The following is a 57,671-nucleotide window of genomic DNA, read 5'->3' as shown; positions in this document are numbered from 1 at the left end:
TAACGGTTTTAAAGCCTTCCGGATATTTTTCCATCGCCTCTTCGTTTGATACGCTGCTTAGTATGATCACGTCGTCGCCGTTCTTCCAGTTAACCGGAGTAGCCACTTTATGCTCGGCAGTCAGCTGCATCGAATCCAGCACACGCAATATCTCGTCAAAATTGCGGCCGGTGCTCATCGGGTAAGCAAGCATTAATTTTATCTTCTTATCCGGTCCTATAATAAATACTGAACGAACGGTTTGGTTGGTGGCCGGGGTGCGGCCTTCCCAATTTCCCGGTTCATCAGCAGGCAGCATATCATAAAGTTTGGCAATTTTCAGATCGGTATCACCTATCATAGGATAATTTACTGCTGTGCCCTGTGTTTCTTCAATATCCTTTGCCCATTCTTTGTGCCGGTCTACCGGATCAACACTTAATCCTATTATTTTGCAATTACGGCTCTGAAATTCAGGCGCCAGTTTAGCCATATAACCCAGTTCGGTGGTGCAAACAGGGGTAAAGTCCTTTGGGTGCGAAAACAATATGGCCCAGCCATTGCCTATCCAATCATGAAAATTGATGGTGCCCTGCGTAGTTTCAGCCTGAAAATCCGGGGCGGTGTCTCCTAATCTGATACTCATAGTGTTAATTTTAAATGGTTAAATAGATAGTTGATTCAATTGTAAGCCGATTTAGTTTTCTCTTTAATCCAACGATTGTCTGCCCTAATGCCCACTGCCAACTCATAACTGCAAACTGAGTTGGGCGTTGCCTGCGGCCCAGGCTTTCCACTCATACTACACAAGCATTAGCCACAGGCCGGTATCCGCTTCAATCCTTAACGCGATTGTCTGAACCCGAATTGGTCGAATTTTTGGAATTACCAGCATTCTGACAATTTTATTAATTCAAAAAATTCCGGTTCAGACTAGTAATTGCTGCCCATTGCCAACTCATAACTGCAAACTGATCAATGCACCAACGCCGCATCATACTCATAATGCACAGGTGTAATCACCGGTTTGGCCGAGTCCATGTTTACCCCGGCTTTTGCCAGGATTGGCATCAGGGTTTCGCCAAACCTATTGAATGCTTCCATTGATTCCCAAACGTCCACTACCAGCCAGTGATCGCCTTGCTGAGCGCCTACGTGATAATGAAGTCCTGCGGGGTGCGATTGGCCTGCTTTGCGCAGTTCGTCCCAAATCTGGTCATACACCTTTGATGTCATACCGGGAATGTTGAATTGAACGATTACTTTTTCCATGATGAATTCATTTAAATGCGTAATTGAACTATTAACTAACGATACAAAGTAGCAAGATGCCGTGTAAACAGGGCGTTAGGCATGTAAAGAAGAGTAATCTAAGTTAGGTAAAAAAGAATGTCAGAAGCAAAAGAAATGGGGTGAATTTATTGACATTTTTAGCAAAAAAATGCACTTAAAAAACTGCTCGGTCCGAGACGCAATGCATTGCGTCTCTGCATTATTATTATTACCCACTGCAAACTAAAAATTGCAAACTGTATACGCCCAACCCGACATTTCACGCCGAAAATCGGCCCTTTATTATGCATACATAGCAACTGTACCGAATACCGTTTTTAACTTTGGTCTATATTGATACTAATTTTATTCTGAAATAAATTATATTTACAGAATATTTATAATAATTTATAGTTTAAACAGAATAAAATACTAAATAAAAATTTATTTTTTGACTATTGCGGTTTGAGAAGCATCTGGGTAACTTGCTTTTGCTTGATGAAATAGTTGAAGTAGTTGAAAATGTTGTAATGGTTGAAGTAGTTGAAAAACGCCTTCGACAACTACAACCCTTACAACTTCTACAACCTCTACAACCAATACAACTAAAATACAAAATGAGTACTACCACTGCTACCGACGAACAAATCGTGCTGAACAAATATAGCCGCACACTTACGCAAGACCCAACCCAACCGGCCGCACAGGCTATGCTTTATGGTGTCGGCCTTACCGAGGATGACATGAAAAAAGCGCAGGTGGGCGTTGCCAGCATGGGCTACGACGGCAACACCTGCAATATGCACCTGAACGACCTGGCCAAACTGGTAAAAGAAGGTGTGTGGGAAGAAGACCTGGTGGGCTTTATCTTCAATACTATAGGCGTAAGCGACGGCATGAGCAATGGTACCGAAGGGATGCGCTACTCATTAGTAAGCCGCGATGTTATTGCCGATTCTATCGAAGCAGTTTGCGGCGCACAATATTATGATGCGGTGATCACTCTTCCGGGCTGTGATAAAAATATGCCGGGGTCAGTAATGGCAATGGGCCGTTTAAACCGTCCTTCTATTATGGTTTACGGTGGTACTATTAAACCAGGCCATTGGAAAGGTGAAGACTTGAATATCGTTTCAGCTTTCGAGGCGTTGGGTAAAAAGATCGCAGGTACTATCACTCCTGAGGATTTCATGGGCGTAGTAAAAAATGCTTGCCCAAGCGCTGGCGCTTGCGGTGGTATCTATACTGCTAATACTATGGCAGCAGCTATCGAGGCTTTGGGTATGAGTTTACCTTACTCTTCATCAAATCCTGCCCTGAGCGAAGAAAAGAAACAGGAATGCCTTGAAGCCGGTAAATACATAAAAGTATTGCTGGAGCGTGATATTAAACCAAAAGATATCATGACCCGCGAAGCTTTTGAGAACGCTATCACTACTATTATGGTAATGGGTGGCTCAACCAACGCCGTGCTGCACTTGATCGCGATAGCAAAAAGTGTTGATGTGCCTTTGACCCAGGATGACTTCCAGGAGATCAGTAACCGTATTCCGCTACTAGCCGACATGAAGCCAAGCGGCAAGTATATGATGGAAGACCTGCATAAAGTTGGCGGTATACCTGCGGTAATGAAATATCTGTTAAAACTAGGCTGGCTACATGGCGATTGCCTGACTGTTACCGGCAAAACATTAGCCGAAAACCTGGCTGATATTCCTGAGCTAGACTTTAATACACAAAAGATAATATTCCCTGTTGAGCAGCCAATCAAAGCTACTGGTCACCTGCAGATTCTGTATGGTAACCTGGCCGAGGGCGGTTCGGTGGCGAAGATCACCGGAAAAGAGGGCGAGCGCTTTGAAGGCCCTGCCCGCGTATTCGACGGTGAATTTGAATTGATAGATGGCATTCTGAGCGGCCGAGTCCGTGCGGGTGATGTGGTGGTGATCCGCTACGTTGGTCCGAAGGGCGCGCCGGGCATGCCGGAAATGCTGAAGCCTACCTCAGCCATATTTGGCGCAGGTTTGGGTAGCTCTGTTGCCTTGATCACCGACGGACGTTTTAGCGGAGGCACGCACGGATTTGTGGTTGGCCACATCACTCCCGAGGCCCATAACGGCGGCAATTTAGCCCTGGTTAAGGATGGTGACATTATAGAATTGGATGCCATCGGCCGTACCATGAACCTCAAAATATCGGATGCCGAACTGGCACACCGCAGAAGTGAATGGAAACAACCGGCTCTAAAAGCCACAAAAGGACTGCTTTACAAATACGCAAAAACAGTAAGCACTGCTGCTGAGGGTTGCGTAACAGACGAAATGAGCTAAAAGCAGAAAGGTTAAAGCTGAAAGGCGAAAGGTGAAAGGTCTTCAAATCACTCATTCACTAATTCGCTCATTCACTAATTAAATTGATTTACAGAACTAAAATAAGCATACAGTGGAAACACAAACAATTGCTAAACAAGAAATAGATGCAGCCGCAGAGAAATCAGCGGGAGCACCATCGAGAGAAGTTACCGGTTCAGTTGCCTTATTAGAGGCATTGATAACCGAGGGTGTTGAGACGATATTTGGGTATCCGGGCGGAGCGATCATGCCTATTTATGATGCCTTATATGATTATCATGATAAACTGGATCATATCCTGGTGCGTCACGAACAGGGCGGCATTCATGCTGCACAGGGCTATGCACGCACATCAGGCAAAGTGGGTGTGGTATTTGCAACCAGCGGTCCGGGTGCTACCAATTTGGTGACGGGTTTAGCTGACGCACAGATAGACAGCACACCCGTGGTATGCATCACCGGACAAGTATTTGCCCACCTATTAGGCACTGATGCTTTCCAGGAAACTGACGTGATCAACATCACCACTCCTATCACCAAATGGAACTACCAGGTAACTGACGCAAATGAGCTTCCTGAAGTGATCGCCAAGGCGTTTTATATTGCCCGCAGCGGCCGCCCGGGTCCTGTATTGATCGACATTACCAAGAACGCACAGATACAAAAATTCCAATTCAAAGGCTATACACCTTGCAACCACATCCGCAGTTACAGACCGAAGCCTATTGTTAGGCCTCAATATATAAAAGAAGCCGCTGATTTGATCGCAACAGCTAAAAAGCCATTTATCCTGTTTGGCCAGGGTGTGATTTTAGGCGGAGCTGAGAAAGAATTCCAGGCTTTTGTTGAGAAATCAGGTATCCCTGCTGCCTGGACAGCTTTAGGCGCAGGTGCTATCCCTACAGATCACCCACTTAACGTAGGTATGCTGGGCATGCACGGCAACTATGGCCCGAACGTGTTAACCAATGAATGCGATGTGCTGATCGCCATCGGTATGCGTTTTGACGACCGCGTTACAGGCCGACTGGATAAATATGCAAAACAAGCCAAGGTAATTCACCTGGATATTGATCCGGCTGAGATAGATAAGAATGTGAAAACTACCGTTCCTGTTTGGGGCGATTGCAAGGAGACATTGCCATTGCTTACACAGGCTATTGAGACAAGAACATACCCTGAATGGCTGCAAAAATTCCACGATCATACCGCCGAAGAAGTTAGACTGGTGATCGACAAAGAGCTGAACCCAACTACGGATGAGATGACGATGGGCGAAGTGATCAAACAGTTGAATGAGCTAACCAAAGGCGACGCGGTGATTGTAACTGACGTCGGTCAGCACCAGATGGTGGCCTGTCGTTATGCAAAGCTGAATAAGACACGCAGCAACGTAACCAGCGGTGGCTTGGGTACTATGGGCTTTGCCCTGCCTGCTGCTATGGGCGCTAAATATGGTGCAAAAGATCGTGAAGTAGTGGCTATCATTGGCGACGGCGGTTTCCAGATGACCTTGCAGGAACTGGGTACCATTATGCAAAGCGATATCGATGTAAAGATCATCATACTGAACAACAGGTTCCTGGGCATGGTTCGCCAATGGCAGGAATTGTTTAACGAGCGTCGCTATTCTTTCGTTGATATGCAAAGTCCTGATTTTGTGAAATTGGCTGGTGCTTATGGCATCGCAGGACAATCAGTGAGCGACAGGAAAGATCTACAGGGTGCATTAAAGGAGATGCTGAACCATAAAGGCGCTTATCTTTTAGAAGTAATGGTTACCAAAGAGAACAACGTATTCCCGATGGTACCGCAAGGTTGCAGCGTAGCAGAGATCAGGCTAAAATAGTTTGCAGTTTTGAGTTGGCAGTTTGCAGAAACAACAACCAATGACTGATGACCAATGACTAATGACAAGACAATGAGCACACAGGAAGAAAAACAAGAATTTAATATAACCGTTTACAGCGAAAACCAGATCGGCCTGCTTAACCGCATCGCTATCATCTTCACCCGTCGCAAGATCAATATCGACAGCCTGAATACTTCGCCGTCAGAAGTGAGCAGTGTTCACCGCTTTAATATTGTGATCACCGAGACCGAAGATGTGGTACGCAAACTTTGCCGCCAGATAGAAAAACAGGTGGAGGTATTGAAAGTATACTATCATACCAACGAAGATGTGATCTGGCAGGAACTGGCTTTATATAAGTTATCCACTGAGGTAATCGTGGAGAAAGTAAGCGTAGAGCGCCTGCTCCGTGAGAATGGCGCCCGGGCGGTAGCTATCCGTAAGGATTATACAGTATTTGAAACGACAGGTCACCGCGAAGAGATCGACAACCTGATCAGCATTTTACAGCCTTACGGCCTGATCGAGTTTGTCCGCAGCGCACGCGTGGCTATCATTAAAGACAGCGAGGGCTTCAATGCTAAATTGCGTGAGTTTGAACGTTTGGAACCGGGTGAAGAAGTGATAGAAAATGAGTTTTTGAACGACGCTGATAAGGTGTTCACAATGTAAGCTGAAAGCAGAAAGTCAAAAGGCAAAAAATAAATCCGAAATCGAAAATCCGAATTCCGAAATCAAAATGATCTTAGATAACGAAACAGAAGTCCATCCCAAAGCCTACGATAGCATTAAAAAAGCTACCGAGGCTTGCGGTTTTTTGCAGATGTCGGAAATATCAACCTGTACGCTTCTGAAAACGCTGGCTGCTTCAAAACCTGCTTCCAAATTTTTAGAGCTGGGCACAGGAACTGGTTTAGCGACAGCATGGATATTAGATGGCATGGATCAGGATTCAACTTTGGTATCACTGGATAATGATGAAACATTATTAAGTATAGCAAAAGAGAATTTGGGTATCGACAGACGCTTGACTTTGATCTGTACCGATGGCGGAGAATGGATAAAGAAAAATAACAGGCAAAAATTCAGCTTTATATTTGCAGACACCTGGCCCGGAAAATACACGCACCTCGAAGAAACCTTGGAGATGCTGGAAGAAGGCGGGTTTTATATCATTGATGACATGCTGCCGCAAACCAACTGGCCGGACGGTCACGCAGATAAAGTAGCGAACTTGTTGAACTACCTTGATGAACGTGAAGACCTTGTATTAACCAAAATGGGTTGGGCATCGGGGATTGTGATAGTGGTGAAAAAATAAGGTAAAAGGATAAAGGTCAAAGGCGAAAGGTAATAATGACTGATGGCTAATGACTAATGAACAATTGAACTAATGAACAAAATAATCGGTGTAATCATAAAATCATCGGTGTAATCAATAAAAAACAAAACAATGGCAAAACTAAATTTCGGCGGCACTGAAGAGAACGTAGTAACCCGCGAAGAGTTTCCTTTAGCAAAAGCGCAGGAAGTATTGAAGAACGAAACCGTAGCTGTTATAGGTTATGGTGTTCAGGGTCCCGGTCAGGCACTCAATCAAAAAGATAACGGTATCAACGTAATTGTTGGTCAGCGTAAAAATTCAAAAACATGGGATAAAGCAGTTGCTGACGGCTTTGTACCCGGCGAAACTCTTTTTGAGATCGAGGAAGCTTTAGAGCGTGGTACCATCATTTGCTACCTGTTGAGCGATGCGGCACAGATCGAACTGTGGCCAACTGTTAAAAAACACCTGACTGCAGGTAAAGCATTGTATTTCTCTCATGGTTTCGGTATCACTTTCAAAGAGCAAACCGGCATCGTTCCTCCTGCTGACGTGGATGTATTCCTGGTAGCTCCAAAAGGTTCAGGTACTTCATTGCGCCGTATGTTCCTGCAAGGCCGTGGCTTGAACTCAAGCTTCGCCATCTTCCAGGACGCTACAGGCAAAGCTAAAGACAGAGTTATCGCTTTAGGTATTGCAGTAGGCAGCGGTTATTTGTTTGAAACCGATTTCAGAAAAGAAGTTTATAGCGATTTGACCGGCGAGCGTGGTACGCTGATGGGTTGTATCCAGGGTGTATTTGCCGCTCAGTATGATGTATTGCGCAGCAAAGGCCACTCTCCGTCAGAAGCATTCAACGAAACTGTTGAGGAGTTAACTCAATCGTTGATGCCATTAGTAGCTGAAAACGGTATGGACTGGATGTATGCTAACTGTTCAACTACGGCACAACGTGGTGCTTTGGATTGGTGGAAGAAATTCCGTGACGCTACAAAACCAGTGTTCCAGGAATTATATGAAAGCGTTGCTACCGGCAAAGAGTCGCAACGCTCAATCGACTCAAACAGCCAGCCTGATTACCGCGTGAAACTGGATGCAGAACTGAAAGAACTGCGTGAAAGCGAAATGTGGCAAGCAGGTAAAACTGTACGCAGCCTGCGTCCTGAAAACCAGGTTGTAGAAGCGTAAATTTCTGAATCAGAATTTACAGAATTAAAGAATTAACAGAATATTGGAAAAGGATGAGTTAACATACAAGATAATAGGTTGTGCTATGAAAGTGCACAACACTCTTGGAAATGGGTTCCAGGAAGTAATTTATCAAAGATGTCTAGCTATTGAACTGGCAAATGCGGAATTAGAATTTGCGAGAGAACAAGATCATCCAATATTTTATCAGGGAATAGAAGTGGGCACGCGACGTGCTGATTTTATTATTGCAGGCAGAGTAGTCGTTGAGTTGAAAGCATTAATTGATTTGGAAAATGTGCACATTGCACAAGCTAAAAATTATACTGTAGCTTATGATTTCCCAATCGGTTTATTGATCAACTTTGACAGTCAAAGCCTGCAATACAAATTAATCTTCAACCCAAGATATAATATTCAGACAAGCAATTAACATTCTGGTCATTCTTTAATTCTGTAAATTCTGATTCAGACAAAATACCAGGAATGAAAAAGTCTGCTGCATCATTTTTATGATCCTTTTCCGACTGTTGAACACTATTGGAGTGAATAGTGAATGGTGAGTAGTGAATAAATAATGAAATTGCAAATTCACTATTGACCATTCACCATTGACTAAATGACCAAATAAAATGGGAATAAAGAAACACATATTAGTAATACCCGGTGATGGCATCGGCCCTGAGGTGACTACCTGGGGTAAGGCTGTACTGGAAAAGATCGGCCAGGAATATGGTCATGAGTTTACGTTTGACGAGGGTATAATGGGTCACGTAGCTATCGAGGCTACCGGAACCTCATTACCTGACGACACGCTCGCCAAAGCAAAAGCCAGCGATGCGATCCTGTTCGGTGCTGTTGGTCATATCAAATATGATAATGATCCTTCCGCGAAAGTAAGACCTGAGCAAGGCTTATTGAAGATTCGCAAAGAGTTAGGTTTATATGCTAACCTGCGTCCGATCATGCTGTTTGATGAATTACTGAATGCATCAAGCCTGAAACCGGAGATATTGAAAGGAACTGACATCCTGTTCTTCCGCGAACTAACCGGCGACGTATACTTCGGTGAGAAGAACCGCACTGCTGATTTCGCATCAGATTTGATGAACTACAACCGTTACGAGGTTGAGCGTATCGCGCGCAAAGCTTACGAAGCGGCAAGAGCTCGTACCAAGAGACTTTGTTCTGTAGACAAAGCAAACGTATTGGAAACCTCACGCCTGTGGCGCGAAGTGATCCAGGGAATAGCCCCGGAATATCCTGATGTAGAAACCGAACACATGTTTATCGACAATGCCGCCATGCAACTGGTAAAGAACCCTAAAAAGTTCGACGTGGTGGTTACAGCCAACTTGTTCGGTGATATCCTGACTGACGAAGCTTCTCAAATTGCTGGTTCAATGGGTATGCTGGCATCAGCTTCTGTTGGTGATGGTACAGGCTTCTTTGAGCCGATCCATGGTTCAGCGCATGATATTGCAGGGCAGAACAAAGCGAATCCGCTTGCCTCTATCCTATCTGTTGCCTTGATGTATGAAATTGCATTCGGACTGAAAGAAGAAGCAGGACGCATTACCTCAGCTGTAGATAAAACATTAAAAGCAGGTTATCGCACCGGCGACATCGCTGACGCAAATACCGATAAAGCAAAAATACTAGGCACTGACGCCATGGGCAAAAAGGTGCTGGAATACTTATAAGAGTTGTACGTCAGACGTCTTACGTTGTACGTAATAAAGAAAAAAACGTATCACGTAAAACGTACAACGTATAACCCAATCAGTGTAATCAAAATTAATCTGTGTAATCGTGTCTTATGAAATGGAACCCTGAATTATATGACAACAAACACGCTTTCGTATCGCAATACGGTGAGAGTGTATTGGAGTTGCTGGATGTGAAACCCGGCGAGCGTATCCTTGATCTGGGTTGTGGTACAGGTGATCTGGCTAAACAAATTCAGGAGCATGGCGCTGAGGTTATCGGCATTGATGCGTCTCCCGAAATGGTCGCGAAAGCAAAAGCCAAATTTCCTGAATTGGACTTTAGTGTAGCTAATGCTGCAAGCTTTCATTTTGATGAGCCTTTTGATGCGGTTTTCACCAACGCAGTATTGCATTGGATACACGATGCTGATGGTGTGATCAAAAGCGTTTATAGTGCGTTGAAACCAGGCGGCAGGTTTGTTGGCGAGTTTGGCGGCAAAGGTAACAACCAATTGATGTTAGCCGCCGCGTCAACCGTGCTCAGGAATCATGGATATATCAAGGGTGATATTGCTATCCCCTGGTATTTTCCGTCGACTGCAGATTACGCAGCTAAACTGGAAGCCGGTGGTTTTAGGGTGACGTTCACCTCGCACTTTGATCGCCCTACCTTATTACAGGACGGTCGCGAGGGAATAGCCAAATGGTTCAATATGTTCGGTTCATCGTTGTTCCAACAAATACCGGCTGCTGAGCTTCAACAAATATTGAATGAAATTACCGATCTGCTGCAACCGACCAACGAAATAGACGGTCGGTGGTATGCTGATTATAAAAGGCTGCGATTTGTGGCGGTAAAAGAGATATAATTGAGATATGAGACGTGAGATTTGAGATATGAGATTTCAATCACGGCCATAAATTGATAAATTTAATTTAAATAGATAGAAGTTATTAACCGATGTTTAAGTATAAGATAGGACAGTGTCTCAAATCTCATATCTAACATCTCAAATCTAAAGAAGAATGTTACACGATCCCAACCGCGTTTATGTTTTTGATACCACGCTCCGCGATGGCGAGCAGGTACCGGGCTGCCAGTTGACCACACCCGAAAAGATAGAGATTGCCCGCGAACTGGAAGCGCTGGGTGTTGACATTATTGAAGCCGGTTTCCCGATATCGAGCCCCGGCGATTTTCAAAGCGTGGTAGAGATATCAAAAGCGGTAAAAGAACCAACCGTTTGCGCGCTTACACGTGCCAACAAAGGTGATATCGACTCAGCTATCGAAGCGTTGAAATATGCTAAACGTCCGCGTATTCATACCGGCATCGGATCGTCTGATATGCATATCAAACACAAGTTTAACAGCACTCGCGAAGAAATTTTGGAGCGTGCCGTTGAAGCAGTGAAATATGCGAAACGTGCGGTGGAGGATATTGAGTTTTATGCAGAAGATGCAGGAAGGGCCGACGTGCATTTCCTTGCGAAGATGGTCGAGTCGGTCATTGCGGCAGGTGCTACCGTCGTCAATATTCCTGACACTAACGGTTACTGCCTGCCTGATCAATATGGAAGCAAAATTCGTTTCCTTAAAGAAAATGTAAAGAATATCGACAAGGCCATCATTTCCGTTCATTGTCATAACGACTTAGGCCTTGCGACAGCCAATTCAGTTGCCGGACTGCAAAACGGCGCCCGCCAGATAGAAGGCACCATTAACGGCATCGGCGAACGTGCCGGAAATACTTCGATAGAAGAAGTGGTGATGATCCTGAAAACACACCAGAGCCTGGGTTTACACACCAATATCCAATCGCAAAAAATTTACGAGATCAGCCGCATGGTAAGCACCCAAATGCGTATGCCTGTGCAGCCGAATAAAGCTATCGTTGGGGCAAATGCCTTCGCACATAGCTCTGGCATTCACCAGGATGGCTTCTTAAAGATGCGCGAAAACTACGAGATCATCCGTCCGGAAGATGTGGGCTTCCCAAGCGCAAGTATTGTGCTGACAGCCCGCAGCGGTCGCCATGCATTGAAGTTCCATTTAGAAAGATTGGGGTACACTCTTGATAAAGAAGAATTAGCAGGCGCTTATCACCGCTTTTTAACTTTAGCCGATAACAAATTAGATATCAGCGACGAGGATTTGCACGGACTTGTGGTAAATCGTTTAGTAAAACAGTAGCCTCACCCCAACCCCTCTCCAATGGAGAGGGGCTACAATAATAAATTTACAAGGCTCATTGCCGTTGGCTTCAGCCAACGGATTATTAGCAAAAGAAAAAGGCTTCAGCCTAATCTCCACGTGCTAATTTTGGCTAAAGCCCGATACTTCTTTTATTTTGTTCCGTTTGACTAAAGTCAACGGCAATGAAATGACTTTCAATTATTTAAAAAAATGGACAACCCAACCAAATATCCCCTCGATTTCGAAGCTGCCTACGAGCAACTCAAAGGCATCGTAAAGCGAACTCCTTTAGAGTTTAATCAACGCCTATCTGATCGTTATGATTGCGAAATCTACCTAAAGCGTGAAGACTTGCAGGTGGTTCGCTCCTATAAGTTGCGGGGTGCTTACAATATGATCAGCCAGCTAACCGCCGATCAATTGAAGCGGGGTGTAGTTTGTGCCAGTGCGGGTAACCATGCGCAGGGTGTTGCTTTTTCATGCCGCAGGCTGGGAACTAAAGGGGTTATCTTCATGCCGCAGATAACACCAAAGCAAAAAGTATCTCAAACCGAAATGCATGGCAATGGCAACATCGAGATCATATTGGTTGGTGATACTTTTGATGATTGTTTGAAAGAAGCTCTAGCTTATACTGAAGCCAATGGCATGACTTTCATCCCTCCTTTTGATAATTATGAGATCATCGCCGGACAAGGGAGCGTTGGCGTTGAGATATTGGAGGATCTGCCTGATGTAGAAGCAGTCATTATTCCAATTGGTGGCGGCGGTTTAGCGGCTGGGGCAGGCACTTACCTGAAACAACATAAACCCGGCATACTTATAGCTGGTGTAGAACCCGAAGGCGCTCCGTCTATGCGCCACGCATTGGATGAGGGCGAACCTGTAACATTATCTACCATAAACCGCTTTGTGGATGGCGCTGCCGTAAAACGAGTAGGTGAGCTCACCTATCCTATCTGCCGGGAAGTATTGGATGATATGCTGTTGGTACCTGAAGGTAAAGTGTGCACCACCATACTCAAACTTTACAATGAGGATGCTATCGTAGTAGAACCAGCAGGGGCTTTGTCCGTGGCCGTTTTAGATCTATATAAACATAAGCTGAAAGGCAAAAAAGTAGTCTGCATCATCAGCGGCGGCAATAATGATATCGACCGCATGCAGGAGATCAAAGAGAAATCGTTGCTGTATGAGGGTCTAAAACATTATTTCATCGTTCGTTTCCCTCAACGGCCAGGTGCTCTAAAATTATTTGTAAACAACGTTTTAGGTCCCCATGACGATATCACACGTTTTGAATTCATCAAGAAAACCGAAAAAGAAAATGGTCCGGCTTTAGTAGGTATCGAATTAAAATCTGCCGATGACTACCCCGCCCTCCTGCAACGCATGGAGGAACATCGCTTTGATGTAATAGAGCTGAACAGGGATCAGACCTTGTTTGAGTATTTAGTGTGATCTTGCCCTTGTGTCCCAGCAATGAGCAGCCTGTACCATAGTTGTTACTGGGAAATAATCTCGACTTAGATACGCTCATTGCACATGTATGTTTTGGGTTTAAAACATACTAACAAAACTAGCCCTGATGCTGAAGGTGGTATTGGATTTGGATGACTATTGCGAATAATATGCACAGCGAAATGCCAATTGGCGCAAGCCACTGATCAACAATTTTTGGGACATAAAACAAGGTACGAATTGGCGGAAAATGGCTACGTCCTATCAAAGCCATAAATAGCCTGTAAATATAAATGGGTATATTAATTACCCAAACTACAAGGATACCCATCACAACAAATATTTCACCGCGATTCCCCATCAGATAAGGTCTTTTTTAAGCTAATATAATAAAAGCAAGTAAGGATAGAAATAAATTACCATGTTGAGTATCTCGTATAAAATCCGTATGTTCGCTTTTGAATAGTGCTTATCGCGGATGCTGGCCCTGGCATCGTTGGTCTACTGAATAATAAACAATGCTTTTAATTTAACACGAATGCAAGCAATTGGGCTAGTTTTGCGTTTGTATAATCAGAGATGGTAAAGTTATTTGTCAGCGGCTTTCCGCTGAATATGGATGAAATTGAACTGGCAAAAATATTCGCCCTGCATGGCGACCTGAAAACTATTAAACTGGTTCGTGACAAAAAAACACGCGTTTGCAAAGGCTACGGATTTATCGAAGTTGGCGACCAGGAATCTGCTGATAACATGGTTTCGGTACTAAACGGTTATCCAATCGGCGACCGCGAGCTTACCGTAAATATTCGCCCGGATGAACCCGAGGCCCCTGCCAGACCTCCGGTATACCGCAAATTATCCAAACCTGGCGATCCTGAATTTAGGAAGATGCGCCCAAGAAGACCGAGATAATTTTCTTCTGCTAAAATTTAAATGATATACTTTCTTAGGCTGCCAATCAGCCTAAGGTTCTGATTGATATAAGTTGTGGTTTGGATATCAATATTCCAGGTAACGACCGATTTTTATCTTCACCCGGCTGCCTTCTATAAATTTACCGGGGTGGCCATTGAGTATGCGCAGGATAACCCCATCGTTCTCCAGCAATAGTTCTTCATAAAAGCCTTTAAAAAGTACCTGCTTTACCACCCATTTGCTGGCCGCCCAGCTATCGCGTGCCTCTATCCATTCAGGATAAAGCATTACAAATTCTTTTTTTGCTGTGATCCCACAAAGCTCAGCTTCATTAGCATTTAGCACGTTACAATTATTGAGAAGTCTTGCAGTATATAGATATAATGGATCATTATATACCTTTTTCGGATGTCCGGATTCAATGATCTCGCCGTCTTTCAAGACAATCAGTATATCCGCCATAGACAATACCTCGGCAGGGTCATGTGAAACCATTATCACTGTGAGGCCTGTATCCTTGACGATCTGCCGGATATCATCCTGCAAACCATCTCTGAAGGAAGTATCCACCTGGTTAAAGGGTTCATCGAGCAATAAAACTTCCGGTTGGGTTACCAAGGCCCGTGCTATAGCTACGCGTTGCTTTTCTCCACCACTCAAATCAGCCACCCGTTTATCGCCCAGGTGCAACATGTTGAGTTGTTTCAGCACCTGTTCGGTCTTTTCCCTTTTAGCCTGGATATCGGTATTTGGCAACAGAACTGATACGTTATCCCGAACCTTGGCAAACAGGTTCAGGTCATCTTCGGCCTGCGTTACCATCTTCATGGCATCGTGGCCGGGGATTAGTTTTTCTTCGGGCCCCCAAACACGGTCGCCTTTAAAATGCACTTCTCCTGTGTCCGGCGACTGTAAGCCATAAATCAAGCTTAATAGCGTGCTTTTACCGCTGCCGCTTGCACCGATGATAGCCGTAATTTGTCCGGACTGAATTTCCAGGCTGGTTAGCTTAAGTCCGCTGCCGGTACTGCCGGGATATATTTTGCTGATAGAGACCGCGTGTAAAAAAGGAGTAGCCATTGAGCTACAAAGATAACACGATTTAAGGATTAAAAAGATTGCCGGGATTATACTTGATTATCCAATCAAATAAGTTCCGGCAATTTCTAAAATCGTGTCTTTTAGAACCCAAATGTCAATCCAAAGGATAAGTTCCTCAACCCTGCCTGTTCCGGACTGTTCTCGAACATGTCGTTGACGTAGTATTTGGCAAATACCCCCCATCCGGCATAACCCATCCGGACAAAGCCGCCGTAGCGCACTTTGGCAAAATGATAGTCATTGTCGATTTTCTGCTTGCCATTTTCCTCGCTTATCTGCTTTACTCGACCGTTAAGGAATATCCCGGCAATCGGGCCGAAAACAAAGTGTGCCCTGTTTCCGCGTGCATCTTCATGTGTGCGGATATCAAAAGACAAAGGGATGCGCAGGTAGCTCGATCCGAAGCGGTTTTTGCTGTAATTGATGCTGTCTGTGCGATAAGTTAAAACAGGTTGATTAGGCAGTATAGTGATATTCTCACGCAGGCGGAGTAATGTCCAGTCGAAACCACCTGACACATACACTTTAAATACATCGGTAAAACGATAACCAAACTGGAACACATCAAAACCCACATTGCTTGATTTCCATGAACGATAGCGCAGGAAATCGTTTTTTGGAGACAGCGTAAAGCTGCCATTATCTACCAGCGTGGTTAAGCCCAGATCGAACCGTGAAAAGGTAAGACCGATGGAAAACCCACTGTTATTGTGATGGTGATAGTGATGACGGTAATGAGTAGTGTCGTCGCCATCTTCATGATTGCTCCAGCTCCAGTTATGATTGCCCGAGGTGTCTTTTTTAACCGTATCGGTTTTGGTATCCTGAGCATAAGTGTTGCCCGCCACTGCACATACCAGGGCAACGATAAATAGTAAACGTTTCATAATATTTTTATCTGTTTAGATTGAATTGATTAATTATCTCTTTTTATTTTGAGCGCCCCCAGGTGCACTGCTGATATAATGGACTCATCGTCGTCATTATCCTTAAACTCTATTAGTTTGTCCTTGCGTTTGTCAACCTTGGCAACCACCAGGTTCACAATATCGCCAAAATTGCGTATGCCGCGTTTTTTTACAACCGGCTTGGTTGTTTTAGCAGGTTGATTTGAAGCTAACACAGGTTGAGCAGGCAAACTAACCGCGCTGTTATCTTCGGCGTTTTTAATAGTTGCAGAGGTTGCTTCAGTTAACTCGATTGGTTCCTGTTTTACAACTTCATCTTGTTTTGGAGTAACTGTCGAGGCTATTAAAGGTTGATCATCGGTTTTAACCGTTTTTACAATCGATGGATTTGCCTGTTCTTTATATTCAGCAATGTTTGTTTTTATTTTAGGTTGATTGGCCTTTATTGTATTCTTAACCGGTGTTTCAACTGTAGCCACTTGTTCCTGCTGTGATTCAGATGAGGTTACAGGTTTGGTGCTTTCAGGTTTTACTACTGCTGGATTTGCTTTTGCAACCACATTGGTATCCTGCTTATTGTGTTTCATAACACCTTTCTTAGGGATAAATAATATACCTGCGACAAGCAGTATCAACACACTCGCAGCAATGCTCAGCATCGGGAAGATGCTTTTCTTTCTTTTTCCGGCAAGTTCAGCATCGATATTTTGCCATACTTCTGCCGATGGTTGTACCTCAAAACCTCCCAGCTTTGAGCGGAACAGATCATCAAATTCTTTATCCTGCATATTCATACCTTTTTCCATCTGATTGTATAATTTGTTCTTTTAATATAGCCCGGGCCCTCGATAGCTGCGACTTGGAGGCGCCTTCTGATATCCCCATGATCTCGCCGATCTCCTTATGTGAATAACCTTCTATCGCGTAAAGGTTAAACACCATCCGGTATCCCGGCGAGAGCTGTTGTATCAGCGTCATCAGGTCTTTGGCATCCAGTCGTGCTGCTGCAACTGCATCAACGGATGGTTCTTTACCTGTTTCCTCCAGATCAGCCACCGAAAGCATTTTATGATGTTTGCGATAATATTCAATAGAGCTGTGTACCATGATCCGTCTTACCCAGCCTTCAAAAGAACCGTCCCCGCGGTAGTCGGCAATCTTTTGAAACACCCGGATAAAACCGTTTTGCAGCATATCCTCGGCCTCCATCCTGTCGTTCGCGTAACGCAGGCATATCCCCAGCATTTTCGAAGCAAACTGCTTGTAAAGCAACTCCTGCGCCTTGCGTTCGTTTGCCTTACAGCGTTTTACCAGATCATCAATTGTGTACTTGTGCTCCAAAAACATCATTTAAAGGTAAGATGAAAACTAAAGGCAATTGGTTGCACGAAGGATAAATTATTTTTCGTTATTTTTGAGTATTATGAAAGTAATAACCTTAAATATACCCGATTCGGCCAATGTAGATGCAAAGGAAGCAGCTATGATATTGGCTGCCAGCTTATATGAAAAAGGAAAGCTTTCATTGGGTCAGGCTGCCGAAGTTGCCGGACTCACCAAACGTACCTTTACCGAATTGCTTGGAAATTACGGTGTATCTATCTTTAATCATCCTGCGTCAGACATTACTAAAGACGTAAAAAATGCCTGATGTTGTTATCTCAGATACCAGTTGTCTGATTATCTTATCGAATATACAAGAGCTTGATTTATTAAGAGCAGTTTACAAGGATGTTGTTACCACACCTGACATTGTCAATGAATTTGGGGAAATTCTTCCGGATTGGATAAAGATCAAATCGCCAATAGATCGCAAGAGACAAGAGATACTCGAGCTGCAGGTTGACAAAGGTGAAGCAAGCGCCATCGCTTTAGCATTAGAATTGCCGGGAAGCGTATTGATTCTTGACGATCTCCAGGCCAGAACTCTTGCTGAAAAACTGGGCATTTCAATTACCGGTACTTTGGGGGTTATTATCAAAGCCAAATTGAATGGCATAATTCCATCAGTGAAGCCCTTGTTGGTCAAAATCAAACAGACCAATTTCAGAATATCCTCCGCACTGGAAGAGATAGTTTTGAAAGAGGCTGGCGAATAATTAGTGAATTATTTTTAATAATTTGCTTACACAATGAAGAAACTGCAGCTCATCTTATTGCTGATCCTGGCATCAGCATGTCTTGTTTTAGCGCAAACAACGGAAACCTATACCCTTTTAAAACCCGACCGTGTTTTTGATGGCGAGCAAATCCATACAGGATGGGTTGTGCTGGTAAAAGGCAATCGCATCGAAGCGGCAGGCGATGCAGGTAGTGTGAAAGCACCCTCCTCGGCAAAAGTGATCAATCTAAAGGGCGCAACGCTAATGCCAGGTTTGATAGAAGGGCATTCGCACTTATTTCTCCATCCCTATAATGAAACGCTATGGGACGACCAGGTATTGAAAGAAAGCCGCGCTGAACGTACTGCCCGCGCAGTAGTACACGCCCGTGAAACGCTGATGGCAGGTTTTACATCGGAGCGTGATCTGGGGACCGAAGGCGCTGGCTATGACGATGTTGGACTAAAAACAGCTATTGATAAGGGAATAATCCCCGGTCCGCGGATGATGGTGGCTACCCGGGCTATAGTGGCAACAGGCAGCTATGGGCCAAAGAATGTAGTAGATCAGAATACAATTGTAGAAGGCGGAGAAGAAGCGGACGGAGAAGAAGGTATAACCCATGTAGTACGTTCCCAAATAGGGCATGGTGCTGACGTGGTGAAGATATATGCCGACTATGGCTGGGGACTGGATAAAAAAGCAGAACCGACGTTTACAGTAGAAGAATTGAAAAAAGCCGTAGAGGTGGCCAAAAGCAGTGGACGTATCGTAGCGGTGCACTCAAGCACGTCAGAAGGTCTGCGCAGGGCTATTGAAGCCGGCGTAACTACTATTGAACATGGCGACGGCGGCACTCCTGAGCTTTTTAAACTAATGAAAGAGAAAAATATAGCCCTTTGCCCTACCCTGGCTGCTACCGAAGCCTATGCTACTTATTTTGATGGCTGGAAAAAAGGCGACCCGGATATTGCATCCATCAAACGTAAAAAATATATTTTCAGCGAGGCCATGAAAGCTGGCGTAACCATCTGCATGGGTGGCGATGTGGGCGTATTTGCGCATGGCGATAATGCACGTGAGATGATCCTGATGGTGGAATATGGCATGAAACCTATTGATGTGTTAAAATCAGCTACATCGGTAAATGCTTCTGTCTTTCAATTAAAAAATGTCGGGAATATTAAGGCCGGTTATTTTGCTGATCTGGTTGCTGTTCAGGGCAACCCGGTTGAAGATATCAAGGCTGTGAAACAGATGAAATTGGTGATGAAGGACGGCGTGATTTACAGGCAGGAATAAGCATTATTTATTAGATTTACCCCAATTATAAACCATCATAATGAGACTTTTTGTATCCAAACTTGCAATTGTATGTTTGACAGTTGCTGTATTCTCTCTAAAAGCAAAATCACAGACCATCCCCATTGAAACAAAAGACCATGCGCTCGTACTGCAAGTCAGCAATGACAAGCACCTGGATATGGTTTATTTTGGCGGAAGGTTGGCCGATAAAAATGAATATAACACCATTGCCAAAACTTATAACCTGGATGAGAAAACAGATGAATATAATTCAGCTTATACTCCGGCAGGGTCGCGCAATCTGCTTGAGCCTGCCATAGCGGTAACTCATGCCGATGGCAATAAGTCGCTTGATCTGCAATATGTTGATCATAAAGTAACGAAGATCAACGATGATGTCTCTCTGTTGACCATCCATTTGAAAGATCCGGTTTACGATTTTGAGGTCACTTTAAACTACCAGACCTACTTTAATGAAAACGTAACCGAGCAATGGAGCGTGATCAAACATCATGAGAAAAAGGATGTGGTGCTGAACAAATATGCCTCAGCCAACCTGTACCTGCAGGCAGGCAGCTACTGGCTCAGGAATTATCATGGTGATTGGGCCAAGGAAATGCGCCCGGAAGAAGAGCAATTGATGCATGGTATCAAAACACTGGATTCTAAGCTAGGCTCACGTGCAGACCTGTTTCAGCCTCCTGTTTTTATGGTCTCGCTTAACAAACCCGCATCTGAAGATGAAGGTGAGGTATTATATGGTAACGTAGAATGGAGCGGCAACTACCGCATCGACCTGGAAGTGGACCCGGCAAATAATTTAAGGCTGATCGCAGGGATTAACAACTATGCTGCTGATTATACGCTAAAACCCGGCGTCGAATTTATAACGCCAAAATTTGTTTACACATTATCCAATAAAGGCGAAGGTGAAGCCAGCCGTAACCTGCAAAGTTGGGCGCGCAAATACAAAATTGTGGACGGCGAAGGCGCAAGGTTAACCTTGCTGAACAACTGGGAATCGACTTATTTTAATTTTAATGAGCAAAAGCTTGCCGGTATCTTGAAGGATACCAAAACCCTGGGTGTCGATCTGTTCTTATTGGACGACGGTTGGTTTGGTAATAAATATCCACGTAATGATGATCATGCCGGCTTGGGTGACTGGGAGGAAAACAAAGCTAAATTACCCGATGGAATAAGCTTCTTAACCAAAACGGCTAAAGAAGATGGCGTAAAATTCGGCATATGGGTCGAACCTGAAATGGTTAACCCCAAGAGTGAACTATACGAAAACCATCCTGACTGGATAGTAAAACAGCCCCAACGGCCGGAGTATTACATGCGTAATCAATTGGTTCTCGATTTGAGCAATCCAAAGGTTCAGGAATATGTATTCGATATCGTAGATAATTTGTTTACCAAAAACCCGGATCTGGCCTATATTAAATGGGATTGCAATTCGATCATATATAACGCTTATTCCACTTATGAAAAGAACCAGGGCAATTTTTACACTGATTATGTAAGAGGTTTATATAATGTACTGGACCGTCTGCGGGCTAAATATCAAAAAGTACCGATGATGCTATGCTCAGGTGGCGGCGGCCAGGTCGATTACGGCGCGCTGAAATATTTTACCGAATACTGGCCAAGTGATAACACGGAGCCTATCGAGCGCATATTTATACAGTGGGAATATTCCTACTTCTACCCTGCCTTAGCAAGTTCAAATCATGTGACGGATTGGGGCAAAGAGCCACTCAAATTCCGCACGGATGTGGCAATGATGGGCAAACTGGGCTTTGATATTGTGATAGGCAAATTGAAACCTGAAGAGTTAGCATTTTGCCAGGGTGCGGTAAAAACTTACAAGCAATATTCAGAAGCCATTTGGCATGGCGATCAGTATCGTTTACAAAGTCCGTGGGATAATGATGTGACTTCTGTAATGTATGTCGATCAATCAAACGGAGGTGCCATTATGTTCAACTACCTGGTGAATAACCGGTATGATGCAGGCTCACATTTGCCTATTCGTTTAAAAGGACTTGACCCGGATAAAAAGTACACCGTGAGTGAGGTAAATTTATTTCCGGGTACTAAATCAACTATAGTAGGCGCAACTTATAGTGGTAAATATTTAATGACGGTGGGGATTAATCCTGATGTGCGGGAAGGACGGACAAGCGTTTTATTGGGAGTGAATGAAGTGAAATAAGAATTTACTATTTTTAATTATGCCAAAAATATTCGAGTACCTTGGAATAATTATCTTCTTTTATTCTAATGAACACGAGCCAATTCATGTTCATGCATCTTATGATGCAATGGAAAGTAAAGCAGAATTTTACATAATCGACGGAAAAATTTCGGAAATAAGAATTAAATTAGTAAAAGATAGAAAGCCGCTAAAAGGGACGCAGCTTAAGGACTTTGAAAAATTTTTAGAGGTTTATGCTGACAAAATAGTTCAAAAGTGGATTGATTATTTTGTTTATCATAAAGACATAGAATTCGAAAGAATTACTAAAAGATTAAAATGAAAATTATTCATGATTATATAGAAACACAATCAGACGATGTAATAGAGATTATATCAGCTAACTATATTGGTGATTATGCGGTCAGGATTTCTTTCAATAATGGTACAGAAAAATTGGTCGACTTTAAACCATTCTTATTTAAATCACTTCATCCCTCGATTATAAAATATCGGGATGAATTTCTTTTTAAACAATTCAAAATAGTTGATGGTAATTTAAACTGGAATGATTTTGACTTGATATTTCCCGTACACAATTTGCACGAAGGTGTTGTCAGGTAATAACTATAGAATATTCCATGAAAATTGCGATTGAGATAAACGACGATTTGATAATCAAGGCAAAAAAGCTTAGCAGGATTAAAGATGAAAGTGCATTAATAGAAAAGGCTTTGCAATTTTTCGTTACTATCGAGACTCAGAAAAAGCTGAAAGATTTATTGGGGAAAATACAATTAGACGATGAGGCTTTTAAATAATCACTTTTTTGTCCTGAAATACTTATAAATTTTCACTGCCGACATGATGATCATCGAGAAAACGATGATGCTAACAGTGCCGTAGATCCAGCTTAAGCCATCCTTTACTACCGCCAGGAAAACAATGGCAAATAGAAATATCGTTGCAATCTCATTCCAGATACGCAGGCGTGTGGATGACCAGATGAATAAACCATTACGCATTTGTTTGATCTTATTTTGGCACATAAAGTGGTAAACCAGTAGTAGGACTACAAACGTCAGCTTGATATGCAGCCAGGGTTGCTGCAGCCATCCGGGGACTAAACATAGCATGGTAATACCTGCCGCAAGGGTTAGTATCATGGATGGAACCGTGATCACATTCCATAACCGCCGCTCCATAATCACAAATTGGTCGGATAGTATTTTCTTTTCAGGATCGGGTTTGTCCTGTGCTTCGGTGTGGTAAATAAACAAGCGTACAATATAAAACAGCCCTGCAAACCAGCAGACTACAAAGATGATGTGTATGGCAAGCACATAATGATAAATATCCACGAATTTCACTAATTATATCGAATTACACGAATGGGCGTCTTAGTAAATTCGCCTCAATTCGTGCCATTCGTGTTATTTATATTCTTTTATAACGTCAACAGCATATTTTACATTATCAAACGGGATATCCGGCATAATACCATGTCCCAGGTTAAATATATAGCCGCTTTCATCTTTCATTCGGTCGAATAAGCGGTGTATTCTTTCTTTTATCACCTTTTTATCGGCATATAAAATATGCGGATCAAGATTACCTTGTACGGCAATGCTTTTCGGCAATCGTTGCTTCATATCCAGCAGATCAACGTTCCAGTCGATGGAGATCACATCCGGTTTAGCCTCAGCCATTAATGGCGCAAAAACTGAGCTGCCTTTACAAAAAGAAATTACCGGAATATCTTTTCTGTTTAAACCTGCAATGATCTGGGTAATGTACTTATGCGAAAATTCTTTATAATCATCCCATGCCAACGCCTGTGCCCAGCTGTCAAATATTTGCACGGCATTTACTCCTGCTGCAATTTGCAGGTTCAAATAATCAACAGTTACTTTGGCGATTTTGGATAGTAACTGGTGTGCCAGCTCCGGTTCATTATGGATCAGCAGTTTGGTCAGCTTAAAATCTTTTGATGACCCACCTTCCACCAAATAACTCATTACGGTAAACGGAGCGCCTGCAAAACCGATTAATGGTATACGGCCATTTAAACGCTGCTGAATTACTTTGATCGCATCGGCTACATATTGCAATTTACCGATAACGTCAGTTTGCAAAGCATCCACCCCTGCCTGATTGCGAACAGGATTTGAAAACTTCGGTCCTATTCCATTGGCAAAACTCAGGTCACCGCCTATAGCCTCGGCAGTAACTAATATATCTGAAAATAATATTGCCGCATCAATTTCCAGCAGGTCAACAGGAAGCATGGTCACGTCAGCAGCAATTTCAGGGGTCTTGCACATTTCAAGAAATGAGTATTTATTCTTGATATCCCAATATTCCTTCATAAAACGCCCGGCCTGGCGCATCATCCATACCGGCGGTCGCTCTGTCTTCTCTGAAAATGCTGCTTTAATAAATAGTGAATCTCTCATGTTTCTTATAGAGTCAAGAGCCAGGATTCAAGAACCAAGATTTGGCTCTCCTGGTTCTTGAATCTTGACCCTTGGTTCTTAATTCAGTGTTTTTTTATTTCCTGCCTCAACCGTTCAATTACCGACATCATTCTTGCCGTGACCTTCTCCTTATCCTTTAAGGCCAGTTGCAGATAGGCTTCGGCTTTATCATATTTTCCCTGCCGGATACTGATATTGGCAACGTGTACCAATGCTGCAATATGGTCATTCAGCCTCTGCAGCGGGTATTGTGCTGCCAGCTCATAATGACGTTCTGCGGCATCGAAATCATTTTTTTGAAGGGATATGCCACCCATCATGTATTCATAATAGCCCCTGCGCTTTCTGCTGAGCCATTCGGGTTTTCTTATCTGTTTCAGTAATCCTTCTGTTTTATCGAAATCTTTCTGATGAAAAAATTTGGCAGCCAAAACGAGGGTTCCTTGCTTAAAGTATTCAACAATAATCATCACGATCATCAGGGCACAAAAAGCCGTTAGCTGATATACGCGCTGGTAAGCAAAAAGCACCAGCATGATAAAAAATACGCTTAATACAAAAATCCGGGCCTTATTGCTGAACATTAATGCTGATCTGTAAATTTATAACCCACTCCACGAATTGAATGAAAATATACCGGGTTTTTTGGATCAGGTTCAAAATATTTACGGAAGGTCAGAATGAAGTTGTCGATGGTGCGGGTTGACGGATAAACGTCGTAGTTCCAAACGGTTTCCAGAATCTGCTCGCGTGATACGGCATCATTTCTGCGCTCGATCAGCAGCTTCAGCAGCATGGTTTCCTTTTTGGTTAGCGGAGTAATAGAGCCATCTTCATTCACCAACTCAAATGAGTTAAAGTGAATGGTTTTATCACCGATCTTGTAGCTGTTGAACTCTTTTAGTTCTTCGCCTTTCAGGCCTCTTTTCACCAGGTTGTTTACGCGCAGGATCAGCTCTTCAAGGTTAAAAGGTTTGGTCAGGTAATCATCAGCGCCTTTTTTCAGACCTGATATTTTATCCTCGTTGGTGTTTTTAGCCGTCAGGAACATAATAGGCACTTCAGAGTTTTCCAGGCGGATAGTTTCTGCCACTACAAAGCCGTCTACTTCGGGCATCATTACGTCCAGTATTACCAGGTTAAAGCGCTCTTCTTTAAATTTCTGCAACGCTTTTTTGCCATTATTAGCGGTTGTTACTTTATAACCTTCCAGTTCGAGGTTTAATTTTATAGCTTCTAACAGATGTTCTTCGTCTTCTGCCAGTAATATTCTTTTTTTATGCATGTGATTAATGATTTATTAACACTAATATTCACGAATTAGGTTGAATTTCACGAATTTATTAAAATAGTTATTCAGCATCTTATGATAACCGATTCGCGAAATTCGTCCAAATTGGTGCAATTCGTGTCATCCTTATGCAAAAACAACTTCAAAAACACTTCCGGTAGGGTCGTTATCCTTTACGCTGATGCTGGCTTCATGCCGGTTCAATACCTCTTTCACAATGTACAAACCTAAACCTGTGCCCTTAGTATTACGTGTCTCCTCACTTCCTACCCGGTAAAATCTATCAAAAATGCGGTGTTTTTCAGCATCTGCTATACCGATACCATGATCGGCCACTTCAAGAAATATTTTGCTATCCTTTGAATACAGTTTAACATCCACCACCTCGCATGGCCCTGAATATTTGATGGCATTCTCGATCAGGTTGGTCACAACGGATGTCAAAGCGAATTTATCCCCTGTGATCTCGATCTTCGGCTCAATTTCAGCATTGATCAGTTGTTGGGTCAGGTCGCATTTGTTCAATTGCAAACGGTTAACTATGCTGTCAACCAAAGCCGACAAATTAAACTGCGCTTTGGGGAAAGTATATGACCGGTTATCGATCTTCGACGCCAGCAGCATATTCTCTACCATATCGTCCAGGCGCTCGATATCCAGCAAGGATTTATTGATAAAATCATGTACCTGTTGTTTGGTCAGGTCGCGTTTTTGAATAGTTTGAAGCAATAATTTGATCGACGCCAGTGGCGACTTTAACTCGTGAGTTACCGACATCAGGAAGTTTTTTTTCTGCTCCTGCAAACGGCGTTCTTTTTTGATCGATTTATGCAGACTGATAGCTCCGGCAGTAAACACGATAACGAACATACTACCTTCGCCCAGTATCATACCCGTGCGCTGCGGCTGAAGCTTTACCAGCATATATCCCCACCAAATCAGCTCCGCTACCGCATAAATAATGATGGCATAAAAGATCACAAATGGTCGTTTCATTCTTTTTTAGTTTGCAGTTCCCAGTTTGCAGTTGGCAATATAGTCTGCAAATTAATGCAAACTGCCCACAGCAAACTGCCAACTTATTATTTGTCTCTGAAAACGATATCTAAACTATCAAATATAGCGCGTTTTGCTTTCTCTAAATCAGTTTTATTATGTGCTGACGAAATAAACCCTACTTCATATCCCGACGGGCCTAAGTAAACACCCCTGTTCAGCAATTCGCGGTGCATTTTTTTGAATTTCTCCATGCTCGCTGCATCGATCTCATCCGCCCTGCTGATCTTCTCCTGGTCAGTAAAAGCAAACCAGAATATCGACCCGATGGTAAACACTTTGAACTTATAATTCCGGGCCGTAGCAAAGCGCTGTATCGACTCGGTAAACTCTTCCGTTTTATTGTTCAGGTCACGATAGAAACCCATTCTCAGCAACTCGCTCAACTGTGCAATGCCCGCAGCCATTGCAACCGGGTTACCCGATAACGTACCTGCCTGGTATACAGAGCCTACCGGTGAAATATGATCCATAATTTCGGCCGATGAAGCGTAAGCGCCTACCGGCAAGCCGCCTCCAATGATCTTGCCATAGGTGATGATATCCGGTTGTATGCCGTAATGCCCTGCTGCGCCCTCAAACCCAACCCTGAAACCGGAAATTACTTCATCAAATATCAGCAAAGTTCCGTTTTGTGTACAAATTTCGCGCAGATATTGAAGAAACTCTTTATCCTGTAAAAGTAAGCCATTATTAGCGGGAATAGGTTCGATGATGATGGCTGCAATCTGGTCTTTAAACTCCTCAAAAGCTTTTTGCAAAGCTTCTCTGTCATTCAGTGCCACTACGATAGTCTCATCAGCAAATGATTTTGGCACACCTGCAGATGAGGTTTCGCCAAAAGTAACCAATCCCGAACCTGCCTTTACCAGCAGCGAATCGGAATGGCCGTGATAGCAGCCTTCAAACTTTAATATTTTATCTCGTTTGGTATAGCCGCGAGCCAGCCTGATGGCCGACATTACTGCCTCGGTACCCGAACTTACAAAACGCAGTTTTTTGATGAATTTATTATGCTTCAGGATCAGTTCCGCCAATTCATTTTCCAAAGCTGTCGGTGCACCGAATGACATACCTTTTTGCATTACCTCGGTCACCTTTTCACGAACCTTAGCATTGTTATGTCCCAGGATCAGCGGTCCCCATGAGCAGCAGAAGTCGATAAACTGGTTACCGTCGGCATCCCAAACGTGGCAACCATCGCCTTTTTCAATAAACAACGGCGTTCCGTATACCGACCTGAAAGCCCTTACCGGCGAGTTTACTCCCCCGGGAAAATAAGTCTTGGCCTTCTCATACAACTCAGCAGATCTTTCCCTGCTGATATCCGGTTTGCCAGTGGTGTTAACCGGTTCATCACCCTCTCCTGAAAATATCTTTTTTAGTGAATCGAGCATTCTTAAATTCTAATTTCTAAACTCTAAATTCTAATTTTTTAAAATCCTAAACTCTAATTTCTAAACTCTATCCTTTTTCTTTTTAGGATTTAGAATTTAGGTTTTAGAATTTTTGCTTAAAGCCATTTATTCTCCAGCACCTCTTTCGCATGGTATGTCAGAATAGCTGTTGCGCCTGCCCTGCGGATGCTGGTGAGCACTTCAGTAATGGCACGCTGCTCGTTCAACCAACCTTTTTGTATGGCTGCTTTTATCATGGCGTACTCGCCGCTTACGTTGTATGCTGCAATTGGCAGTTCGGTATTGTCTTTTAATAGTTTGATTACATCGAGGTAGGCCAATGCAGGCTTTACCATCAGGAAGTCGGTGCCTTCGGCTTCATCCAGGTCAGCTTCGATCAATGCTTCACGCTGATTGGCCGGGTTCATCTGGTAAGATTTTTTATCTCCAAATTTTGGGGCGGAATTTAATGCATCACGGAAAGGGCCATAAAATGCACTGGCATATTTAGCCGTGTACGACATGATCGATACGTTGGTAAATCCATTATCGTCCAGCACATTGCGGATATAGCCTACACGACCATCCATCATATCTGATGGGGCAATAATATCAGCACCAGCCTCAGCATGTGCTAAGGACATTCTGCCTAGTATTTCTAAAGTTTCGTCATTCAGGATCTCGCCATTCTCCACAATGCCATCGTGACCATCGCTGCTGTACGGATCCATCGCTACATCGGTGATCACACAAGCTTCAGGGAAATTCTTTTTTACTTCGCTGATGGCACGTAGATACAAACTGCCGTCGCGGTAGCTTTCGGTAGCGAATTTATCTTTTAACGACTCTTCTATATTGGGGAACAGGTCGAATGATTTCAAGCCGAGTTTCAGGCAGCTTTCAATTTCGCGAAGCAGGTTATCGATGGAATTGCGATAAATGCCCGGCATAGACGCTACTTCACTTTTCTGATTATTACCTTCAACAATAAACAAAGGGAATATCAAATTATCGGCGCTCACATGGGTTTCCTGTACCATGCGGCGAATCACTTCGCTTTTCCTGTTTCTTCTTGGTCGTTGTAACATATTTTGAAATTCTAACTCCTAAATTCTAAACTCTAATTTTTTAAATTCTGAACTCTAATTTCTAAACTCTATCCTTTTTCTCTTTAGGATTTAGAATTTAGGTTTTAGAAATTGGAATTTAGCGTTTAGGATTGGGCTCACTTATTTCTTGTAAGTCAAGGGCTCAAATTTATAGAAACCCAAACAATTATCAGGTGAATTGCGGCCCGAAAGATATTTTATGTCTTAAAAATGATCTTTTGCAAAACCAGATACAAGTATTATAACGATGATTATAAGCCAAATACCGCTTCTGCCAACCCAACCTCGTCGGGAGAGAAAGGAAGCACATACTTTGTCCCCATCTCATCAAATTTTTTGCCGGTAGACTTACCTATGGCAATTACTTTCTGACCGGGTTCCAGCAGATTATTTACAAAATAGGCATCCACATTCGACGGGCTGGTGAATACCAGCACATCCGCTCCGGTGCCTTCTATATCTTCTTCAAGCACGGTTTCATAAACCGGCAGATCGATCTTGATCGTATCGTCCGACATGCCGTTCTGTATACTTTTCAGCGACCCTTCAGCGCCAGGGAAAATAACCTTTTTGCCATTAGCCAGTTTGGCAAATTCATGAGCTACTTCGGCTGTATCGATACCGCCGCCTACGTAGCTGGTGAAATACCCTTTTAAGCGCAGTGTTTCCTCTGAGCCTGCTCCCACTACCCCAAATTTTACCTCTTTTGGCAATTGTGGTTTTAACTCAAAGAAATATTCAATAGCATTTTTGCTGCTGAAAAATATCCAATCGGCATCTTTCAATACATGTGGCGCCAGTTTGGTGATCACCGGCACTGTACGGATCAATGAACGGTCTTCTATTGCTATGCCATGTTTTGAAAGTGCTTTCCGGAAATAGCTGTGTTCCGAAAGCTCTCGCGATATAAAAACGCTTAGCGGGTGTTTGCGCTTTTTGTCGAATTTGGCAACTACCTTCTCAGCAAGTCCCTCAGTTGTGTTTGACTCAATAAATAAACGATCGGGAAATTCATCGCCTTCATCGGCTTTGGATGTAAACACCTGGAAAGCGCCTTCATCCTTGCGGCAATAACAGCCCAAAGGCAAATGACAGCCGCCACCAAATAATTTCAAAACAGTGCGTTCAACAGCCAGCTCTTCAGCTACATCAGGGTGATTCAATACCTGAAGCGCATTATATAAATCAGTATCGTTCTCCCTGATCTGAATTGCCAGTACACCCTGGGCCGGTGCAGGTATCAGTTCAACCGGGGTTAATTCCTCCACATGAAATTCGCTCAAATCAATATTCAGCCTTTTTACGCCTGCTTTGGCGACCATAATGGCATCGTATTTCTCATCGCGCAATTTGCCGATACGGGTAGGTACGTTGCCGCGCAGGTCTTCGATTTCAAGATCAGGACGATAAGCCAACAATTGTGCCTTACGGCGATTAGAGGAAGTACCTACAATGGCGCCGTATTTCAATGACATTTTTTGATGAACGTCCACACAGTCTTTCAAGATCAGCAACAGTTCAGAGGGGTCTTCCCGTTCTGAAACTGCTGCGATGATGAGTCCCGGAGGGTTTTCGGTAGGCAGGTCCTTGTGCGAGTGCACGGCCAAATCAATAGTACCTGCCAATAATTCTTCTTCAAGCTCTTTGGTAAAAAAGCCTTTACCTTCCAGCTTATCAAAGCTCAAATTCAGGATACGATCGCCCTGGGTTTTAATGATCTTTAGTTCAGCAGCTACGTTATGCTCTGCCAGCCTGTCTTTTATAAAATTAGCCTGCCAAAGCGCCAATTCGCTGCCGCGCGTACCAATAACCAGTGTGCCAATAATCAATTTTCTGTCCAAGTGATCGCAATAATTTATTGCGCGAATTTCACGAATTAAATTGAATTTTTCACGTGGTGTGGAAGGATATGAAAATTTACTGACGGATTGGTAATTATATTTATATTGTCGCTGCCGCGAGTTTAGCGCAGCGTAACTCGTGGCAAAGCATGGTTAAAGCTTTCAGCTTTAACACAAAACCTAACATTACACATGAGCCGCAATTATAAATTCCACAATCAGGAACACCCTTACTTTGTAACCTTTTCAATAATAAGATGGATAGACGCATTAACCAGGAGAGAATATAAAGACATTATTGTTGACAGTTTAAAATATTGCATCGAGAACAAAGGGCTTGAATTATACGCGTGGGTAATTATGAGTAACCATGTCCATCTGATAATGGGAACTAAAGATAAGCCTATGCAAAACATTTTGAGAGATATTAAAAGACATACCTCTAAAAAGTTAACTAAAGCGATCAGTGAAAATATGCAGGAAAGCAGGCGTGAATGGATGCTTTGGCTTTTTGAACGGGAAGGCAAAATCAATCCCAATAATGAACAATATCAATTTTGGCAGCAGGGTAACCATCCGATTGAATTGTGGAGCAATGATGTGATTGATCAAAAACTTGATTATTTACATAACAATCCGGTAGTGGCGGGGTGGGTAGAAGAGCCGGAACATTATTTATAGCAGTGCGAGAGATTATGCGGGATGTAAGGGATTGATTGATATTACATTAATGGTTTGAATTCTTAAGCTGGAAGCTTAAGTCATGCGGTACCACGAGTTACGCTGCGCTAAACTCGCGGCAGCAAACATTAGCTATTGATAAGTATCTCCTTCGCCATGATCATTGGTACGCTGATGTACTTCTTCTCCATGTAGGCAATTACTTTTTCCAACACCTCGCGTGAGTGTTCGTCCATGTTTTGAACTTCATCTGCGAAAACGGTATTCAGTGCATTGTGGCGGATCTCTTTGATCTTTTCGGGAACCTTGCTCATCGCTACTTCAATACGGCGCTGTTTCATCAGCGGAACAAATTCGGCTATGTTTTGATCGATGATCTTTTCGGCATGAACCAGTTCCTGGTAACGTTCCTGCAGGTTGTTTTTAGCAACTTCGTTTAATGAATGTACCTCGATAAAATTAACCGGGAATTGGGTTAAAACCTCAGGCGCAGTATCGTTTGGAACTGCAAGGTCGATGATTGTTTTCTTATCGGTGTCGCCGTTCAATAACGACTTATAAAGCTCCGCTGTAATGATCGGCTGTACGGCGGAAGTGCAGGTAATGATGGCATCAAAACCTTTATCATAAATTTTTAATGCATCGAGTTTATAAGCCTCGCCGCCCAGGTCATTAGCCAGCTGCTGCGCTTTGGACAGCGTGCGGTTAAATACTGCAAAATTGGTAAACTTATGTTTTTGCAGGTATTTAGAAATGCACTGATTGGTCTCGCCTGCCCCGATGATCAAAACACGGGCATTAGCATGCAATTTAAGCTCTTTTAATTTACGGTAAGCGAGGGAAACGACGGAGATGGGATTGCGGGAGATGTTGGTGTGGGTGTAAACTTCTTTAGCGGTTTTGACGACGGTGTTCATCACCATTCGCAGATAGTCGCCGGTAAGCCCGGCTTCCTTACATTGCTCATAGGCCTTTCGGGTTTGCGCCAGTATCTCCTTTTCGCCAACCACGAGGCTCTCCAGCGAGCACGAAGTACGCAGCAGGTGGTTCAGTGCGTCCTGGTCTTCATAAATGGATGCTCCGTTCATAAATACATCCATATGCTCTGCGCAAAGACCGATTTCCAGCGCATCAACAAATTTTTGAGCAAAGTCTCTGTCAACCGGCTTGTCGGAAGCCATAATGAATTCCACGCGGTTACAGGTAGCCAGATAAAACAATTCGGGAATGTCAAATTGAGATTGAACGCGACGAAGTTTGTCAGACAGATTTTCCTGGCAGATCACCAACTTTCCCAAATGCTTCAGTTCAATCTGTTTATGCGTGAAAGCAATTATTCTTAGATGCTTCAATTCAGTTTCAATTTTGACCCAACAAAAGTAACAGGATAAACCACTTTTCAATGTCAATACTGTGTAAAACACACTAATTTAGAATGGTTATAAATAGTACTCAATTGTGATTAAAAAGCGGTTTTCAATAATACGGCAAACAGATACAAAGCGTTGCGCTGATGCCGAATTACCTGATTCAAAGGACGATAAACTGATGCTCAGTGCTACATAAAAAGATGATTCATTTCAGCTTTTTGATAATTATCATTCACCATATTATTACAGTTTCAATTCAAGATAATTTTATTACAAACTTTCGAACTATCTATTACGTTGGTCAGGTATTATAACGATACTTGTGCATGAGTTTTGAAAGCGCCCGTAAAAGGGGTAAAAAATATCTGAACCTAATTCCTACTGACTCAGCCGGATTTGGCAAACTGATACCCATACTAAGAGAATACATTAACAATAAGGCTGAAACCGTCCCCAAGCGTCAATTGGGACCATTCAAAACTGATACTTCCATATTTAAGAAAGAATCAAAAAGCGGATTGCGCATCACCTGGATAGGACACTCCAGTTTACTTATTGAAATTGACGGCAAAAGAATTTTAACTGACCCTGTATGGAGCCAGCGGGCATCGTTCCTCACATTTATGGGGCCAAAGCGTTTTTTTGATCCGCCGTTATCTTTGAATGAACTGCCGCCATTGGACGCTATACTAATCTCGCACGATCACTATGATCACCTGGATAAAGAAACTATAAAATACTTTTCTGATAAACAGATCCCGTTCTTCTGCTCAATGGGTGTCGGTCAATATTTAGAGCGCTGGGGTGTGCTGCGTAATTTTATTACCGAACTGGATTGGGGCGACAGTGTGATGATCACTAACGACTGCATTCTGACCTCTACCCCGGCAAGGCATTTTTCGGGCCGCGGAATAGTTGGCCGGGATGAAACTCTGTGGGCATCATTCGTTATAAAAACAGCTCAGCATAATATATTTTTTGGCGCCGATTCGGGTTGGTTTCCTGGCTTTAAAGATATCGGCGATCAGTTTGGCCCTTTCGATCTGACTATGCTGGAGATCGGTGCCTATGGCAAATATTGGCCGGATATTCATATGGGACCCGACAGGGCATCGGATGCTCACCTTGCTTTAAAGGGAAAACTGATGATGCCTATACATTGGGGCACTTTTAATCTCTCTACCCACGCATGGTACGATCCTATTGAACATTTATTATTGTATGCAAAAGCGAAGAATATCGATCTGTTTATTCCTGAGCCGGGTAACCCGACTGAGGTGAATGGCCCGTTTAATTCGGAATGGTGGGTGGGAAGTAAGTCTTGAGTCGAAAGTCAAAAACTTAAATCGGACTTTAGACTTATGACTCCCGACTTAAGACTCAAGAGCAGGTTCTATCCAATTACCGTCCTCGCGGATAATATTAATCAGTTCATCCAGAGCATTGGTTGAGTTAATGTTCTTCTTCACCGCTTCTTTGCCACGATAAAGTGTCACCTTATCGGTTCCCGAACCTACATAACCATAATCTGCATCGGCCATTTCGCCGGGACCATTTACGATACAGCCCATAATGCCGATCTTCAATCCTTTAAGGTGACTTGTTCTGCTGCGGATCATTTGGGTAGTAACCATCAGGTCGAATAAAGTGCGCCCGCAGCTTGGACACGAGATATATTCTGTTTTTGATATTCTTGAGCGCGTGGCCTGCAAAATGCCAAAAGCAGTTGAAGTAATTACTTTGGTTTCAATCCCCGGAGCATCGATCCAGATGCCATCGCCAAAGCCGTCTACCAGGAGGGCGCCGAGGTCGGTGGATGCGAAGAGTTGTAAGTTCTGAGTAGCCTCTCCTAAATCCTCTCCAAAGGAGAGGACTTTATTTTTTAAGCCCCTCTCTATTGGAGAGGGATTTGGGGTGAGGCTGTAGCTACGCTTGATTATTACTGGCACATCCAGCCCCAATTCTTCCATCTTAAAGAAGAGACTACGTTGATCGGCCATGCCGTGCAGAGCATCTGTTTCCAGTACAAATACCAGAGATTTATCTAAAGGCAGCGAACCAAATTCATCAGAATCAATATCGGCAGGTTTTATTTTGACAAGATTTAAGGGTGATGAACGGTCATCTGTTTTAAGGTATTCCTGTAGGGTAAATACCGGATGACACACGGTTTTGTCGACCAGTTTTTGCCAGGTAGAAAAGTTATACAGTTGCTTTAGATTTCCAGGGAAAGTAAATGAAGGCAACTGATCAGCCAGGTAAACAAAATCAACCGATTGTTCGCCCATATTATATTTATCCAGTAAAGGCGAATAGATATAACCCGCGTCATTCAGCACTGAAGGATCCTTCAGATTTGCATGCGACAGATCAACCACTACCCTTGGCACCATATGACCACCTATGAAAGCGTTGGCTTCGTAAGTGTGCCGTTTTCGGTATTCGTAGGGATTGTGCGAAGGAGGTGAAAGCTGAAAGGTGAAAGCTGAAAGGTCTTTCTCATCAGCATTACCTTTTACCTTTTGCCTTTCGCCTTTCGCCCTTTCCACATATCTGTTGACTAACGCAATTGCTACAGGTGCTTCTGCTTCAGGCTCTTCAGTAAGTGACACGCGCACTGTATCACCTAATCCATCTTCCAGTAAAGTTCCAATTCCCACAGCAGACTTAATACGGCCATCTTCACCATCCCCGGCTTCAGTTACGCCTAAATGCAGCGGGTAATTCATTCCTTCGGCAACCATAGTTTCTACCAGCAAGCGGTAAGCCTGAACCATTACCTGCGGGTTGCTCGACTTCATTGAGATCACCAGGTTATAATAATTCATCATCTCGCACATCCGCATAAACTCCATCGCCGACTCAACCATGCCTTGCGGAGTATCACCATAACGACTCATGATCCTGTCGCTCAGTGAACCATGGTTGGTGCCGATACGCATAGCTGTACCATACTCCTTACAAACTTTTACCAATGGAGAAAACTTCTGGTAAATACGCTCCAGTTCGCCCTGGTATTCGGCGTCGGTATAATCTATCTGGTCAAAGCGTTTTTTATCGGCATAGTTGCCTGGATTCACGCGCACTTTTTCTACTATCCGGGCAGCTACCTCAGCGGCATTTGGGGTAAAATGTATATCGGCTACTAACGGTGTTGTATATCCCCTTTGTCTTAATTGCTTCTTTATTTCAGCGAGGTTTTGCGCTTCCTTAATGCTTGGTGCGGTAATACGCACGTATTCGCAGCCCGCATTAATCATCCGGATAGACTGCTCAACCGTACCGATAGTATCCATCGTATCTGTTGTGGTCATACTTTGGATACGGATAGGATTATTTCCGCCCAACGGCACGTCGCCAATGGCAACCTCGCGGGTTATAAAGCGGGAATATTCGGTAACTGAGTTACAGTAACGTCCGGGCAGCACTTTAGCGGCATCTGCATTCATGGAAGGCATTCTTTTTGTTTTTTGCAAAGTTACGAAAGATGTTGAAAGGTTGGAATTTGAAATATTGGAAGGTTGATCAGGATTGAGAAATAAAACCTACTTTAGGGCTGCCTTAACAATTTCACATGAAGAATATATTTTACGCATTCATCCTTATTAATTTCCTATTTTCTTGCAGGAGTAATAATAGACAAACGGTAAAAGACACGTTGACGACTGAACCAACTGCAGGCCAGACAAATGAATTAATCAAAAAATTTAAGCCAATTGTACAGGGTAACTGGGTTAAGAAGAATTATATTGATAAGGTAGTTGAAAAGAAATCTGTCCTTGCTGCTGCAGATGAAGTAAATGATATTACTGCTATGAATATCGATATTGATAGCATCAAAAAAGACAGCTTGGCGGTTGTATTGGGATGGGCGAACCATGATAGCAGTGAAGGAATATTAAAATTTCAACAAGGGAAAAATCCTTCATCATTAAAATTTAATGGTGGCAATCTGGAATACTCAATTAATAAGGGCGACACACTTTTGACTTTCTCGAGATTTGATGAGCAGAAAAAGAAAACCATTTCAACCACATTTATTAGGGCAATGATAAAGTCGCCTAAAAATGATTTAGGATATGGATTGAGTCACCTCATCAATAAAGGGTTGATTGCTGGCAATTATATTATGACTGATACAACTGGTTCCTCATCTAAGGTTGCTTTTACAAATGACGGTAAAGTCGATGGCTTTTTAAATCACTCAACGTACGAGATAAATTTTGATTTAAATTCTGACCCAATGGATAATTTAGACGAAATTCGATTCGACAGAGATAAAAACACATATTCCTCTTTCTCCTACAAAATAACCGCTGATACTTTGAGTCTTTATGAAACTTATCCAAATGCCGACTCATCAGAATTAATCTTAGGCAAGCGTATCTACAAACTCGTTAAACAAAGGTAAATTAGCTTAATGACGGAAACCATCCAATATCCTTATAGTAAAAACACAGCCGTGTTTGGCTTGGTTCTGCCATTGGTTTTCTTCATCATCACTTTTAATAACCTGAGATATTCTTATGCCAATGGATTTATCTTGCCCTTGAGCCTTATTTTATTTGCCGATCTGATATTTCTGACTCAATTTATATACATCTTCCTTAAACGTTTTTTGCCTGCCATACGAAACCAGGTGGCACTTGAACTAAGCGAAGATGGCATAACCGATTTTACCCGCAATATTGTTATCGGGTGGAACGACGTAAAGAATATCGACATGCAATTGGGCCGCAACTTTTCAAAAATGATTATCGACCTGAAACAGGAAACGGATTATGGTACCCAGATTGCCATTTCGTTACGATGGATAGCCGGGAGGGACATTGACATATGTAATACTACACAAGCTTATTTTGAGGAGATGACGAAGTTGAGGTGAGGAGTGGCAGTTGCAGTAGCAGTAGCAGTGATGTCATCCCAAATTATTTTTCTCAAAATATTTCTTCACCAATAGATTGATGAATCGTTTTAAATAAGCCTCGTTAAGGAAAGTGTTCGACCAGTTATCGAACCGCTGGCATTGGATACCCAGATAAAAGAAATATAAACTCACCCCGAGTGCAGGCAAGAGCCGTCTTTCCTCGTCGCTTATTTGGGTGACCGATTCATAGCCTTTTAAAAAAGCTTCAGTTTTTAAACGGCACTCATCTTCATCCTTTTCAGTGCTGTTTATTTGCAAAATGTAATAAGCAATATCATAGCAAAGCCAGCCATTACCGCAAAAATCAAAATCGAATAAAGTTACCTGGTTATTCTCATCAATACTCAGATTGTCGAACCAGATATCCATGTGGACCACTCCATTTCTTATTTTGCTTGTATCTGCCTTAGCCAACACATCAAGCAAATATTTTTGTGCCGATGACATAAAGACCATCTCTGACGTATCAACAGAAATGAATTTTTTGAGTTGTTCAAATGAATCGATCAAAATTATTTTGGACGAATAATTTACCCGCTCTAATTTCAAATTGGCAGTAATCTGATGCATTTTTGCCATGATCTGCCCTATCTTAAAATGCACATCTGTCGGAATATTGAGCAATTTCTCGCCCTTGGCAAACGAGAACATAACACCATAACGTTTACCTTCCGGCGCAGCAAATTCATGGATGTAATTTCCAGCGGTATCGGTTATTGGGTATGATACTGGAATGTCGTTTTCTTTCAACAGGTTGAGCAGCCTGATTTCTTCCCCTATTTCTTTTTCAGAACGCCAGTTGAGACTGTAAACCCTGAAAATGTATTTAACATCACTGCTGGTAATCAGATAGGAATCATTGATGCCTGTTTTTAATAAACGGCATGACGCATTGCTGTCTAAATTATACTTACTCTGCAGAAATGACGCGAGATGTTTTGCGGAAAGGGTCGAATTAGTTACGGGGAAGGTTTCCAATGTGCAGGCTTTAGGTTACAATAATAAAAAAAGACTTATGAAATTTTGAAAACTTCGTATGTCTTATATCGGTATATCCACATTGTTAATCGGTAAAATCAGAGTTCAATATCAAGCAACCTCGAACCGTGTACAACCCTGATAATATAGATGGTTGAACTATTCTTTATTTGATAAATAATTCTGTATTTGTTAACCAACAGTTCCCTGATTGATTGGTCTTTTATTTCGGGAACAAATTTACCTGACTTAGGGTAGAGGTATAATTGGTCTATTTTATCAAAAATCCTGCTTATAAATCTCTGGGCGATTACTGGAGAATCTTGCGCGATATAACTTTCTATATCTTCTAAATCAGCATCAGCAGATTCTGTAATGATAATTGTTATTTGCTCCACTTATCAGTAAACTTTTTCTTTACCTCCTCATAATCAAGCACTTTTCCCTCTTCCACGTCTTTTAAACCTCTTTCAACTTTCTCGGCAAACAAAAGTTTCTCGATAAGTTTTTCCGCGTCAAACTCGTCCCCAAAAGAATCAAGAGTTTCAATTACTGTATTCTTTTTCATATTAATGCTAATATACGAAAACGTGAAATATCAGTTACTTGTTTCTGTCAACATTTACCAAAACCACAATCCAACTAAGACTTACGAAGTTTTAAAAACTTCGTAAGTCTTATCAATTGCAAACTGCAAACCCAAAACTGCCAACTGCCTAAACCGCGTCTGACAATGAAGTAAACGTAAACTCCTTGATCTTCATCGACGGGATCAGGTAGCTGCGATAGCTTTCCACGCTGATGCTTCTTTCGGGTTTGCCCAATGCTTCCACATTGTTGAGCATGATCACCGGGCTCTCATTAAACCTGAAATTTTTGATCGGGAATTTGATCTTTCCGTTTTCGATATAAAACAGGCCATCGCGGGTTAATCCGGTCAACAATAACGACTGCGGGTCCACCATTCGGATATACCATAACCGCGATACCAAAATACCTTTCTCCGTACTTTTGATCATATCTTCGATGGTCGCATCGCCGCCTTCCATAATAATATTGGCCGGACCGGGTAACGGTTTAACCCCTTTCTTATCTGCCCAGTAGCGGGAGTACGAAAGATTCTTCATCACACCTTTATCGACCCAAACAGTTTTCTCGCGCGGCAGGCCGTCTCCGCCCCAGGTTGCTGAAGGCAATTCAGGATTGAACGGATCAGAATAGATCGTTACTTTTTCATCCATCAATTGCTCACCCAAACGGGTGCCTCCGCCCTTCTTGCTCAAAAAGCTACGGCCTTCTTCTGCACTGCGGGCATCAAACCGGAACATGTTTTCGAGCATATAAGTAGCTGCAACAGGTTCCAAAATCACAGTGTATTTTCCGGGCTCAATAGCCTTTGCCCCTACCGAGCCTGTCGCTTTACCAGCGGCAACTTTTGTCGCCGAAAATGTATCCAATTTGCTCACGTCAGTAAAACCACGTGCGGCGTAGCCTGATGCCGTCCCTTCTTCATTACGGGTAGTAACCGAAAAAGTAACATCGCTGCCTTTGTTATAGGCAAATAAACCTTTAGAATTCATGATCGCATAAAATCCGGTCGAATTTTCCAGGAAACCCGCTGCAGTCAGCTTTGCTTCTTTTGTCACCGATAGGCTTTTGGCCACCATTTCCGCACGGCTTTCGGGCGTTATGGCTGCAGTATTGGCGTTATAAGTGATCGACTCAGCAAATGTCTGCGGGCCGAGCATCGGCATGTATTCCGGGTTAGGTGGTGCTAACTGCGCCAGTTCTTCCGAACGGCGTACCACACGCTCCAAAGCAGCATCGTCAAATTCATCTATGGTTGCGGTTCCGGCTTTTTTACCGTAAACCGAAGTTACCGCCAGACCCATCACACTGATATCGCCGGCAGTTGAAACTGCATTTAATGCATAACGGATGTTGCCTCCTTCGCTGCCATTTAGGCTCAATTCGCATTCGTCGGCTTTTGAATAACTGAGCACTTTCTTCAATATCGCCTGTGCTTCTTCTTTACTTAATATAGGCATGACTATCCGATCTTTCTTTTTGTATTGATTACATTAACTCCCTTAAACAATGCGGTTGATGAACCGTGAGAGACAGCGCTCGACTGACTTGGCTGACCTTTACCATCATTAAAAGCTCCGCCTAAACGGTAATCTTTCTCATCACAAACCTGTGCACATGAGTTCCAGAATTCGCGGGTGTTGGCCTGGTACGCCACATCATTCAGCATACCGGCAATTTTACCGTCTTTTATCTCGTAAAATAACTGCCCGCCAAACTGAAAATTGTAACGCTGCTGGTCGATAGAGAACGAACCATCACCTATGATGTAAATGCCTTTCTCTACATTTTTGATCATATCATCCACACTAAGCGGTGTTTTACCTGGCTGTAGCGACACATTAGGCATACGCTGGAACTGCACATCCTGCCAGCTTTGTGCGTAGCAACAGCCCTGTGATTCTTTTAGTCCGATGATATGTGCCTGATCACGGATGGCTTGATAATTAACCAGGATGCCGTCCTTTATCAGATCCCATTTTTTGCACTTTACGCCTTCATCATCATAACCTACTGCACCTAATGAGCCAACCTGTGTTTTATCAGCAATGATGTTTACCTGCTTGCTGCCGAAGTTAAAGTTGCCCGATTTCCATTTATCCAGTGTAAGGAAGCTGGTTCCGGCAAAGTTGGCTTCGTAACCCAAAACACGATCAAGCTCTGTTGGGTGACCTATAGACTCGTGTATCGTCAACCACAAGTGACTTGGATCGAGTACCATATCATATTTTCCGGGGTCGACTGACTTCGCTTTTATTTTATCACCCGCCTGCTGAGCAGCCGCCTTGATATCTTCGATCATATCATAACGCTTTTTGTAACGGGTAGTAACGCCAGTTACTTTCTCATTATCTAGCGGAGTTAAATACTCATAACCCATACCAACTGGTGAGCTTAATGAACGGCGCGTTTCAAAGCTACCTTGCGAAGAGTCGATCTTGGTGACGTTAAAAGCAGGGTAAATGCGGTGAACATCCTGATCGATATAAGAGCCGTCTGTAGAAGCAAAATATTTCTGTTCGTTCACCATGAATAAGTTCGAGTTCACAAAATTGGCTCCTCCCTGCATGGCAATCGAGTTGGCATTCAGCAGAAGATCGACCTTTTCTTTGATAGGTACCTCGAACGCATTTTTCTCGATCGGTGTTTTCCAGCTTACTTCTCCATAGCCTTTTTGCGGAGCTAATTGCACTGGTGCACCACCAACCTTAGCATTAGCCTTGGCAACTGCCACTGCCCTTTCGGCGGTTTTAGCAACGCCATCCTTAGTCACCACATTACCTGCCGCAAAACCCCAGCAACCGTTGACAATAACGCGGATACCCACACCAAACGACTCGGTATTGGCCACATTCAGCACTTTGTTTTCGCGGGTGATAACGAACTGGTTCAGGTAGCGGCCAATGCGGATATCGGCGTAGATTGCCCCTTTTGATTTGGCGGTGTTAAGGGCCACATCGGCCAGTTCTTTTTTGGCTTTTACATCGATACCGTCATCCAGCAACTGCTGCGCGTCGATGGGTTTACCGAAGGCCTTCAGGTCGGGCAGCAACATAGCGCCGGCACCGAGACCCGACAGATAGATAAAATCTCGTCTTCTCAATTTATTACTCCTTATGATTTGTTCAGTTAATAATTTTCGCCTCGACCCACAAGTATGCACACGAGGCCAATAGCAACAGATAAAAATAAATTTTCGGCACCTCAATCCGCACCTTTTCGTGTATCTGTTTTGTTACAAAGCCGTTGGCTGGATTTGTGCTAACATAATAGCGCGTTGCAGCCAGCTTTTCAGTGATTTTCGCATATTTCCAATCATCCTTTCCATACACATAATACCACTGTACCCGACCGTTATTTTGTTTAACGTTATGCCAGCCTGTTGTTGCAGGCCAATAGCAACTCGCCCATTCAAAAGGTATATCCGGATTTTGAACAGGAGCAATTTCGGAACTATCAGCAACTATCTTTCCAGGTGTTTGCGCCGATTGCAGTTGCAGATCGATTGGCTCATTCACTGTCGGAAATTTTGGAGCGTTCCAATTTTCTGAGACCGGGGTCTTACGCGCTGCATTTTTAATTAGTAACGACCAGAATGCGGCATAATCATCCTTATCTCCCGCAAGCATCCAGTTGTAGGAGTTGGTGATAGCAGTAAATATCAACCTACCCGAACCTGCAAGTGACGAACTTGCTAAGCTATGGCTCTGTGCATCACTTACCAATGTTTGGGTCGATGGCATTTCACGGATAAAAGTCTGATCTGTTTTTAGTGGGGCTGATTTATTCTTTTCTCCACGGATATTTAAAGCAAGAGGCGATGGATTTTTAACCGCCAATTTCTCAAGCGGAAAATTCGTTTGCAGCCATGATGAACCTTTTGATAAACTATCGGCCCGGATGATAACGCCTACGCCTTTTTGTGTCACTTCTGATTTTAAAGTTCCCTCAGTTTTCAATACCGACAAATCGCCGATTACCACATCAAATTGCTCCAATAATTCAGAATTTAAATGCTCAAGCTTAACCGGTCGCATATTCGCATATTCGCTGCTGAATTTATCTTTGCTGATGGTTGACCTCACAGCTACTTCATAGCCATTTTCAGCCAGCCAGTTTTTTAAAAATTTGGTTTCAAAATCGGGGGACGCAGATAGTATCAAAACTTTTAAAGGTTGAACAGGATTGATCTCAACCGGTAGGTTTTCATTTTCAAGTGTATCTCGGCCTGCAATCGCTAATAGGTGATAAACCGCCCTACCTTCACTTTTTGGGATAGCGGTCAGTTCAAACTCTTTATTGCTTTTAGCCGGAATTATGGCAGTATCTAATTGTGTGCTTAATCCCCTAAGAATCAATTTTATTGATTTTGAGCTGTTGTTATACCTGCCCTGTACTACCAGGTTTTCTCCTGTTCTGAGCTTTTGATTCCAACTAATATTAGTAATGCCACCGGGAAACGATGCCGGATGAAATACTACAGGCAAATGCTTTAACTGATTTAATTCACTCTCGTTCAATCCATATCCAAACACATGCACTTTGCTAAACCCCGGACTATCTGCTTTAAGCTCATCTAACCGGATCAGTTTTGCCTGCGGACAGGCTTTCTGAACTGACTTGTATGTTGTAAATAGCTGATCGTTTTTATAATTGTTCAGACTATCAGGATTAAAACCCGGAGTAAGTAAGATGGCTGAATGATCGTCAGCAATAGAAACCTCTTTACTGTAGTTTATTGGTAATATAATACAAGCTAATGCAACAACCGCCAATATTGACGCGATGATTCGCAGAGCCAGTTTAGCCTTTTTGGGTCGACTAGCTTCCTTCCAAACTGCAAAAGCGGCCAGTATGCAACAAATGATTAAAACGATAATTGTCCAGCTCATTTGTTGCCCAGGTTTTTATAGTATCCGGAAGACAGGCCCATATCGGCAGCATTTTGCGGCGCAGACGGAAGCAGCTTGCCCGCAGGTAATATTCGTTGTATGGCTTTTTCAACTGTACTGATGTCGCTGCTTTTTGCTTTCCCGGTAGAAATAATTTTGCGCAAAGCACTAACGGCAGGCAGGTAAAGCTCCGGCTGTGCCGATGCTTTTTCGCTCAACTGCTGATTAGCCAGTTGCAGCGTATGGATATCAGCATTACTACTGATCTTTTCATATCGCAAAGATTCTAAAACGCCAACGGCATTTTTTAAAGCGACATACTCATCGTCGCCTAATTTTATTGTTTGATGATCCGTAGGTTGGATGATTTTGCTCAGATCACCGGTTAAGCGTTTCTCCATTTTTAGAGAAGCAGGATTGTAAGCCGTTTTTGCCACATAGACACGTGATTTTTGCTGCAAGTCTTTCAGTAACCGCAACGCTTTATATTCAAATGGTAACGCTGCTTCCGGTTTATACAAACGCAATTGCAGTTCGGCTTTCCACATCTCGGTGAGTGTAGCTTTCAATTGCGCTTTTATAGCCGGGTCAAAAAACTGGGCGTCTTCGGCGTTATCGTGTTTGTCGGAATATTTATCCAGTACCACAGCCGCATTACCAAAATTTTTCGGATCGGATACCGCATCTTCCTGTTCTTCTTTGGGGTTAATATCCGATTCCGCCTCTTCACCTAAAAATTTGCCATAACGCAGGCGCAATAACTTCTGATCGTTGCCTAATTCGTTACTCCGCGTATTAAATGCTTCTTTGCTGATGCTATCTCTGTCGCGCAATAGCTTTTCTGAGTCAAGGATGATCTGCCGCTCGCTTCTGAAAAATTCGGGTTTTACATTAACGCCGCTGATTAGCCCATCCATGCTCAGCAGTTGCGCAGTATCCTGTAATGAGACGATATATACATCGCTCCGGCTCTGCTGATTGTGATTATCCTGCGCCTGAACATAAAAATAAAGTTCATCGCCAGGCTGCATGTTAAGCGATGGAAGATTGATCGTTTTTTGCAGATCGTAATGGGGGTTTTGCCTATTAAATGAAATCCCGAAATCGATCCTTTGCTCTTTAAACTTTACCACTTCGCCGCTGCCTTTGGCTACCGTTGTATAGATAAAGGCATTGCTGATGCCGTAATCATCATCCAGGGTAGCATTGATGGTTACGCGCGGCGCTTCTCCTGCATCAATATAGGTGTATTGCTGTGGCGATTTGATATGGATGACCGGTGGATTATCTTTAATAGTCTGTAGCTGGTAAAGATCGGACAATTTGCCATCGATGCTTACCTGGTAAAACCCGGATTTACTGACCTGCTTTTGTCCATCGTAATCGTTTCCGGCAATATTCTTTAGAGATAATTTATCTCCATTATTAAAGATCAGTGCAACTTGCTTACCCTGCACATTAAGACTTAATCTCCAGGTAATTGTACTGCCTTCTTCAGCCTCTATCGTAAATCTGTCCTGTTCGCGTGTAGTTTTGCGCGTATAGGCAGGCGGCGAAATTTTTATGCTGACAGCGCTTACCTGCGGCAATACCTTTTCGACGATATTATTTTTTGATGATCCGGTTAAAGAGGCAGTTTGTTTAAGCCGCTCAATACGCCAGTCGTTGTGCAGCCAGGTTATCTCCCAACAGAAAATTGGCATTACCAGGAAGAATAAAATGCCTAAGCGCAGCCGGTACGCGAACTGTTTTTGAGTCAATGGGACAGCCTCCAAAATTCTTTCGACATGTGATAATTGCATTTTCTCCAGCAGGTTTAAGTCTGACGATTCCTTTAATACCAATTCACTGCTTTCTTCCAAATCGGGATATTTAAGGTTGAGAAAAGTTGTGATCGGTTTTACTCCCATCTCCCACCACCGGCTCAGCAACAAACTGAAGCTGTATATCGCCAGGAAGATCAGCACACCCCAAATCCACGAGAGACTATAAAGCGTGTAGGCAAAGCTCCAGATCAAAGCGGCCAGGGCGGCGGCAAAAAAAGCATCAGCCAGCAACTGGTATATGATGTACCGCTGCCTTAACCGGTCGACTTTATTTCTTCCCTGCTCAGCCATTCTTGATTACTAATTTACTGCGATGTGCCAGCCATCGTTCTCCAAAAAATATCACCGCTAACAGCAACCATATATATCGCGACAAATCGGTGTGGTTAATTACTTTTTCGGTCGAAATTGTATGTTCGTTATTTATAACAGGCATTATCTGCTGATCACTCAGAATTCGTTTATCATTCTTTGTATCTGGTTCCGTTAAAGGGTCAACGACAAGCTTTAGCAGCATTTTTGGAAACTCATCGCTCCAAACCAAATAGCTCCACGACGGATCAAAGCGGCTATAAAAATGGTATAAGTTTTTTCCCGATTGATTTTCTAAACTCAAAACAGGGTTTCCAAATCCATCTTTCCAAATTGCAAAACCCTTATCTTTTGCACTGATCGATTTATATAATTCGATCTTTTTATCAGATGACACCTCTATCCAGGAATTGCCGTGACCAACTTTCCCATTTTCATAAACAAACAGGTTGTCGGATTGCAATTGATGATTAACCGGCTTTGTTGACAGCCAAAATAACCAGTTTTGTTTTGATGGTATCTGACTTGCATCAGCATATTGTTTAACGATAGCCTTATGCTTTGTGAACTGAATGATCGATTGCAAAGCAGCCTTTAAATATCCTGCATCAGGACTGTTTTTATCGGTATAAATTGAAAACCGCCAAGTCGAGGTATCTATGAAAACTCGTTGTATTTGATTTTTTACAGCAATTGCAATAGTGTCCGATTTACTCTTATATGCAAAGTCGGTATCATGCTTGGCACTCTTTGAGCCAAGTCTGTAATTAACAAATGACGTTCCATTGGGCCGACTGACTCCATTTATTATCTCCACATTCCCATCATTCGTCAACCATACTTTTTCGACCCATCTTCTAATAGAATCTGTAGGTGTGTATGTTTGCCAAAAGAGTTTCAGTGAGATATTTGGCTTTTCTCCGGTAAAATGAGTGGCATTATTTGAGGTGAAAACATAGACGGGTAATGACGATGGGATTCGCCCGTTCAGTTGCCCTATCAAAGTCCAATACAAAGCACCTCTATCTTGGTAACGGATAGTATCGGCTAAAGCTTTGTTGAAGTCTTCTTTTGTAAGGCCTTTATCAAAATAATGAAATTCAAAACCTGCTTTATTGAGTGAGTCGATCTTAGGTTTGAAATTATTGTAGGCTTCCTTCACATCGACCTTAGGGATCAATATCCAACCTTTGGTTTTAGAGGAATCATTATTTCGGTTCCATAAAGGTTTTGCGAGAATAAACGCCACAAGAATCACCAACAAGCAACGAAACAGCAATAATACTATGTCACTCAACCTCCGGCTTACTGCCTTTTTCTGCGAGGCGGCTGTGATAAGTGCTATGCTGCCAACCTTTAATGTTTTTCCTTTCCGGATATTCCACAGGTGTATTGCTACGGGGATGCTTATCGCCGCCAATGCAAAAAACCATATGGGGTTGAGGAAAATCATTTTTTTGGTGAGTGGTGAGCGGTGAGTAGTGAATAGTCAATTGTGAATAGTGAATTAACTGTTTCGGCTATATTTTCTGAAATACCTTTCACCTTTATCCTTTAACCTTAAATCTAACCTTTATTTCGTTGTACGAGAAAATCCCTCAATGCTTCATCCAGCGGCTGATTGGTGCTGATCATTCGATAAAAAATCCGTTTCCCAAGCAGTTGCATCCTGATTGCTGACAGATGTTTTTCCAAAGCTTCTTTGTATTCATCCGTTGCCTGTTTGGTGTTGATGGCAATTGTTTCGCCTGTTTCCAAATCCTCCAAAGCACCGTAGTTTTCAAAGTTAAAATCGAGCTCATTTTGCCCCATCAGGTGAAAAACAATGATCTCGTGTTTTAGTGCCGATAACGAATCCAACAGCTGATTAATCTCGCCATCAGCCTGGTACATATCAGTGATGACGACCAGCAACTCTTTCCGCCCTGATCCGGTAAATAATTCTTTGTAATGAACAGGCTGTGTAAACTTCCCGGCAGGCTGCACCTGATCTAATTGATAAAACAATCGTTGCAGGTGCTGTGGATCAGCTTTGGACGCGAGCGAAAATAATTGTCCATTACTTAAAGTATATAGTCCGACCGAATCCCCTTGTGAACTGGCTAAATGAGCCAAAGATGCTGCAAGGTAACGTGCATAGTCGATCTTTTTAATACCATTGCTATCCTTGTGGTTCATGGACGCACTGGCGTCGATCAAAAACCGGATAGATATGCTTGTCTCGATTTCTGATTCGCGGATATAGTAACGGTCGGACCGCGCATACATCTTCCAGTCGAGCCAGCGCAGGTCATCTCCAGGTTGATAGCTGCGGTATTGGCTGAATTCCAGTCCGGGGCCTTTTACAGTGCTTTTATTTAATCCGATCATAAAGCCATCAACAACCGTTTTCGCCAGCAAAGGCAAATTCTTAATCGTCATCAATACTTTGGGATCGAGTTGCATGTTTTATTTCGGAAGTCGGAATTACGATTTCGGATTTATTCGATTATCATTTGTGTGAACGATAATGTATTTTATGTTGGGTGTCACACTGAGGTACTCGAAGTGCGGTGCGGTATGGCCCTTACCCGCCAATGCTTCGAGTGCCTCAGCATGACAACGCTCTTAAGTTACTATTAATGACGCGCTGATATTCATATTGGGCTTACCCGCTCTATCGCTTGTAGTAGCTCAGCTGTTACCATATCCGTCGTAATATTTTCGGCTTCGGCTTTAAAATTCAGCAATATCCTGTGGCGTAAAACCGGGGCAGCCATAGTTTGCAGGTCGTCCATGATTACCGAGTACCTGCCTTTTAGCAGCGCCCTTGCTTTTGCAGTCAATATCAATGCCTGCCCTGCGCGCGGACCAGCGCCCCACCTTACCCATTCTTTTATATAGTCTATTTCGGTTGTATCAGGCCGTGTGGCGCGTATCAGGCTGCTTACATATTTTATCAGGTCTTCGCTGATGTTTACTTGTCGAACTAAAGCCTGTGCCTGCAAAATTTCTTCTGCCGAAATTACTGCTTTTACATCTGCTTTTTGTGCGCCGGTTGTACGGTTCAACACTTCAAATTCTTCTTCCGCCGTAGGATAACCGATCTTCACTAATAAAAGGAAACGGTCTAACTGCGCCTCAGGGAGCGGATAAGTACCGGCCTGTTCAATCGGGTTTTGTGTAGCGAGGATGAAGAAAGGCCTGTCCAGCGGATAAGTTTGGCCTCCGTAAGTTACCTCAAATTCTTGCATAGCTTCTAACAATGCAGACTGTGTTTTTGGCGGCGTACGATTGATCTCGTCAGCCAAAATAATATTAGCAAACAACGGCCCTTTGTTAAACTTAAAAAAACGTTTTCCGGTGGTGTGGTCTTCCTCCAAAACTTCTGTACCGATGATATCAGTCGGCATCAGGTCGGGTGTGAATTGTATGCGCCTGAATGACAAATGCAAAGCCTGCGACATAGTCTTCACGATCAGCGTTTTTGCCAGGCCGGGTACGCCTTCCAGCAGGCAATGACCGCCTGCAAGGAAAGCCACCAGTAATTCATCCAGTATATGATCCTGCCCTACAATTACCTTTTGTATCTCGCCTTTAAGCTGTGGCAATTTGGCAAGCAGTGTTTTTATGTCTTTTTCTGTTAGTTCCAAGTTTATTTGTTTGATGCTAATTTAATACACAATCGCATATTTGACTCACCCGGTCATTGCTTCGCTCGACCACCCTCTCTACCGCAAGCGGTAAAGAGGGGATTTTAAAATCTTTTTTCACCCTCTTTATGGCTTGCCATAGAGAGGGTCGAACAGCGTAGCGCCTTCGGGGTGAGTCAACAACACAAGATATTACGCTTTTGCTTAAATACCATGTGTTTTTATCAAAAATCAAATAAAGTATCCAAAACTTTACAGCCTCCTCAAACAAAAGTGAGTTTCGCATAAATTTTTGTACTACTTTTAAATTTTTCAAAATGTCGTTCGGATCGAAGTTTACTTTCATGCGTTTTAGCTATCACTCGGGCGACTGGGATACCGACCAGCGCATGCCGTCCAACCTCCTTAACTCTTTATTGGAGTATACAACTGTCCCATTCGATCCGCATGAAAAAGTAATACCGCTTAGTAGTAACGATATATTTTCTTACCCCTTCGCCTACATCAGCGGGCATAAACTGGTGCAATTTGATGCGCAGGAACGGGCCAACTTCAAAAAATATGTGCAAAACGGGGGTTTTGTTTTTGCAGATGACTGCAATCATGATATCGATGGTCTCTTCGCCAAATCATTCGAGGCGCAGATGACGGCTATTTTTGGACCAGCGGCGTTGAAAAAGATCCCCAACAATCATAAACTATATCATTCTTTTTTCAGCTTTGACAAAGGTCCGCCGACTACCTCCTTTGAATTGAATGGTTGGGGTGACGACCTGGTGCATGATTACCTCAAAGCTATTGAGATCAATGGCCGCATAGCTGTTCTATATAGCAATAAGGATTACGGCTGCGAATGGGATTACGATTACCGCAATAAACGCTTTCTTGCAGAGGATAATACCAAGTTTGGGGTGAACATTATTCTATATGCATTAGGCTCGTAGCCTCCTTTTTATTTGGCGCGTAAATTGCTATCTTTCCGAAACAATTATCACAAATGCTAAATACCTATTACCTTATCGAAGACGGTCAGCAGACCGGCCCGTTCTCGCATCACGAATTAATGGATCGCGGTATTACTGCTGAAGACCTGGTGCTTTCACCCATTACCAATCAATGGGAAAGCGCGGCTGCCATGTTTGAGTTTGCAGATTATTTTGAATCTCAGGGCATTTATTACCCAAGTTACACAATTCTTGCGAATTTTTGGTGGCGCTTGTTAGCCTACCTTATTGATTACGTTATACTGATCGTATTCATGACCATGGTGGGAGCCGTGCTTGGCTTTGCTTCAGGTTACACCGGTCACCATTGGTTTAATGATTATGATACGAGCAGGGATATAGAACTGGGAGCGCGGTTCATTAGTGTTATTATACTTGCCTTTTATAATGCCACATTCGAATCTACGCGTTTACAGGGGAGCGTTGGCAAAATTATTTGCAAACTTAAAGTTGTTAGTGCGGCAGGCGAAAGAATTGAGTTTGGAACAGCATTGGGACGAAATTTTGGCAAGATATTATCCAGCCTGGTATGCGGTATGGGATTCTTCAGCGTTTTATGGGATAAAAACAAGCAGAGCTGGCACGATCACCTGGCCAAAACTTTTGTTATCCGGAAACCATAAGCCCATCACCCTAATGGGGTGATTTTTTGATAAAGCACTGATTTTATTTTCGTTAGCCCTTCGTATTCTTAAAGTCTCTTTCTATATTTAGTATCTAATAATTACTGACTTGAAAAGAAAAGACTTCCTTTACCTCACAGGCATGGGGTTTGGTGCCACCATGCTCAGTCGTATACCGGTCTTTGGCTCTCCCCTGCAGCCCCACGGTATATTAAACGGCGCTGATGCAGCCCTGAAAAAGAAAATGGCCGATGTGGCCCTCAATGCTGCCCGGTCAAAAGGCGCTACCTACACGGATGTGCGCATTGGCAGATACCTTAATCAATATGTAGTTACCCGCGAAGACAAGGTGGAAAACATTGTCGATACCGAATCATTTGGTATGGGTATACGCGTAATTGCTAACGGTTGCTGGGGCTTTGCCGCTACAGACAGGCTGGACAACGACAGCATTGCGAAAGCTGCTGAAATGGCCGTGGCTATAGCCAAGGAAAATTCCCGTTTACAAACCGAGCCGGTACAGTTAGCGCCGCAAAAAGGTTATGGTGAAGTAAGCTGGAAAACGCCTATCGAGAAAAATGGCTTCGAGGTACCGATCAAAGAAAAGACCGACCTGCTTTTATCAGTAAACGATGCGGCATTAAAGGGCGGCGCTAATTACGTGAACTCTATTATCTTTTTGGTGAATGAGCAAAAATACTTTGCCTCTACAGACGGTTCATACATAGACCAGGATATACACCGCATATGGCCGTTATTCGCTATTACCAAAGTTGATTCTGCTACAGGCAAATTCGAAACACGGCAGTCATTAAGCGCACCACGGGGCATGGGTTACGAGTATATGGAACCACGCGAAAGCGACAAGATACATGGTGTAACCACTCTTTACCGCGACCGCTACGATATGCTGGAGGATGCAAAAGCAGCAGCCCCGCAAGCTGCGGAAAAGCTAAAAGCAAAATCCGTAGAGGCTGGTAAATATGACCTTGTACTTGATCCAAGTCATTTATGGTTAACGATCCATGAGTCGGTAGGCCACCCTTCGGAGCTTGACCGTGTGCTGGGCTACGAAGCCAACTTTGCGGGAACAAGCTTCCTTACTTTAGACAAATGGAAATCGGGCAAGTTCAACTTTGGCAGCAAAAACGTAAATATTGTGGCTGATAAAACGCAGCCGGGTTCACTTGGTGCTGTAGGTTATGACGATGAAGGTGTTGAGGCTAAAAAGTGGGATATCATTAAAGACGGTATCCTTGTAAATTACCAGGCCATCCGTGATCAGGCACATATCATCGGACTAAAAGAGTCACAAGGATGTTGCTATGCAGACAACTGGAGCGATGTACAATTCCAGCGTATGCCAAACGTATCGCTACAACCAGGGAAAACTCCTCTGACACCTAATGATATGATCAAGAATGTAGAAAAAGGCATTTATATCGTTGGCGATAGCTCTTTCTCTATTGATCAGCAACGTTATAATTTCCAGTTCAGCGGACAGCTTTATTATGAAATTAAAAATGGGAAGATCGTAGGAATGCTGAACGATGTGGCTTACCAATCCAATACTCAGGAGTTCTGGAATTCATGCGCGGCGGTTTGTGATAAGAACGATTATCGTTTGGGTGGATCATTCTTTGATGGCAAAGGCCAGCCGGAACAGGTGAGCGCCGTATCGCATGGCTCGTCCACCGCATTGTTTAAGGGAGTTAACGTAATCAACACAAAAAGAAAAATCTAAGAAATTATGGCTATAATAAGTCGTGAAGACGCTCAGGCCCTTATGAAAAAGGCGCTGAGCTTTTCTAAAGCCGATGAATGCGAGATCAACCTGAATGGTTCCGACGGCGGTAATATCCGGTATGCCCGTAACGCCGTTTCTACCAGCGGGTATATCAGCCAAACCACTATGGCCATTTCATCTGCCTTTGGCAAGAGGCTGGGAATAGTTACCTTGAATGAATATGATGATGCGTCGATAGAAAAAGCGGTGCGATTGTCTGAAGAACTGGCGCACCTGGCCCCTGAGAACCCGGAATTTGTTTCATTCATGGGACCGCAAACCTATCTGCCCGATAATCCAAAGCTGTTTGATGAAAAAACACATTCCATGACGCCGAAACAGCGCACCGACATGGTGGAGCAAAGCCTTAAAGTGGCAAAAGATAATAAGCTTACCGCAGCGGGTTTTCTGCAAAACAATGGCAGCTTTGCTTCTATCATGAATTCGCATGGGTTATTTACCTATAATACCTATTCGGATATCAATTTCTCCATTACCATGCGTACCGAGGATGGCCAGGGCTCTGGTTACGCTACAAGGGACTTTGAGGATTATAACGATTTGGATACGCTTAAACTAACCCAGGTGGCTGCTAAAAAAGCTACGGGTTCTGTTAATGCAAAAGCCATTGAACCGGGTAAGTATACCGTGATATTGGAACCCGCTGCAGGTATAGTTTTGCTGGAGCAATTATATGGCGGACTGGACGCACGCAGCGCTGACGAAGGCCGCAGCTTTTTAAGTAAAGCAGGCGGAGGCACCAAACTTGGCGAAAAGCTGGTGGATGAAAGGGTGAATATTTACTCAGATCCGGAAGATCCAAGATTGCCCAACAGCACATGGGCAGGCGATGGCCGTCCCCAGGAAAAAACAAGCTGGATAGAAAAAGGGGTGCTTAAGAATCTTCAATATTCCCGCTATTGGGCGCAGAAGAAAGGCGTTAAAGCTGTGCCATCCCCACAATCAGTTATTATGGAAGGCGGGGATGCATCATTAGAAGAACTGATAAAAGGAACTGAGAAAGGGATATTGGTAACCCGTTTATGGTATATCCGCCCTGTTGATCCGCAGACATTACTCTACACAGGCCTAACCCGCGACGGTACTTTTTATATTGAGAATGGACAGATCAAGTTCCCTGTTAAAAATATGCGCTTTAACGAAAGCCCGGTAATCATGCTGAACAATTTAGATGCCCTGGGTAAAGTGGAACGAACTGTAAGCGGTGAATCATTTTCAAGCTCCTTAATACCGCCTATGCGTATAAAGGAATTTACCTTTACTTCGTTATCAGACGCTGTCTAAACAAGTGGCAGTTGCAGTAGCAGTGGCAGCTAATAAGCTCAAAACTGCTACTGCTAGTGTTAGTGCTACTGCTACTGCTACTAAATAAGCCGATCCTTCATCACCAAAGTCTCCGCCATCATATCGTGCAGGCATTGTTGTTTTTTGTTAAAGAAACTGAGCAGGTAGCCTATAACGGTGATCAATGAAAATATCTTGAACAGGTTTCTGCTGATGGATCTTCCTGTGCTGATCCGCCGGCCTTCAAGGTCACAAACCTTTATTTTGAGCATTTGCTTGCCGTAGGTAGCCTGTTTGGGTGAGCATTCCATTACGATGTGATAGATGATCTTGATCAACGGTATCAGGGCCAGGATGCTCAGAGCAACTATCAGCCTGATTGATTTGTCGTCAATGGTATAAGCTGCAACGAAAGCCAAAACAATAAAGCCGCCGCCTACAAAAACCCAGTCCAACGCCGAAGCCATCCACCGCTGATCGAATCCGGCAAAGTATTGGGGTACTACTGACCGTTCGCTAAAATGAAACAACTCCCTTAGTTCGTTGATTTCATGCGCCTCCTTGTAATCCACCATGTCGGCAGTTTTTAGAAAATCAGATGGCTTAATGGACATGCCTTTTAGTTGCTCCATGCTATAAGGGCCTTCGGGTTTGCCTTTGATGACGAGGAAGTATTTGTTGGAAGGTTGAAAAGTTGTAAAGTTGGAAGGTTCCATTAGTTCAAAATTAAAAGAAAAGGTTGTAATGTTTCAAGGCTTAACCTTTCAACATTACAACCTTCCAACATTACAACTTCTTATTAATATCTCTTCACTTCAAAGCCTGACATTGCGCCGCTGAAGTGGATATAGAATTTATTTTTTGCAGCATCAAAACCTGGTGTTTCATAGTCGCCATTACCTTTTTTAGTAAATCCTTCAAAATCATCTGATGAGAATGCTGAGGATTTAGTGATACGGCAGGCCGCATTTTGCGGGATAGTAAACTTAACACTTGCCGCTCCGGTTGAAATATTGATATCGGTAGTAGCAATTGGCTGACCAAGTTTCATGGCGAATGAACCAGCGCCTCCGTTCAGTTTAATGCTCCTTACCTTAAATTTTGAAAGGTCGAAGTTTACGTCCGTTGCACCGGCATCTAATTTCACATTCCATACAGGGTTAGGATTCAATCTCATATCCACCTTGTTCCCGTGATCATCGTCGTCGCTATTAAAATTGAAGCCGTTTTTACCGTCTCTCAGTTTAAAATCAACCACGTACACCGAATCTTCCATATGGTGGTTCAAATCATAATTACCTACGGTTTCCTGGGTAACGGCGTTGAATAATTGGTTGGTAGTGTCATTTAACGTATAGCTGGTGGCTCCGCCGGAAATGTTTAACTGAGCAATTTTTATAGCCTGGTCGTAAGGCGTATTAAAGGTGCTGTTGCCATGTGTTTTAACCAATCTTCCGCTGTCGCTGTCGTTGTCATCGTCGTCGTCATTGCTGCTGTTATTATCATCACCATCGTCATTATTATCGCTGTGATGATAGGTGTAGTGCGGCCACCACCACCTGTTGTACCTGTCGTTAAAGTTTCCGAATACAATCAGCGCAAAGCCAGCTACCACAACAGATATTTTAAGAATTGTTGCCCAGGCCGATTTGTTGTTTGCAAACACCAGGTTTACACCGCCGATCACCAAAAATATAGGCCACAGGTGGATCAGGTTGTACCAATGAAAATGGATGTACCCAAAATTATGCAGCAGAAATATAGCGCCGATCATCACCAGGATCATGCCTGGTATCAGTTTATCGTTTCTCATGATCTTGAATGTTTTAAGGTTATACTGTAGGTGTATTATCGGCCGGTGGATTTGCTTCAGAAGAAGCATCTTCTGCCGGTTTTTCTTCAACTATATTGGTTTTATTCCAGTCGGCCTGCTCCCATGGTTTCTTGCGTTCGCCCGATATCATGATGGCACATCCCACCACGATCAGAACAATAGGCCAGAGTCTTTCAAAATCCCAGTAAGGCAGGATATCGAAATCATCCAGGAGAATAGATCCACCGATGATGATCAGGATCACCCCGAAGACAATGGCTACAAGCGAGGTGCTGTTGCGGGGAGCCTGGTATGGTTGATTTGGGAACGGCTGGTTTGGGAACGGTTGGTTAGAAAATGATGCCCCCGGGTTGCTATAAGAAGTACCTGTGAACTGGTTCCCGCTGTCCATCGGGTTCTGAGGCGGTACCCTGTAATCAACATTCGGATTGATAAAAAGCGGCTTTTTAGGCAGCACGATCCAGAATATGATATATATTAAACCGCCGCCTCCGTGAAATATAAGCGCCAGTACGAATATTACACGTACTATGGCCACATCTATATTGAAATATTCGGCAAGGCCGGCACAAACACCAGCAATCTTTTTGTGGTATTCGTCGCGATATAGTTTCTTGTCCATTTTATTTATGTTTAAATCGGTTTTCATGATTGTTTGTCTGAATCAGGATTTTCAGAATTAATGAATTCTCAGAAATCCCACTATTTATATAATTGATGTAATTAGTTACTTTTAAATCTGCCCTCCCACAGGCTTAATTATTAGATCGTCCACATTGGCGCCGGGGCTCATTTTGTAAACATTTACAATAGCCGAGGCAATGTCTTCCGGTAATACAAATTGATCTTTAGGTATCGTGGTTCCTTCCCACG

The 57,671-nt window shown here is 43.2% G+C and carries 55 protein-coding genes (1 of these 55 running past the window's edge); 26 read left to right on the top strand and 29 right to left on the bottom strand.

Annotated elements, in window-relative coordinates:
- Together VIM89_RS03470 and VIM89_RS03465 are read right to left on the bottom strand one after the other, a co-directional pair.
- Window positions 1–625, bottom strand: partial view of a peroxiredoxin gene (locus VIM89_RS03470; protein WP_488154735.1) — the 5' portion only. 53 nt of this gene lie to the left of the window's left edge; the window shows 625 of its 678 coding nt (coding positions 1–625); it begins with the start codon at window positions 623–625; the stop codon falls past the left edge of the window.
- Window positions 626–954: 329 nt separating this feature from the next.
- Window positions 955–1,251 carry an antibiotic biosynthesis monooxygenase gene (locus VIM89_RS03465; RefSeq protein ID WP_488154734.1) on the bottom strand — a complete coding sequence of 99 codons (297 nt, stop codon included), beginning with the start codon at window positions 1,249–1,251 and terminating at the stop codon, window positions 955–957.
- Window positions 1,252–1,868: 617 nt separating this feature from the next.
- Here VIM89_RS03465 and ilvD point away from each other — a divergent pair.
- The 11 genes from ilvD to VIM89_RS03410 all read left to right on the top strand — a co-directional run bounded on the left by ilvD (window position 1,869) and on the right by VIM89_RS03410 (window position 14,247).
- Window positions 1,869–3,581: a dihydroxy-acid dehydratase gene (gene ilvD / locus VIM89_RS03460; RefSeq protein ID WP_488154733.1), complete on the top strand. Its 1,713-nt coding sequence runs from the start codon at window positions 1,869–1,871 to the stop codon at window positions 3,579–3,581.
- Window positions 3,582–3,723: 142 nt separating this feature from the next.
- A complete protein-coding gene (gene ilvB / locus VIM89_RS03455; RefSeq protein ID WP_488154748.1) occupies window positions 3,724–5,451 on the top strand; it encodes a biosynthetic-type acetolactate synthase large subunit in 1,728 nt (575 codons plus the stop codon).
- Window positions 5,452–5,523: 72 nt separating this feature from the next.
- Window positions 5,524–6,126: an acetolactate synthase small subunit gene (ilvN, locus tag VIM89_RS03450; protein ID WP_488154747.1), complete on the top strand. Its 603-nt coding sequence runs from the start codon at window positions 5,524–5,526 to the stop codon at window positions 6,124–6,126.
- A 67-nt stretch (window positions 6,127–6,193) separates the two neighbouring features.
- Complete coding sequence (locus VIM89_RS03445) at window positions 6,194–6,775, top strand: O-methyltransferase (protein ID WP_488154732.1); 582 nt, start codon at window positions 6,194–6,196, stop codon at window positions 6,773–6,775.
- Between the two features lie 132 nt (window positions 6,776–6,907).
- Window positions 6,908–7,966, top strand: coding sequence for a ketol-acid reductoisomerase (gene ilvC / locus VIM89_RS03440; protein ID WP_488154731.1), 1,059 nt, complete (start codon window positions 6,908–6,910; stop codon window positions 7,964–7,966).
- 43 nt (window positions 7,967–8,009) lie between these two features.
- Window positions 8,010–8,399 carry a GxxExxY protein gene (locus VIM89_RS03435; RefSeq protein WP_488154730.1) on the top strand — a complete coding sequence of 130 codons (390 nt, stop codon included), beginning with the start codon at window positions 8,010–8,012 and terminating at the stop codon, window positions 8,397–8,399.
- Window positions 8,400–8,604: 205 nt separating this feature from the next.
- On the top strand, window positions 8,605–9,669 hold the full coding sequence (gene leuB / locus VIM89_RS03430; protein ID WP_488154746.1) for a 3-isopropylmalate dehydrogenase: 1,065 nt from the start codon (window positions 8,605–8,607) through the stop codon (window positions 9,667–9,669).
- Window positions 9,670–9,785: 116 nt separating this feature from the next.
- Window positions 9,786–10,544 (top strand): class I SAM-dependent methyltransferase, encoded by a 759-nt coding sequence (locus VIM89_RS03425; RefSeq protein WP_488154729.1) that lies wholly within the window; start codon window positions 9,786–9,788, stop codon window positions 10,542–10,544.
- Window positions 10,545–10,701: 157 nt separating this feature from the next.
- Window positions 10,702–11,868 (top strand): 2-isopropylmalate synthase, encoded by a 1,167-nt coding sequence (locus tag VIM89_RS03420; RefSeq protein ID WP_488154728.1) that lies wholly within the window; start codon window positions 10,702–10,704, stop codon window positions 11,866–11,868.
- Window positions 11,869–12,081: 213 nt separating this feature from the next.
- On the top strand, window positions 12,082–13,332 hold the full coding sequence (ilvA, locus tag VIM89_RS03415; protein WP_488154727.1) for a threonine ammonia-lyase IlvA: 1,251 nt from the start codon (window positions 12,082–12,084) through the stop codon (window positions 13,330–13,332).
- Window positions 13,333–13,911: 579 nt separating this feature from the next.
- Window positions 13,912–14,247, top strand: a complete 336-nt coding sequence (locus VIM89_RS03410; protein ID WP_488154726.1) for an RNA recognition motif domain-containing protein — start codon at window positions 13,912–13,914, stop codon at window positions 14,245–14,247.
- Between the two features lie 87 nt (window positions 14,248–14,334).
- Here VIM89_RS03410 and VIM89_RS03405 read toward each other — a convergent pair whose 3' ends face one another.
- From VIM89_RS03405 to VIM89_RS03390, 4 genes are all read right to left on the bottom strand, one after another.
- Window positions 14,335–15,330, bottom strand: a complete 996-nt coding sequence (locus tag VIM89_RS03405) for an ABC transporter ATP-binding protein (protein WP_488154725.1) — start codon at window positions 15,328–15,330, stop codon at window positions 14,335–14,337.
- 101 nt (window positions 15,331–15,431) lie between these two features.
- Window positions 15,432–16,238 carry an outer membrane beta-barrel protein gene (locus VIM89_RS03400; protein ID WP_488154724.1) on the bottom strand — a complete coding sequence of 269 codons (807 nt, stop codon included), beginning with the start codon at window positions 16,236–16,238 and terminating at the stop codon, window positions 15,432–15,434.
- A gap of 29 nt (window positions 16,239–16,267) precedes the next feature.
- Window positions 16,268–17,065 carry a hypothetical protein gene (locus VIM89_RS03395; RefSeq protein ID WP_488154723.1) on the bottom strand — a complete coding sequence of 266 codons (798 nt, stop codon included), beginning with the start codon at window positions 17,063–17,065 and terminating at the stop codon, window positions 16,268–16,270.
- Window positions 17,037–17,609 carry an RNA polymerase sigma factor gene (locus VIM89_RS03390; RefSeq protein ID WP_488154722.1) on the bottom strand — a complete coding sequence of 191 codons (573 nt, stop codon included), beginning with the start codon at window positions 17,607–17,609 and terminating at the stop codon, window positions 17,037–17,039. The genes VIM89_RS03395 and VIM89_RS03390 overlap by 29 nt, the downstream gene beginning before the upstream one ends.
- A 73-nt stretch (window positions 17,610–17,682) precedes the next feature.
- Between VIM89_RS03390 and VIM89_RS03385 the strand changes: the two genes are divergently transcribed.
- The 7 genes from VIM89_RS03385 to VIM89_RS03355 are packed head-to-tail and all read left to right on the top strand — an operon-like array spanning window position 17,683 to window position 22,690.
- Window positions 17,683–17,910 (top strand): UPF0175 family protein, encoded by a 228-nt coding sequence (locus VIM89_RS03385; RefSeq protein WP_488154721.1) that lies wholly within the window; start codon window positions 17,683–17,685, stop codon window positions 17,908–17,910.
- Window positions 17,903–18,358, top strand: a complete 456-nt coding sequence (locus VIM89_RS03380; RefSeq protein WP_488154720.1) for a PIN domain-containing protein — start codon at window positions 17,903–17,905, stop codon at window positions 18,356–18,358. Before VIM89_RS03385 ends, VIM89_RS03380 begins: the two co-directional genes overlap by 8 nt.
- 33 nt (window positions 18,359–18,391) lie before the next feature.
- Window positions 18,392–19,663, top strand: coding sequence for a metal-dependent hydrolase family protein (locus VIM89_RS03375; RefSeq protein ID WP_488154719.1), 1,272 nt, complete (start codon window positions 18,392–18,394; stop codon window positions 19,661–19,663).
- A gap of 40 nt (window positions 19,664–19,703) precedes the next feature.
- Window positions 19,704–21,887, top strand: a complete 2,184-nt coding sequence (locus VIM89_RS03370) for an alpha-galactosidase (protein WP_488154718.1) — start codon at window positions 19,704–19,706, stop codon at window positions 21,885–21,887.
- Window positions 21,888–21,906: 19 nt separating this feature from the next.
- Window positions 21,907–22,212, top strand: a complete 306-nt coding sequence (locus VIM89_RS03365) for a DUF4160 domain-containing protein (protein ID WP_488154717.1) — start codon at window positions 21,907–21,909, stop codon at window positions 22,210–22,212.
- Window positions 22,209–22,493 carry a DUF2442 domain-containing protein gene (locus tag VIM89_RS03360; protein WP_488154716.1) on the top strand — a complete coding sequence of 95 codons (285 nt, stop codon included), beginning with the start codon at window positions 22,209–22,211 and terminating at the stop codon, window positions 22,491–22,493. Before VIM89_RS03365 ends, VIM89_RS03360 begins: the two co-directional genes overlap by 4 nt.
- Window positions 22,494–22,510: 17 nt before the next feature.
- Window positions 22,511–22,690, top strand: a complete 180-nt coding sequence (locus tag VIM89_RS03355) for a type II toxin-antitoxin system VapB family antitoxin (RefSeq protein WP_488154715.1) — start codon at window positions 22,511–22,513, stop codon at window positions 22,688–22,690.
- Here VIM89_RS03355 and hemJ read toward each other — a convergent pair whose 3' ends face one another.
- The 8 genes from hemJ to hemC all read right to left on the bottom strand — a co-directional run bounded on the left by hemJ (window position 22,691) and on the right by hemC (window position 31,040).
- On the bottom strand, window positions 22,691–23,224 hold the full coding sequence (gene hemJ / locus VIM89_RS03350) for a protoporphyrinogen oxidase HemJ (RefSeq protein ID WP_488154745.1): 534 nt from the start codon (window positions 23,222–23,224) through the stop codon (window positions 22,691–22,693).
- A gap of 78 nt (window positions 23,225–23,302) precedes the next feature.
- Window positions 23,303–24,325, bottom strand: coding sequence for a uroporphyrinogen decarboxylase (gene hemE / locus VIM89_RS03345; protein ID WP_488154714.1), 1,023 nt, complete (start codon window positions 24,323–24,325; stop codon window positions 23,303–23,305).
- 83 nt (window positions 24,326–24,408) lie between these two features.
- On the bottom strand, window positions 24,409–24,930 hold the full coding sequence (locus VIM89_RS03340) for a tetratricopeptide repeat protein (protein WP_488154713.1): 522 nt from the start codon (window positions 24,928–24,930) through the stop codon (window positions 24,409–24,411).
- Window positions 24,930–25,631 carry a response regulator transcription factor gene (locus tag VIM89_RS03335; RefSeq protein WP_488154712.1) on the bottom strand — a complete coding sequence of 234 codons (702 nt, stop codon included), beginning with the start codon at window positions 25,629–25,631 and terminating at the stop codon, window positions 24,930–24,932. The genes VIM89_RS03340 and VIM89_RS03335 overlap by 1 nt, the downstream gene beginning before the upstream one ends.
- A gap of 132 nt (window positions 25,632–25,763) precedes the next feature.
- Window positions 25,764–26,633 (bottom strand): sensor histidine kinase, encoded by an 870-nt coding sequence (locus VIM89_RS03330; protein WP_488154711.1) that lies wholly within the window; start codon window positions 26,631–26,633, stop codon window positions 25,764–25,766.
- Between the two features lie 86 nt (window positions 26,634–26,719).
- Entirely contained in the window at window positions 26,720–28,090 is a 1,371-nt protein-coding gene (gene hemL / locus VIM89_RS03325; RefSeq protein ID WP_488154710.1) for a glutamate-1-semialdehyde 2,1-aminomutase, read from the bottom strand.
- 116 nt (window positions 28,091–28,206) lie between these two features.
- The gene (gene hemB, locus VIM89_RS03320) at window positions 28,207–29,178 is read right to left on the bottom strand and encodes a porphobilinogen synthase (protein WP_488154709.1); all 972 of its coding nucleotides are present in this window, start codon (window positions 29,176–29,178) and stop codon (window positions 28,207–28,209) included.
- Window positions 29,179–29,450: 272 nt separating this feature from the next.
- The gene (gene hemC, locus VIM89_RS03315; protein ID WP_488154708.1) at window positions 29,451–31,040 is read right to left on the bottom strand and encodes a hydroxymethylbilane synthase; all 1,590 of its coding nucleotides are present in this window, start codon (window positions 31,038–31,040) and stop codon (window positions 29,451–29,453) included.
- Window positions 31,041–31,232: 192 nt separating this feature from the next.
- On the opposite strand from hemC, the gene VIM89_RS03310 reads away from it, so the two are divergent.
- Window positions 31,233–31,721: an REP-associated tyrosine transposase gene (locus VIM89_RS03310; protein ID WP_488154707.1), complete on the top strand. Its 489-nt coding sequence runs from the start codon at window positions 31,233–31,235 to the stop codon at window positions 31,719–31,721.
- 128 nt (window positions 31,722–31,849) lie between these two features.
- Here VIM89_RS03310 and hemA read toward each other — a convergent pair whose 3' ends face one another.
- Window positions 31,850–33,073 (bottom strand): glutamyl-tRNA reductase, encoded by a 1,224-nt coding sequence (hemA, locus tag VIM89_RS03305; protein WP_488154706.1) that lies wholly within the window; start codon window positions 33,071–33,073, stop codon window positions 31,850–31,852.
- Between the two features lie 344 nt (window positions 33,074–33,417).
- Here hemA and VIM89_RS03300 point away from each other — a divergent pair, with 344 nt between their 5' ends.
- Complete coding sequence (locus VIM89_RS03300; protein WP_488154705.1) at window positions 33,418–34,416, top strand: MBL fold metallo-hydrolase; 999 nt, start codon at window positions 33,418–33,420, stop codon at window positions 34,414–34,416.
- A gap of 48 nt (window positions 34,417–34,464) precedes the next feature.
- On the opposite strand, the gene ispG is transcribed toward VIM89_RS03300, so the two are convergent.
- Window positions 34,465–36,540, bottom strand: coding sequence for a (E)-4-hydroxy-3-methylbut-2-enyl-diphosphate synthase (ispG, locus tag VIM89_RS03295; RefSeq protein WP_488154744.1), 2,076 nt, complete (start codon window positions 36,538–36,540; stop codon window positions 34,465–34,467).
- Window positions 36,541–36,665: 125 nt separating this feature from the next.
- On the opposite strand from ispG, the gene VIM89_RS03290 reads away from it, so the two are divergent.
- Both VIM89_RS03290 and VIM89_RS03285 read left to right on the top strand, forming a co-directional pair.
- Window positions 36,666–37,502 (top strand): hypothetical protein, encoded by an 837-nt coding sequence (locus VIM89_RS03290; RefSeq protein ID WP_488154704.1) that lies wholly within the window; start codon window positions 36,666–36,668, stop codon window positions 37,500–37,502.
- Between the two features lie 9 nt (window positions 37,503–37,511).
- Complete coding sequence (locus tag VIM89_RS03285; protein WP_488154703.1) at window positions 37,512–37,976, top strand: hypothetical protein; 465 nt, start codon at window positions 37,512–37,514, stop codon at window positions 37,974–37,976.
- Window positions 37,977–38,009: 33 nt separating this feature from the next.
- Here VIM89_RS03285 and VIM89_RS03280 read toward each other — a convergent pair whose 3' ends face one another.
- The 10 genes from VIM89_RS03280 to VIM89_RS03235 form a co-directional block, all read right to left on the bottom strand.
- The gene (locus tag VIM89_RS03280) at window positions 38,010–38,996 is read right to left on the bottom strand and encodes a phosphotransferase (protein ID WP_488154702.1); all 987 of its coding nucleotides are present in this window, start codon (window positions 38,994–38,996) and stop codon (window positions 38,010–38,012) included.
- A 98-nt stretch (window positions 38,997–39,094) separates the two neighbouring features.
- Window positions 39,095–39,394 (bottom strand): type II toxin-antitoxin system RelE/ParE family toxin, encoded by a 300-nt coding sequence (locus tag VIM89_RS03275; RefSeq protein WP_488154701.1) that lies wholly within the window; start codon window positions 39,392–39,394, stop codon window positions 39,095–39,097.
- Complete coding sequence (locus VIM89_RS03270) at window positions 39,382–39,564, bottom strand: hypothetical protein (RefSeq protein ID WP_488154700.1); 183 nt, start codon at window positions 39,562–39,564, stop codon at window positions 39,382–39,384. The genes VIM89_RS03275 and VIM89_RS03270 overlap by 13 nt, the downstream gene beginning before the upstream one ends.
- A gap of 148 nt (window positions 39,565–39,712) precedes the next feature.
- Window positions 39,713–41,044 (bottom strand): TldD/PmbA family protein, encoded by a 1,332-nt coding sequence (locus VIM89_RS03265; protein WP_488154699.1) that lies wholly within the window; start codon window positions 41,042–41,044, stop codon window positions 39,713–39,715.
- A gap of 2 nt (window positions 41,045–41,046) precedes the next feature.
- Window positions 41,047–42,687, bottom strand: coding sequence for a TldD/PmbA family protein (locus VIM89_RS03260; protein ID WP_488154698.1), 1,641 nt, complete (start codon window positions 42,685–42,687; stop codon window positions 41,047–41,049).
- Window positions 42,688–42,709: 22 nt separating this feature from the next.
- Window positions 42,710–44,476, bottom strand: a complete 1,767-nt coding sequence (locus VIM89_RS03255; RefSeq protein ID WP_488154697.1) for a hypothetical protein — start codon at window positions 44,474–44,476, stop codon at window positions 42,710–42,712.
- Window positions 44,473–46,593, bottom strand: coding sequence for a hypothetical protein (locus VIM89_RS03250; protein ID WP_488154696.1), 2,121 nt, complete (start codon window positions 46,591–46,593; stop codon window positions 44,473–44,475). The genes VIM89_RS03255 and VIM89_RS03250 overlap by 4 nt, the downstream gene beginning before the upstream one ends.
- Window positions 46,586–48,067 (bottom strand): BatA domain-containing protein, encoded by a 1,482-nt coding sequence (locus VIM89_RS03245; protein ID WP_488154695.1) that lies wholly within the window; start codon window positions 48,065–48,067, stop codon window positions 46,586–46,588. Before VIM89_RS03245 ends, VIM89_RS03250 begins: the two co-directional genes overlap by 8 nt.
- 113 nt (window positions 48,068–48,180) lie before the next feature.
- Complete coding sequence (locus VIM89_RS03240) at window positions 48,181–49,059, bottom strand: DUF58 domain-containing protein (protein ID WP_488154694.1); 879 nt, start codon at window positions 49,057–49,059, stop codon at window positions 48,181–48,183.
- 191 nt (window positions 49,060–49,250) lie between these two features.
- A complete protein-coding gene (locus VIM89_RS03235; RefSeq protein ID WP_488154693.1) occupies window positions 49,251–50,246 on the bottom strand; it encodes an AAA family ATPase in 996 nt (331 codons plus the stop codon).
- A 317-nt stretch (window positions 50,247–50,563) separates the two neighbouring features.
- Here VIM89_RS03235 and VIM89_RS03230 point away from each other — a divergent pair, with 317 nt between their 5' ends.
- The 4 genes from VIM89_RS03230 to VIM89_RS03215 all read left to right on the top strand — a co-directional run bounded on the left by VIM89_RS03230 (window position 50,564) and on the right by VIM89_RS03215 (window position 54,964).
- The gene (locus tag VIM89_RS03230; protein WP_488154692.1) at window positions 50,564–51,190 is read left to right on the top strand and encodes a DUF4159 domain-containing protein; all 627 of its coding nucleotides are present in this window, start codon (window positions 50,564–50,566) and stop codon (window positions 51,188–51,190) included.
- Window positions 51,191–51,243: 53 nt separating this feature from the next.
- The gene (locus VIM89_RS03225; protein WP_488154691.1) at window positions 51,244–51,873 is read left to right on the top strand and encodes an RDD family protein; all 630 of its coding nucleotides are present in this window, start codon (window positions 51,244–51,246) and stop codon (window positions 51,871–51,873) included.
- Between the two features lie 109 nt (window positions 51,874–51,982).
- Window positions 51,983–53,617 (top strand): TldD/PmbA family protein, encoded by a 1,635-nt coding sequence (locus tag VIM89_RS03220; protein ID WP_488154690.1) that lies wholly within the window; start codon window positions 51,983–51,985, stop codon window positions 53,615–53,617.
- 6 nt (window positions 53,618–53,623) lie between these two features.
- Entirely contained in the window at window positions 53,624–54,964 is a 1,341-nt protein-coding gene (locus VIM89_RS03215; protein WP_488154689.1) for a TldD/PmbA family protein, read from the top strand.
- An 80-nt stretch (window positions 54,965–55,044) separates the two neighbouring features.
- Here the strand turns inward: VIM89_RS03215 and VIM89_RS03210 are convergent, their stop codons facing one another.
- The 3 genes from VIM89_RS03210 to VIM89_RS03200 all read right to left on the bottom strand — a co-directional run bounded on the left by VIM89_RS03210 (window position 55,045) and on the right by VIM89_RS03200 (window position 57,420).
- On the bottom strand, window positions 55,045–55,680 hold the full coding sequence (locus VIM89_RS03210; protein WP_488154688.1) for an RDD family protein: 636 nt from the start codon (window positions 55,678–55,680) through the stop codon (window positions 55,045–55,047).
- 83 nt (window positions 55,681–55,763) lie between these two features.
- Window positions 55,764–56,777, bottom strand: a complete 1,014-nt coding sequence (locus VIM89_RS03205; RefSeq protein WP_488154687.1) for a toast rack family protein — start codon at window positions 56,775–56,777, stop codon at window positions 55,764–55,766.
- A gap of 19 nt (window positions 56,778–56,796) precedes the next feature.
- Complete coding sequence (locus VIM89_RS03200) at window positions 56,797–57,420, bottom strand: PspC domain-containing protein (protein WP_488154686.1); 624 nt, start codon at window positions 57,418–57,420, stop codon at window positions 56,797–56,799.
- Between the last annotated feature and the right edge of the window lie 251 nt (window positions 57,421–57,671).

The sequence above is a fragment of the Mucilaginibacter sp. genome, assembly GCF_036568825.1.
Classification (GTDB): domain Bacteria; phylum Bacteroidota; class Bacteroidia; order Sphingobacteriales; family Sphingobacteriaceae; genus Mucilaginibacter.
Note: the sequence above shows the minus strand (reverse complement) of the source record. Positions and strands in the feature narration are given on the sequence as shown.

What these genes read in the sequence shown, in the direction of transcription:
- ispG (WP_488154744.1), bottom strand. Translation starts at nt 36,540, where the DNA reads ATGAATGCAGATGCCGCTAAAGTGCTGCCCGGACGTTACTGTAACTCA.
- VIM89_RS03425 (WP_488154729.1), top strand. Translation starts at nt 9,786, where the DNA reads ATGAAATGGAACCCTGAATTATATGACAACAAACACGCTTTCGTATCG.
- VIM89_RS03200 (WP_488154686.1), bottom strand. Translation starts at nt 57,420, where the DNA reads ATGGACAAGAAACTATATCGCGACGAATACCACAAAAAGATTGCTGGT.
- VIM89_RS03395 (WP_488154723.1), bottom strand. Translation starts at nt 17,065, where the DNA reads ATGGAAAAAGGTATGAATATGCAGGATAAAGAATTTGATGATCTGTTC.
- ilvD (WP_488154733.1), top strand. Translation starts at nt 1,869, where the DNA reads ATGAGTACTACCACTGCTACCGACGAACAAATCGTGCTGAACAAATAT.
- VIM89_RS03290 (WP_488154704.1), top strand. Translation starts at nt 36,666, where the DNA reads ATGAAGAATATATTTTACGCATTCATCCTTATTAATTTCCTATTTTCT.
- ilvA (WP_488154727.1), top strand. Translation starts at nt 12,082, where the DNA reads ATGGACAACCCAACCAAATATCCCCTCGATTTCGAAGCTGCCTACGAG.
- ilvN (WP_488154747.1), top strand. Translation starts at nt 5,524, where the DNA reads ATGAGCACACAGGAAGAAAAACAAGAATTTAATATAACCGTTTACAGC.
- VIM89_RS03420 (WP_488154728.1), top strand. Translation starts at nt 10,702, where the DNA reads ATGTTACACGATCCCAACCGCGTTTATGTTTTTGATACCACGCTCCGC.
- VIM89_RS03445 (WP_488154732.1), top strand. Translation starts at nt 6,194, where the DNA reads ATGATCTTAGATAACGAAACAGAAGTCCATCCCAAAGCCTACGATAGC.
- VIM89_RS03285 (WP_488154703.1), top strand. Translation starts at nt 37,512, where the DNA reads ATGACGGAAACCATCCAATATCCTTATAGTAAAAACACAGCCGTGTTT.
- VIM89_RS03375 (WP_488154719.1), top strand. Translation starts at nt 18,392, where the DNA reads ATGAAGAAACTGCAGCTCATCTTATTGCTGATCCTGGCATCAGCATGT.
- VIM89_RS03205 (WP_488154687.1), bottom strand. Translation starts at nt 56,777, where the DNA reads ATGAGAAACGATAAACTGATACCAGGCATGATCCTGGTGATGATCGGC.
- VIM89_RS03355 (WP_488154715.1), top strand. Translation starts at nt 22,511, where the DNA reads ATGAAAATTGCGATTGAGATAAACGACGATTTGATAATCAAGGCAAAA.
- ilvC (WP_488154731.1), top strand. Translation starts at nt 6,908, where the DNA reads ATGGCAAAACTAAATTTCGGCGGCACTGAAGAGAACGTAGTAACCCGC.
- VIM89_RS03360 (WP_488154716.1), top strand. Translation starts at nt 22,209, where the DNA reads ATGAAAATTATTCATGATTATATAGAAACACAATCAGACGATGTAATA.
- VIM89_RS03240 (WP_488154694.1), bottom strand. Translation starts at nt 49,059, where the DNA reads ATGCAACTCGATCCCAAAGTATTGATGACGATTAAGAATTTGCCTTTG.
- VIM89_RS03385 (WP_488154721.1), top strand. Translation starts at nt 17,683, where the DNA reads ATGAAAGTAATAACCTTAAATATACCCGATTCGGCCAATGTAGATGCA.
- VIM89_RS03210 (WP_488154688.1), bottom strand. Translation starts at nt 55,680, where the DNA reads ATGGAACCTTCCAACTTTACAACTTTTCAACCTTCCAACAAATACTTC.
- hemB (WP_488154709.1), bottom strand. Translation starts at nt 29,178, where the DNA reads ATGTTACAACGACCAAGAAGAAACAGGAAAAGCGAAGTGATTCGCCGC.
- VIM89_RS03270 (WP_488154700.1), bottom strand. Translation starts at nt 39,564, where the DNA reads ATGAAAAAGAATACAGTAATTGAAACTCTTGATTCTTTTGGGGACGAG.
- VIM89_RS03250 (WP_488154696.1), bottom strand. Translation starts at nt 46,593, where the DNA reads ATGGCTGAGCAGGGAAGAAATAAAGTCGACCGGTTAAGGCAGCGGTAC.
- hemE (WP_488154714.1), bottom strand. Translation starts at nt 24,325, where the DNA reads ATGAGAGATTCACTATTTATTAAAGCAGCATTTTCAGAGAAGACAGAG.
- VIM89_RS03340 (WP_488154713.1), bottom strand. Translation starts at nt 24,930, where the DNA reads ATGTTCAGCAATAAGGCCCGGATTTTTGTATTAAGCGTATTTTTTATC.
- VIM89_RS03370 (WP_488154718.1), top strand. Translation starts at nt 19,704, where the DNA reads ATGAGACTTTTTGTATCCAAACTTGCAATTGTATGTTTGACAGTTGCT.
- VIM89_RS03390 (WP_488154722.1), bottom strand. Translation starts at nt 17,609, where the DNA reads ATGATGTTTTTGGAGCACAAGTACACAATTGATGATCTGGTAAAACGC.
- VIM89_RS03330 (WP_488154711.1), bottom strand. Translation starts at nt 26,633, where the DNA reads ATGAAACGACCATTTGTGATCTTTTATGCCATCATTATTTATGCGGTA.
- VIM89_RS03265 (WP_488154699.1), bottom strand. Translation starts at nt 41,044, where the DNA reads ATGCCTATATTAAGTAAAGAAGAAGCACAGGCGATATTGAAGAAAGTG.
- VIM89_RS03215 (WP_488154689.1), top strand. Translation starts at nt 53,624, where the DNA reads ATGGCTATAATAAGTCGTGAAGACGCTCAGGCCCTTATGAAAAAGGCG.
- VIM89_RS03230 (WP_488154692.1), top strand. Translation starts at nt 50,564, where the DNA reads ATGTCGTTCGGATCGAAGTTTACTTTCATGCGTTTTAGCTATCACTCG.
- VIM89_RS03335 (WP_488154712.1), bottom strand. Translation starts at nt 25,631, where the DNA reads ATGCATAAAAAAAGAATATTACTGGCAGAAGACGAAGAACATCTGTTA.
- VIM89_RS03310 (WP_488154707.1), top strand. Translation starts at nt 31,233, where the DNA reads ATGAGCCGCAATTATAAATTCCACAATCAGGAACACCCTTACTTTGTA.
- VIM89_RS03405 (WP_488154725.1), bottom strand. Translation starts at nt 15,330, where the DNA reads ATGGCTACTCCTTTTTTACACGCGGTCTCTATCAGCAAAATATATCCC.
- VIM89_RS03465 (WP_488154734.1), bottom strand. Translation starts at nt 1,251, where the DNA reads ATGGAAAAAGTAATCGTTCAATTCAACATTCCCGGTATGACATCAAAG.
- hemL (WP_488154710.1), bottom strand. Translation starts at nt 28,090, where the DNA reads ATGCTCGATTCACTAAAAAAGATATTTTCAGGAGAGGGTGATGAACCG.
- VIM89_RS03300 (WP_488154705.1), top strand. Translation starts at nt 33,418, where the DNA reads ATGAGTTTTGAAAGCGCCCGTAAAAGGGGTAAAAAATATCTGAACCTA.
- VIM89_RS03400 (WP_488154724.1), bottom strand. Translation starts at nt 16,238, where the DNA reads ATGAAACGTTTACTATTTATCGTTGCCCTGGTATGTGCAGTGGCGGGC.
- VIM89_RS03365 (WP_488154717.1), top strand. Translation starts at nt 21,907, where the DNA reads ATGCCAAAAATATTCGAGTACCTTGGAATAATTATCTTCTTTTATTCT.
- VIM89_RS03410 (WP_488154726.1), top strand. Translation starts at nt 13,912, where the DNA reads ATGGTAAAGTTATTTGTCAGCGGCTTTCCGCTGAATATGGATGAAATT.
- VIM89_RS03255 (WP_488154697.1), bottom strand. Translation starts at nt 44,476, where the DNA reads ATGAGCTGGACAATTATCGTTTTAATCATTTGTTGCATACTGGCCGCT.
- VIM89_RS03245 (WP_488154695.1), bottom strand. Translation starts at nt 48,067, where the DNA reads ATGATTTTCCTCAACCCCATATGGTTTTTTGCATTGGCGGCGATAAGC.
- VIM89_RS03225 (WP_488154691.1), top strand. Translation starts at nt 51,244, where the DNA reads ATGCTAAATACCTATTACCTTATCGAAGACGGTCAGCAGACCGGCCCG.
- VIM89_RS03380 (WP_488154720.1), top strand. Translation starts at nt 17,903, where the DNA reads ATGCCTGATGTTGTTATCTCAGATACCAGTTGTCTGATTATCTTATCG.